This is a genomic window from Fulvivirga marina (assembly GCF_016775155.1).
Classification (GTDB): domain Bacteria; phylum Bacteroidota; class Bacteroidia; order Cytophagales; family Cyclobacteriaceae; genus Fulvivirga; species Fulvivirga marina.
Genome location: NZ_JAEUGD010000064.1, coordinates 288,358 through 346,028, shown reverse-complemented (window position 1 = coordinate 346,028; position 57,671 = coordinate 288,358). Strand labels below are relative to the sequence as shown.

Here is a 57,671-nt window from a genome sequence, read left to right as displayed (position 1 = left end):
AAAAAAAGAATGATAACTCCTATGGCATTGCCTGGTTCATCTGAAACCAACGTAAAAGTCAAGGGAAATGCAGCACCTATGAGTGTACCGAAATATGGAATAAAATTCATCACGGCAGACAGGATACCAAACATGATAGCATACTCCACCCCCACTATCATCAGCCCCAGAGAGTTAATAATGCAAAGGATAAATACCACGATAAACACCCCACTAATGTAATTTTTTGTAATTTCTGATATTTCTTTGAGGATAATTACTAACCTGCCTCTGTCATTAAAATCCCAGACCATAAAAATAAAACTCTTAATGCGATCGCTATAATAAAGCATAAAAAACACAAATACAGGCTGTAACCCCATCTTAACAATGGTACCTGTAGTAGCACTGAACACCTTGTTCATCAAATTTCCACTATTGTTGCTGAGATTAGAAATACGTTCACGCAACCACCACCCCTGTCTATTGCCGTTATCAATCCATTGATCAATGCGCAATTGAAGTTGATCAAGATTAGACAGAGCCTGCTCTTTTAACTCAGGAAAATCACTTATAAAAATCGTCATTTGCTGATAGAGCAAGAAAATAGCGCCACCAATCAGCGTCATACCCAGAATAATGGAAATAAGAATGGCTAAGACACGGGGAAACCTCCTCCTTTCCAACAAATTAGCCAAGGGGTAAAGCAAATAGGAAAACAGAATAGCCAGACAAATAGGATATAGGAATTCCCTTCCAATAATCAGAATGGCAAAAACCATCAACATCAGAAAGAGAATTGTAGTTACTCGTACTAGTAGGGGTAAGTCTCTCAATGCTTTTAATATCTTAATTTCACAAAATTGAATACAGTAACACCCGTACACTTTACAAACCGACATTAAATTAATAAGTTTATTAAAGAAGTAATGCGGAGTGGGGAATATAAAATATGACAGAGTACTACCAACATGGGCTGATGGTTCCCACCTATCCACTTACCCACCGCTCCGCTCTACAAGGTGCTACAAAAAAATTTCATTAGATTGGGCACATAAATCAATACTCAAAACCGAGACCAATGATTAAAATCAAAGCTCTCAGATATGGGTCAACCCCAGTAAAGTGCCAAATAATTTTGTAAGAGAGGGTGAAGATCGATTTGGAGAACTTCAATCTCTGACTAGGGGAATTGTATTGAGCCATCCTGAAATTTCTGAGGGCAATGTCATATTAAATTCTTTAAATAATAAAATTGGGTTAAAATTGGTTGATGCTTTTAAAAAGAACTCAATAAAAATTAAGTCCATCAGTGATTTAATCAAATAAAGAACATTAACAGTGAACATATTAGATTGTGATCTTCCTATTTTCAATATGCGAAAGTGCCTTGCGTCAGGCAGTTAGTCCTATCATAACTATCACCTATGAGACAATTGATAATAATTATGAATCACGCGTTTATCACTGGAAACAAAAAACGTTATATTTGCGTTGGATCAATATCGGAAGATAAAAAGTTTTAATATTTATAAATACTAATATAATGAGCAAAGCAATTGAAATCACCGACTCAAATTTTGAAGAGATCATCAATGGCGACAAGCCGGTTCTAGTAGATTTTTGGGCAGAATGGTGTGGACCTTGTAAAATGATCGGACCTGTTGTTGAAGAATTAGCAGGAGATTATGACGGTAAAGCTGTGATTGGAAAAGTAAATGTGGACGAAAACCCTAACGTTTCTGCTAAGTTCGGTATCAGAAGCATACCTACCCTTTTGGTATTCAAAGGTGGTGAGATCGTAGATAAGCAAGTAGGCGCTGTACCTAAAGGTGTATTGTCTCAAAAGCTTGATGCCCAGATAGCCTAATCATAAACTTAAGCTTAAAGGAACTTAAAGTGGATGCTTAAAAGCATCCACTTTTTTATTGCTCATTATATAAGCCCAGTGCCTCCTCTAGTATATCATGGTGATCAAATGCTAATGTAGGAAGATCAGCAACTGGCCACCACTTAACCGCTTTGGCATCATCAGCAGCATTTACCTCCTGGCCACTCATATCAGCTTTAATCATAAACGCAACAGTAACGGTTCTCCCTCTTGGATCTCGGCCAGGCTTACCCCAGGCTCCCAACTGAACAAAGTCTTCAGGGGGCAAATTCAGCCCGGTCTCTTCTTCCAGTTCGCGTGCCGCTGCAATATTCAGGTCTTCATCATCCTCTACAAAGCCACCAGGAAAAGCCCAGTTTTCCCTGAATGGCTCATTTTTGCGTTGTATCAATAGCAGATATCTTTCTCCATTTTCCCCGGAACCGAATACTACAGCATCTGCTGTTACTTTTATATTTTGATTTATTGGCATAGTTATATCAATTTTAAATCTGACTCTACAATCTACGGGTAGCTATTTCCCATGCTTTGACGCCTGTTTGCCTTCAGTTTTGTTATAGTAGATACGTTGTGTAGGGTATGCAAAATCTATGTCGTCATGTTTACTGAACTCTATTAAAATTTCCTCCCAGATGGCATGTTCCGTAGAGCGTCTTTTTTTGGGAAGACAGAGGTAGCGCATAGTTAAGGCAACCCCATGATCCTTCACCTTGGTATAAATAACTGGCGTTAAAGTATTATAAAATATCATAAACTTTTTAGAAGCTTCAAGAAGCTTTTTTTGAGCCGACTTAGTCAGGTTTTTAGTGTGTTTTTGCATCACACTGTTTAAAATATCCTTTGCCTTTTGCCAATCGCTTTCAAAGGTTACCACTACACAGATCTCATTCCAGATGTTACTGAACCCCTGATGGTAGTTAAACTGTGCCTCAGAAAAAACTTTGCCATTTGGTATATGAACTATCCTCCCCGTGCTTTGATCAGCTTCTACCCAATTTCCTATTTCATTGAGCGTAAACTGAAAGGCCCTGATATCTATTACATCTCCTGCAAAATCCATAATCTGTATCCGATCCCCCACTTCAAAAGGTCGTCTGATCATCAGAAATAACCACCCTGCCAGATTCACGATCGGATCTTTTAGGGCTACGGCGATACCTGCAGAAATCAATCCGAAAAAAGTAGCAAAAGAGTGAAACTCATCAATCCAAATAGTGCTGATGATCACTAAACTTAAGAAGACAAAGATATACCGAACACCATTTTTCCATTTATAGCGCTGTTTTACAGCCTTAATGCGCCAGAAAACAATCCTCAAAAGCAGCTCTCGCATAAATATCAACACAATGATAGCAAGCAGCGAAAAAAATATCTTCTCTTGAATTTCCTGGTCAATACCCCAGTGCTCTTTTACCCAGTCAATTATTTCCACATTATTTTTTTGTTATGCAGCCAGGCAACGGCTAAAAGAATAACACATTACAAAATGGCTTATTATAAACAAAAGTAATAGCTTAAATGAATGTTTTCCATCTATTTACAGAATAAAAAAGAGTAAAAATAGCAGCACTAACAGAATAGCTACCCATTTTATCCCTTTACTGAAACTGGGGAATTCATATCCGCAAATAGGACAAACCTTACAATCAGCATCTATCTCCATAGCGCATGAGGGGCATTCTTTCTTTTTCATACAACCAAATATTAGTATTTCATAAATATAATAAGCCCATCTGCAATGATCATAAGTTTACACACTTTGTATTCAAGTATCTAACTCATATTTTTGGCACTTATCTGACCAGAAAGCCTTTGAAACAAACCACACACTTTCGCCATGTGATAGACCTTAACCTCGCCATGATCCTGATGAGTACATCTGGTTCTTTGGGCAGATACATCGCTCTGCCACCTCCCGTCACTATCTGGTGGAGATGTTTGTTGGCGGCCATATTCTTATATATTTTCTGTCGTTGGAAAAAGATTAATCTGTCTATAAATCTGGCACATGATGGTTTCTCTATCATTACCGCGGCAGCACTGCTAGGTGGCCATTGGGTCACTTATTTTTATGCCCTGCATTTATCCAATGTAGCCATTGGTATGCTTTCTCTTTTTACCTATCCTGTATTCACGGCATTTCTAGAGCCTATACTCCTCAAGTCAAAATTCAATTTTTGGCATATCGGCCTGGGTGCTCTGGCTCTTGTAGGCATCTACCTACTTGCCCCGGATTTTGATATGGAGAACAGTTACGTTCAAGGCATCCTTTTTGGGTTAGTTTCCTCCCTGCTATATGCCCTCCGCAACATTCTGCTTAAGAAAAAAGTAGCCCGATACCAAGGATCAACGTTAATGTTTTACCAACTACTCATAGCCATGGTACTGTTTGTCCCTGTACTATTCTTATACGACTCCTCAGGTATAACCGAACAATGGCCTGCCGTAATTACATTAGCTTTGGTAACTACTGCTATCGGACACACTATGTTTATAATGGGTCTTAAACACTTTAGTGTAAGTACCGCAAGTATAATCAGTAGCAGTCAGCCTATTTATGGAATTATTATAGGCATGATATTCCTCCACGAAATTCCTCAATGGAATACTATAATAGGAGGAGCTTTAATATTGACTACGGTAGTAATAGAAAGTATAAGATCTTATTCATCTAGTGCCCGAAACACTTCTTAAACAGGTCGCGGTTTTTGAGCACCGTCATGACGACTGCAGCGACTAACCCTACCACGGTAATGCTATCAACTAGCGAGGCTGGAATATCGGCATTAAAAAGCATGTCGAGGTAGTACTTAACAAATGAGGAGGGAAGCCCTGTCTCCCCAAGCTTTCTTTTTACATCCCAGTGCCAGTCCGTCAAAAAGCAGTAACCAAACCCATAAAAAAGGCCCAGTAGTAGCCATGACATAAGTGTTATCAACACAGATAACAGGTGAAGTCGGCGCAGTTCATAAAAAAACCAGCCGAAAAGGTTAAACAGTGTTATCCCGATATGAAAGATTGTAAAAGCAATATCCTTAGTCTCGAGCCATGACATAGATTAAAATTAATCGTTTGTGAGGTTGTATCATAAATTGAATAATGATATTTTGATTATTCAGAATCCCAACCTAAACCCCAGCCCATGGCCGAGCTAAAAACCAAACTAAATGAGGAAAACGTAGAGAATTTCATAAATTCCGTTAAAGACGAGCAAAGAAGAAGGGACAGCTTCAAGGTTTTGCATTTAATGAAGGGAATCACGGACACAGAGCCTAAGATGTGGGGAAGTAGCATTATTGGTTTTGATCATTACCATTACAAATATAACAGCGGACGCGAAGGGGATTGGTTCATTACGGGCTTCTCACCTCGCAAACAAGCTCTCACGTTATACATCATGGCTGGGTTTTCAAAATACGAGGAACTGTTGCAAAAGCTTGGCAAATACAAGACCGGAAAATCATGCCTCTACATAAAGAGACTGGAAGACATTGATCTCAACGTACTCAAAGAACTGATAAACAGCTCGGTACGGTACATGAGAAAAAAGTACTATTGAACTACTCTTCAGATAGGCAACAAGCCCCTTGTTTCATTCAACAAATTATAGTTAATTCCGTTAGATAAAGGATATAAGTAAATCAAAAATCAACTAAAACAACTTACAATTATGGCACTTAGATTAGGCGACATAGCACCTGATTTTACAGCAGAAACCTCAGAAGGAAAGATAAGCTTTCACGACTGGCTGGGCGACAGCTGGGGTTTGTTATTTTCTCACCCAGCTGACTATACACCGGTTTGTACTACTGAACTAGGCACAACAGCTAAGCTTAAAGATGAATTTGCAAAAAGGAACGTAAAAGTTCTGGCATTGAGTGTTGATGATGTAGAGTCTCATCAGGGCTGGATCAAAGATATCAATGAAACGCAAAACACCACAGTAAATTTCCCGATCATTGCCGACCCAAAACGTGAAGTTTCAACGCTTTATGACATGATTCACCCCAACGCTGACAGTAACTTAACAGTGAGATCGGTATTCATCATTGATCCTGATAAGAAAATAAAACTGATCATTACCTACCCTGCTTCTACAGGTAGAAATTTTGATGAACTGTTAAGAGTGATTGACTCTCTACAGCTTACCGCCGATTACAGTGTGGCTACACCTGCTAACTGGAAGCATGGTGAAGATGTAGTTATAGCACCTGCTATTACAGATGCTGAAATACCTGAAAAATTCCCTAAAGGACATAAGGTAATAAAACCATATTTGAGAACTACTCCTCAACCCAATTTATAATTCAGCATAATAAGTCAATAAAGAGGTCATCCCAAGCATTTAGCTCAGATGGCCTTTTTATTTATCATCTAACTACCCTCTTTCACAGATTCCTGAATACGCACAGAACTTACACTTCGCCTCATCATCAGTCTGATTAAAAGGTGTTGACAGATCAAATATCTCTCCAATCAAAGCTTTGAGTTGTGTCGTATATTCATCCAGAAAAATTGCAGCGTTATCAACCATGCCCATGGTCTTATGCTTGAGCATAACATCTTCACCCAAAAACAAGGCATCTTTATTGAACACGGCAGGCACCATCAGATCCGTAGGTTCCTTTTTATACTGGTAAAGCAATGCGTAATAAAAGGTTTGAAATGCTGCCTTGTTTTTCTTTTTCCTATCAAAGAGTTCCTCAATACTTTCAAAAAGGTGCTTATCCTGACCTGTCTTATAATCAATCAGTCTGACTTTACCATTCTTCTTATCCAGCCGATCTATAGTACCTCTTAATCCAACCTTAATTGGTGTAGACTCTCCACTAATATCATGATCAATTTCAAAATCCAGTTCATACTTCTGTTCAGCACCAATAAACTCAAATGGAACATATTGCTCATCCAGTTTAAGTATACTCTTCATGAAATCCTTTATAATTTCCTTAGCTATGATGTTTTTCCCCTCAAAATAAAATTTACGTTCAGCACTAACAGCAAACTGTTGCCTGAATGCTTTAACAGCCGCATCATCAATTCTCTTTTTGAGGTTTTTGATATCTGCTTTTTCAATGACTGGTCCATCTCCAACTTCGCTCAGATAATCCAAATACAGAACCTCCATAGCATAGTGAAGTACATTACCCAGTGACCTGGCATCTACATCCTCATCCATGTCATCCTGTTCATAAAGGTCTGCTACATAGCGAAAATAGAACATCAACCTGCAATCTAGATAGGTATTTAATGCAGACGGAGAAAGCCTTTTCAATGGAGGGTGTTGCGCTGTCTCCAAGAACCTGGACAGGCTCTGCATAACCAGATCATCCTTTTCAATGGCTATAACCCTGGTATCATCAACCTCAGCATAGTTAGCCAATACCTGCATATTTATATCCAGGTTTGATTCATGGATAAGTTGTTGCAAAAAACGACTCATCTCCTCTCCGCCCAGGTCATTACCTTCTGTATTGTAATATAGCTCTATGTTTTTAGGCCTCTGAAGCAGTCTGTAGAACAGGTAAGCATATATGGCATCTTGTTGATCATAATTGGGTAGCCCATATGCCTTTCTGAGATTGTATGGTACAAAAGAATGTTTCCCCCCCTGGGAGGGGAAAAAATCCTCATTCATACTCAATACAAATACATACTCAAAATCAAGGTTACGCGTTTCCAACACCCCCATAATCTGCAGCCCTTTCAAGGGTTCACCAGTAAATGGAAGGCGCTCAGTTCTGACCAACTGCTTGAACAGCCTGCTGAAAGAGGCTAGGTCAGTTTTTTGACCAACCGCCTGCAACAGCTCAGAATATCGGTTGAGTATCTGATAAAAATGATGAATATACTCAATCTCCACGGTATTTTCTTCCCTCTCTGAAAGTCTATGTAACGCTAACAACACCTCAGATAAATAGGTAATGAGATTTTCCTCTGCCGGTTTAAATATGCTCTTAATCACCGGTTCTCCAATAAGATCCGCATTGGTGAGAAACACCTTATTGTTTTTAATAATATCCTCCGCTAGACGTTCCAGTCCCTCTGGGTTATGAGGCATAATCATCGGATGCTTGATGATTGCCAATACTGGCTTGAAGTTGTATAGCACATGCCCGTCAGGGTCTTTACGAATGGATTTTTGAAGATCAAGAATATGTTCAATCAAGCTATTGACCGGAGCATATGCCAAAGGGAATCCCATGGTGACATTAATGGCCTCAACCTCTTCGGGCAAAGAGTGTAGAACAGGAAATAACAGCGCCTCATCGGCCAACACTACTGCAATTTTTCTAAGATCAAACTCTGGATTATCGCGGAGGAGCTCTCCCAACTTCTGCCCCACAACCTTTGCCTGCCCTACATGTTGAGGTACACCTATAATATTAATCTGTTTCTCCTCCCCCTCCAGATACTGCGGGTTCTCTTTCGGAAAAGATGACGCAAAGGTGTTCGTCTCTTTATAAGTTCTTAAGAAATGACCTGCCTCCTGATGTCCGTTCCGCATATAGTAATCATCAAGATCCCAGACTATACTAGCCTGCCTGTTTTTAATAAACCAACTGATGATTTTCTCTTCCGCCAGGTTTAATGCATTAAAACCCGCAAATACCACCGGACCATCAATATTCCTAAGATTCAGCTTGTCCACATTATCTGCTACATAGCGGTATTGCATACCCTCATAAGCCAGGTTTTCATCCTTCAGCGACTTTTGAAAGTTAGCGTACACCTTATATAAACGATCCCAAACAAATTCAAACCGTTCCTTCTCTTCAGACTTAGTTTTATCAAAGCCCTGCCAAAACCGCTGGATAATCTCTTTCTGCTCAGGTTGCAAAAAATCAAAAGTTAGATCAAGCTGCTTTTGCCGGCTCAAGTTGGTATACAAATTCTCCGGATTAACAAGGTATTTATCTATATCATCAAAATCCTTGAGCAGCATCTGGCCCCAGTAATAAAAACGGTCGAAGCCCTCACCCGTCTTCATAATTTTGGTGTAAACTTCAAAAAGCCGATGGGTTAGAAATAATTTATCCGCTATTTGGGAAGACGACTGGTATGCTATAAAATCTTGAAAAGAAAGTATCCTGGGTGACCAGATGGGGCTACTGATTTGCTTTTTGATATTTTCTCGAAAAAACAAACCTGCCCTACGGTTAGGAAAGATCACAGTAACAGACTCCAGGCTGTTCTCATGATCCTTTACCAATTTCTGCGCTACCTGTTGTAGGAATGTTTTCATTTAGTTTCTTAATCTTTCTTTTTCTGCGTGCAATATGAGGTTTGTGCTATCAATTTCGAGATCTCGGCACAAGGCCGGGGAGTTGTATATATTCGATTTACTGAAACAACTCATAATGATCATTCTATTGTGGATTAATGGAGTTGATTAAATTTTCCTTCCATTCCCTTTTGTATCTCTTAATTTGTTTTTCACGATGTTAAGCGTCTTCCAGAAAAATAACCTCTTCAAAGTAAATCAGCTTATCACAATTGTATTTTTTACTAAAACCAGGCAACAACTTATACTTATGTTTCATATACCCCTCGCTCTACATCATTGGTAAAACAGGTATACAAAACAGTATATCTATTTCCATTGGTTATTATATACATGAAATACTTCTTCATTAATATTGAAAATATTTTACACTTTCCCGGCCTTGTGCCAGGACCCAGAACTGATTAACTTCACCCAAAACATCAAGCACCTCCTCCTAAACTAAGGTTTACCCCACCTCTTCCACTTTATTATCTCCCAGGTACCATAAGTATGACTGCACATGATCATACCCCATATCGCTCAGTAGTTGCTTATAAAGTTGCATCTGCTTCCTGTCAGCAGCTTTAGGCAAGCCAGTTTTGTAGTCAATAATTATAGCCTTATTATCTTTCAACAATACCCTGTCCGGACGAAACTCTTCGGACGGTGTGAGTATAGGCATTTCATTATAAACTTTCCAGTCTCCCGAAAACCATGCCCCGGCCTGCTCATTGGCCAGCAACTCATCTATCAAGTGCTCTATCTGGAGCTTTTGTTCATCATTAAGCCCTTCCTCATAATACAAAGCCGTGATAGCTCTGTCCCTATCCTCCCTAACCGTGATTTTGGAAAGCAACCGGTGTATCAAAATACCGTAGTTAATCTTTGTTCTGGCTTCATCCACCTCTACAAATCCCTCTGCCGACTGCTTCACTGTTATCCGTTTTCTCCAATCAAAATGTTGGTAATAATCAAGTGTAACGCCCGGTACAGAGGCCTCATGCTTACTTTCAAACGCAAAAGCTCTGTCTCCATACTCAAAAGTATTCTTTTCCCCATTCCAATGTTCCTTTAACTCAAAATCACTATCATCAAGTACCTGCCTCAATACTTTTGAAATACACTTTTTATTATCAGGAGCGAAGACCCAAAGGTTATGGACTGCGCGTGTAAAAACCACATAAAGGAGGTTCAGGTTATCTAAATGAGCCTTAATCTTTTCATCTTCATAAGCCTCCTGATAAAAGGTGTCTATTAGATCCTTCTTATACTTCATAGGCAGATGCCCTACATCAAAAGGTGCCTGGTCTGTTGAACTCCACATGATCGGCGAGCGCTGATGGTCTATTTCCCAATCACAAAAAGGCACAATGACCGATGGGTACTCAAGCCCTTTAGCTTTGTGTATTGTCAAAATGCGCATAGCATCAAGGTCATCTGCTACTTTGATACTTTCTTTGGAAGCCCGCTCGTCCCACCACTCCAGAAAAGAGGAAACATCTCCCTTTTCATTTTGAGAAAACTTTAAGATCAAATCCTGAAAAGTCTGCAGATAGGCAAATTGCCCAGTCATTTTATTAGCCTCAAAGATATTGATCAACGTTTCCACCAACTCATAAAATGGCAGGTATAAAAGGCTATGCTGTTTTTCTAAAAACATTGCAGGCAAAAGATCCGCAAAGTCCTGCACTGACACACTTTGAAATAGTTTACTTAAGGGGATATCGTCTTTTTTAATGGCCTTCTGGTATTCATAAACCAATTCAGCCTTCACCACCTTATCCTTTCTGTCATGCAAATGCCTAAGAGCAGCGATTACAATCCTCACAACTGGCGAGGCGGCCAAAAACAAAGATTCGTTTGATACCACGTCATACCTATAGCCTTCTTTGGCTTTGCCTGACTGTTCATGATCAGAAAGGAAATCAGCCACTTCCTTTCCTTCTTTATTACGCCGAACCAATATAGCTATATCTTTTAAGGGTACTCCTTTATCCTGCAGTTCCTCTACAATCATCGGCAGGCGTTCCGCCACCTTATCTTTCCATTTTTCATCCTCTTCATCCTGCAAAAAAGTAACATTGACATACCCCCTGGGTGCAGCTTGTTTATGAGGTGCTGTTTTTTGATACGTATCTTCATATACCCTATTAAGAACCTGCCATTCTTCAGAGTTTACCGAACCACCTTCATTCATCATAGCAGCGGGGATTCGCTTGAAAAGATTGTTATTGAAGTTAACAATATTAGCCTCACTTCTGAAGTTGGTATCCAACACCTCATTTAAGGTTTGCCCTGTCCCTACATCTTTCTCAATCTTATTCAGCAAAAGATCCCAGTCTCCACCTCTCCAACGATATATGGATTGCTTAATATCTCCAACTACCAAGTTCTTGTACCCCTGAGCTAAACTATCTTCCACCAAAGGCCTAAAGCTATCCCACTGAAAGCCGGAAGTATCCTGAAACTCATCAATCAAATAATGATTATAAAATGACCCCACCTTCTCATACACGAAGGGAGTATCGGAATCCCTTACCAGTTCCTTCAAAAAACGTGTAGCATCAGAAATCAGCATTACATCGTTGTCCTTTTTGTACTCCTGGAGTTTACGGGTAAGATCCGCCAGCAGTCCATATCCGTATATGAACTTTTTGATCTGTAGAGCAGTGTTGTATAACTTATGGCGATCTTCATAATAGCCAACGGCTTCGTGAAGTAGTGCTTCCAGACCACCATTCAAAGCACCATCAAGAACGTCCGCCTTTTTAGATGTCTTCGAATACCAACTACCGCTACCATCCAAAGCACCGCTAAGCATTGCAGTCGGTGCATATTTTCTCTGGTCTTTACGGATCTTATGCAGATGAAACATGACTCCCTTAGCTCCCCTGTAAAAATCTGCAATTGACACACCATACCTATCCAGCAGATCCAGGCCTGACTCCCCATAGTCATCCATCTTTCCTTCAAAAGTTGTAATTATCTCATCTACAGAAATTTTAAGCTTGCGTGTGAGATTTTTATCCTGCTGTGCTATTTCTTCTTCTATACTTTTGAAGTTCTCCGCGAATATTTCCTGAGCCAGTTGCCGAATATTTCTACGCACGTCCCAATTGCTACCTTCTTGAAGGTTTTCTCTGGCAAATTTTATCAGCCAATCCCTTATCTGCTTATTATCTGTCACTTCCAGCAGCAGGTCATCCACTATCTGAATAAGAATCAGATCAAAGTTTAACTCAAGTCGATAACTTCCTGCAAGTCCCAACTCTTTGGCAAAGCTTCTGATAACTTTTTGAAAAAAAGTATCAATGGTACTTACTGAAAAATGAGAGTAGCCATGAAGAATCTCCGTCAACAGTTCACTGCACTTTTGTTGAAACGCGTACTCATCCAATCTGGAGTGCTGCATGAGTTCCTCAGCCATAGTGTCAAATTTTCCATGACCGAACTCATCAAGTTTCTGGATGATACGGTTTTTCATCTCCTGCATGGCTTTATTGGTAAAAGTAACAGCAAGGATGTGCTTAAAATATCGATTGCTCTTCAATGCCAGCTTAAGGTACTCTTTGGTCAACGTGTAAGTCTTACCCGAGCCCGCAGACGACCGATAAATAACAAATTTCTTCTGAGACATGCGATGCAAAATTAGAGCAATAGAATGAAAAGCTAAGCTATTAAAAATATTGTAGTTAGTTTTACATAATATTCGTATATTCCTTAGGGAAATCTACTTAATACTTCACCATGAAAAAATATTTACCTTTCTTCTTACTTCTCACCGGTTCGTTACTTTATTCTGCTTGTAGCTCCGATGACGTTGAGGATCTCACAACCATCACCATCGATTCCGATCTCAAGCAAAGCTTTGAGGTCTCAGTAGCTGAGACAGGCCCTACTACAATCAGCACTGAAAAAACTTTTGATGCAACATCAGATGCTCAGATATTGGATTTTGGAAATAAGATCAGCGCTTATCAAATGGATTCTTTAACGCTGGAATTCAAATCATACGTAGGCGCTGCCGACATTAACCTGAACAATGCCTCACTAAGTATAAAAAAAGCTGATGGCAGCAATCTGGGATCATTTACTCTGATACCCTCCTCTAATATACAGGAGATTAACCTCAAAGAGTTTGATGATAACAATGTAGTAATCACAATTACATTTGATGATGCATCAACTCAAGCTATCTCTGATGCATTTCTTGCCGATAATAAAATCAGTATTGCAGTATCAGCATCGGTTGATGGACAGCCCGCAGACTTTACTGTGGAAACCGTATTATATTTAAAAGTATCTGGTTCACTGGCGGGTTGATAAAGGGAAAAAGAAGGCTACTTCAAAAGTTATAGCGAACATTGAAGCAGCCTTTTTATTTAAAGTCCACTAACTGCTACTCCAGAGGCAATTTTCTTCACCAGACCTTGTAACACTTTACCTGGTCCACTCTCAACAAATTTAGTAGCTCCATCCTCTACCATCTGCTGCACTGACTGCGTCCACTTTACAGGTGCAGTAAGCTGTGAAATCAGGTTTTCTTTAATCTCATCCACATCCATAGATGGCTTAGCATTTACATTTTGATAAACAGGACAGATAGGCTTATTAAAAGTGGTACTCCTGATAGCTGCAGCCAATTCTTCTCGGGCAGGCTCCATCAATGGAGAATGAAATGCTCCACCTACAGGTAAAGGTAGCGCTCTTTTAGCACCAGCCTCTTTCATGCGTTCACAAGCTACTTCAATTCCCTTATTGGTTCCGGAAATTACCAACTGTCCAGGACAATTGTAATTTGCAGGCACAACTACTTCATCAATACCTTCACAGATTTCCTCCACCTTGGTATCATCCAGAGCAAGTACCGCCGCCATAGTTGATGGGTTCATCTCGCATGCCTTTTGCATAGCCATTGCTCGTTGCGAAACTAATTTTAAGGCATCTTCAAAAGATAATGTTTTGTTGGCAACCAGTGCTGAGAACTCTCCCAGCGAATGTCCAGCTACCATATCAGGCTTAAAGCTTTCAGTGGTTTCTGCTAATATTACGGAGTGTAGAAATATTGCAGGCTGAGTTACCTTGGTTTGCTTAAGCTCATCAGCTGTACCCTCAAACATTATATCAGTTATTCTAAAACCAAGGATCTCATTTGCTCTTTCAAACAACTCCTTAGCTTTGGCATTATTCTCATAAAGCTCTTTACCCATACCCGGGAACTGTGCCCCTTGGCCGGGGAATACATATGCTGTCATAAAGTTTCTTTTTAAGTCAGGTCGCCAAAAGTAAAGACTTTTTTAATAAGCATCTAAAAATCTTTGTTTCAATTCAGGACTTGTCATCCTGCAATGATCCTGTCTACCAAACCACTTATAGCGGTTTGCAGCCACCAGATCATAGACAGCATCTCGGATAAAACGGGGTAAGATCTTAAATAAATACAACAACTTCCAGCCTCCTGAAAGTTGACGAGCAATATGGAGGGCTGCATTACTTTTGGTCATTAACCTGCCAGACCGGGTAATCACAACAATACTATTTAATGCCTCAGGGTCGTAATGATGACTTCGCAGTATTTCTTTGGACTTCTCTGATTGCAGTGAACCAAAAACAAAGCACCGTGAACGGTCTCTATCCAACACAAAATTTACAGTACCATTACATAGATTGCATACACCATCGAATAAGATAAGATCCTTATCATGCATATCGGATATTAGCGGATTATGTGTACCCATCCTTTTAACTGTTGTGTAGCATGTCTCGGGTCAACAGTATCGTAAGTCACCTTGGCTTCATAGAAATAAACGCCAGCCGAGAGGTCCTGACCATCATCATTTCTACCATCCCAATTAATAAATATAGTTTTTTCAGTACCAGCCTCTCCTTGATAAGTATAAACTTCTGTACCCCATCTATTAAACACTTTAAAATCTACAGATTTAACAAATTTGGCACACAACTCTGGGCCTGACTCTGCCCCATAGGCTCTAAAAAGGTCATTAAAATTATCTTCATTGCCAGGCGTAATAACATTTGGGAGTACATAGTTATAACAATTATCTATACAGAACACCTCACTAAACTCACTTTCATTGCCTGACCTGTCTATTGCCTTCACCTTATAACAACCCTTAAAAGAATTGTCCAGCGGGATAGGACTCGACTCATTATGAATATAGAAAGTATCTCTTACCGAAACGAGAAGTTGAAACCCACCCTCTGTAGTGCTGGCATAGTAAAGCTCGTACGTGCTCACATCGTTTTGACAGTCATCATCAAAGACGGTATTCCAGCCAATCACATTACGGTAAATAGCGTTAGTAAGATCGCAACCTTGATTTTCAACAAACTCTTCACAACTTGGCCCTGTAATGCTCACCGTTGGTGCACATGGAGGTATAGTATCACTTGGCTGAGCGCATACCATCTGAGAGAAATTAAGTAGTGGCGAAGCAATGGCTGGGTTACCATAAGTACCTTTGGTCATCACTTTATAGCAATACACCTGATCATCTCTAAGCGGAGTATTGTTGAACTGTCCCGAATCCACATAAACAAAACCATTGAGATTGACATCTACTTCATCTATGAGTTGAAGCTCAGCATCCGTATCTCCCAACTCACCTCTGTATATCAAATGTTTGCTGTCCGGAGGGAGTGGAATAACATTAGACCATGGCACTTCCGCACTCCACCTCAATTCTATCCTCTGAAACTGTGGCACTGGTTCCAACCTCACTGAAGAAGCTACCGCCGACACAATAGGGTCATTATCTCCCACTACAGCATTTGGAGCTTCCAGTTCTATTCTATAATTATAAACCTTATCAGTAGTATTTAATCCGGTATCTCTAAACTCCTGTTTATCAAGAGTAGCTACATTTATCTGCCTGCTATGTACCTCCACCATATTGACATCTCCGGTAAAGCCCTCTGAACGATATACCTTATAAATATACGGACGAGGATACACCACGTTATCAATTTCGTAAGGTTCCCTCCAAGCCACAACAATTTCCCCATTGGTCTCATCTGTTTTCTCCACCGACACATTGGTAATTATAGGATCTTCTGCCGGCACAAACTCAAAGCAGAGTTCATCAGAGACTATACTTTCACCACCGGCAGGCTGAGCAAAGGTTGCTACAAGTCTATAGCAGTACTTGGCTGCCGCTGCCAGATTAAGGTCTTTGTATGACGTGGCGTTGGCATCAACCTCCTGAATCAATTTATACCCGGCATTTTCCCTGATCCCTGTTTCGCAGTCATCAGGTATGTAAGGGTTGCTATCCACCCTGCGCCATATTTGTATCTGATTCGCGTTAGAGCATATGTACGGTTCCCAATTAAGCAATATTCCCTGCCCATCTTGTTGAACTGAAGTAAAATCAGGCTTAGGTCCAACCACAGTAATATTCCAGGTAGCAAAGCTGACCAACTTAGGCCCATCAGAAGGATTATCGGTAATTTTAAATACAACCTGGTATGGCTGATCCCTTATATCCACGCACTCCGTATCCCAAGTGAATCTCAATTCGGCCGGAGGACTTGATGACTGGAAAGCACCATCATCAGGGTCTACGATAGCACCAAGGTCAAATACCTGAGAAAATGCTTCAATTTTAACATTATCATTATTCGGGTCAGTCCCATAGATAATTTCGTCTATGGTCTCTCCGGCTTCTACGCATATATCTTCCGGAATTTGCAATTCAGGTCTTTCATTGTCGCAGTCTTCAACTATGATCTGCATATCTCTGGTTACAAAGCCCAGTTTAAACCAGTCTCCATTAATTTTTCTGTACTCCTTAACTATGAAAGCTACGTTATACTCCCCTACTGCTCCGGGAGCATTCCACTTGAGTTCTCCGGTAATGGGATTAATATCAAAGGTCGGTGGACCATTTAAGGTCTCATTAGCCTGATTATAGTTTTCATAAAATTCGGGCACGTTGGGATCAACGTAACCATCTACAACAGTTCCTACTTCTTTTTTAGGGACAACCAACTCAAATGCTATACTATCACCGTCAGGATCATAAGCCCCAGGATTGTGGAAAAAAGCCACACCAGGACACGCTCTGTCAATAGGAGGAATAAGTAATACGGGGGAATTGTTACAACCTAAAAATGGATCGATATTAATTTCGGTTTCAACGTAAAATGTGGTGTTTACTGAATTGTCAATATTCAATACACCTTCGTTACGGTTGGGCTCCACATAGCCTATAACGTATTTGCCGGGAGAAGAATAGGTATGGTCAATCGTAAATGAGGCCGTGGCAACTTGTGGCCCTAAATCCGAACGATCATTATTGTCAATTTGCGGCAATTGAATGGGGTCTGTACCATCTCCAAAATCCAGAAATCCATCTCCAAACTTAACCTCGGAGCCGGTATCAGTAAATACAATAATGGTAATGCGAAATGTAAGACTTTGGCAGTTAACTCGCTCTACTATAATCTCTCCTGCTCTCAAGTGCGTTGCCATAACTTCTTGAAAGAAAGAAACTATAAACAGCATAGCCAACGACAATAGTACCTTAGCACCCCGGATAAGACTGTTATATATCAATTCTATAGAGATAAAATGTTACTACTCGAAAACAATGAACACTAAATTTAATCAATTAGTTTTGCACTAACTATTAAGTGTAAGCAAAAATCGTACATTGTTGATTTTTGAAAGATTAACGCAGTAGTCGAAATTAAAGATTCATAAAAATGAGAGTAATTGGAGAAATTCCTCACACATCTTGTAAAATTACAATATTTCATTGGAATGGTAAGTATATTGTAAAAATTGAACAAGGTTTACTGGAACAATCGTTTAAAATTGATGAAACAGAAATTATCGACCCTGAAGATATAAAGAAAGTGTTGAGTGAAGATTTTATGCAATCAGCCTTGAAAAGGTTTCACGATATGCATATTGATTTAACAAACTCGCTGGAATCAATATAATTATGTTTGTGGAAGGAGAAGCGGTACTGGCATTTTGCTACATAGGTAAAGATGGGGATAACAAAAACATTTGTTATCTAACAAAGAAAAACCTGCTGATCAAACACAAAAATCGCCTTGAGTCATTTAACCATGAGATGATAAAGGGAATCAGTTTCGAGCACAAAATACTGCTACTCCCACTAGTGGTCGGTGGTATAATAACTCCCCTAAGCATACATGGGCTACTTAACACTTTTATCAACCCATGGGTTCTTCTCATATCCATGGTTATGGGGTTACTGTTTATGTATTATGGCTGGGAGGGCTCCTCGACCATCACAATCAAAACTAAAGTAAAAGATTACGACTTCTTCATCAGGCAGACTTCGGTCAACCTAAAGGCTTTTGCTGAATACGTACAACATTATATTTCAGATGATATAAACGCGAGGAGGTTTTACTTTATAACTAATAAACCAGAGTGGTCGAATGCGAAGGAAAGCCAAGTTTTCAAAATATCGAAACCTGTAGCTTTACACAACTGGAAAGAGGTGCGTCAAATGAAGCTATCCGCAGAAAAGGTAATCCTTGCGGTAGACCCAACAGAAAATGACATACAGATATCTTTCAAGCAATCTTCAGACAAAAAAATACTACACCCCCAGCTCACAAATAGCCTTCCCGCTACAGATATACACGAAGTAACGGGCTGGAATTAGTTCTTTCTAATTATATTTGAAATTCTCTAAACAAGAATCGTAATGCCTAAAGGCAATTCAAAAGATAAATCATACAAACCCATTCTTCCTGGCACCAACGCCTGGCCTGTTGTTCAATTAAGCAAAAACAGGAAACAATTTATTGCTAAGGTAATAGAAGAGGCCCTGAATAAAATAAAGGATGCAACCCCGGGCAGACAATCACTTCGTGAAGAGCTTGAGTCTACATTATATCAGGAAAAACTTCGTATTAAACAAAACCCATGGAGAGTAGACCCTCAAGACGATTATAGATTCTGGGAGCAAGTCAAAAATGACCTTGTGGAATTGGCTACTGAGCATGAAGCCAGAAAACAAGAAGAGGAAATTCTGCATAGGATAGTTTCTCGTTATGCCAATGAAATAGCCGGAAACTTTAAAAAGACCAGATATCAGTTTACCAGGGAAATGGTCAAATTCGGATTCGCCAGATTACTAAATGCCACCCGGGTAAAGAGATTTGGTGCTTTTTTTAGGAATGAATATACGTTAAAGGATAAGATTCAGGTTACGGGAAAAGCCAAGCAATTACGCAAGCTGGCAAAAAGGGGGACAGTAGTAATGGTTCCAACACACTTTAGTAACCTGGACTCCATATTGATTGGGTGGATCATACATGTGCTGGGAATGCCAGCTTTTATTTATGGTGCCGGGCTTAACCTGTTTAATATAAAGATCTTTGCATACTTTATGAATAGCCTCGGGGCTTACAAAGTAGACCGAAGAAAGAAAAACTCCATATACCTTGAAACACTTAAAATGTACTCCAACCTGGCTATTCAGGAAGGTGCACATAGTTTATTTTTTCCCGGAGGTACAAGGTCGAGATCAGGAGAGATAGAAAACTCCCTTAAATTGGGTTTATTGGGCACTGCAATGGAGGCTCAGCGATCCATCTATATGAAGCACCCCAATGGAGAAGGAAAAAAGATTTTTATAGTTCCTGTAACGATCAATTACAACTTCGTATTAGAGGCTCCATCCTTAATTCATGAACACCTGGAGCGGCAAGGCGCTGAGAAATATTACGTGGAAAGCGACGAATACTCCACTTCTTATAATATGATCAAATTTTTGATCAAGTTCTTCACGAAAGGGTCTGACATATCTGTGTCCATAGGTTGCGGTATGGACCTATTGGGTAATTATGTAGATGATGAAGGGAACAGTATTGACCAACATGGCCGTTTCATCAATACCCGAGATTACTTCACGTCAAATGGAGAGATCACGGCCGACAAGCAGCGGGAAGAGGAATACACAAGACGCCTTAGTCAGATCATAGTTAAAGAGTATCACAAAATCAATAGGGTTTTCGCTAGTCACCTTGTAGCATTTATAGCCTTCAATCTCTGGAGAAAGCAATATAACAAACTTGATCTATACGACTTCCTGAGACTTCCTGAAGAGGAAATGGTAATCAATTATGATGTTTTTAGAAGTCATTTCAAGAAAGTCAGAAAGCAGATATTTAAACTAAAAAAGGAAAACAAGGTAAATGTAGCTGCTCACCTGAAAGGGAATATCGATGACGTTATTAAGCTCGGTATTGACAATGTGGGGATGTACCATAGCAAACGCCCTCTACTCACTGACAAGGCAGGAAACATAATAACGAAAGACCTTAATACCTTGTATTACTATCACAATCGCATGAATGGTTATGACCTCAAAAAGCACATCTAAAAAACCGGTAGGCGTAATAGGTGCAGGAAGTTTTGGCTCTGCTATAGCCAATATTCTTGCTGAAAAAAGCGAGGTTTTACTCTATGCCCGCGATAGCAACACAGTAAAAAAAATTGCCGAGAATAAAGAAAACCGGGGGCATAAGCTTCATACCAATGTAACGCCTACAGGTGACCTGAGTTATTTGGCCAACGCCTGCGATATCATATTTCCAATTGTCCCTTCTTCGGCCTTTAGGAGTATGATGCAACAGCTATCTCCATACCTCCACCCCTATCATATCCTGATCCATGGTACCAAAGGGCTGGACATATCTCTACCTCCCGGAGAAACGATAGACTCAACACCATCTCTGACCCGGGAAAATATCAGAACTATGAGTGAAGTGATCATGGATGAAAGTGTAGTAATCCGTGTAGGCTGTCTGGCTGGTCCTAACCTCGCTAAAGAGATGGCCGCAAACCACCCTGCGGCTACTGTAGTCGCCAGCCGATATAAAGAAGTGATCAGGGAAGGGGAGAAATTGCTTCGCAATGATCGTTTTCAGGTTTATGGCAACAATGACCTTATCGGGATCGAACTGGCAGGAGTTCTCAAGAATATCATAGCCATAGCATCTGGTGCTCTAAGCGGACTTGGTCTTGGAGAAAACGCCAAGGGACTCCTCATTAGCCGTGGTATGGTGGAAATGATACACCTTGGCAAGGCTATGGGTGGTGAGGTTGAAGCCTTTGTAGGACTTGCTGGCATTGGAGACCTGGTAACCACGTGTAACAGTACGCTGAGCCGTAACTTTACCGTCGGACACAGACTCGCCAAAGGAGAAACTCTGGAAGAAATACTGGCCGATATGGAAGAAGTAGCTGAAGGGGTTAATACCGTTCGAATAGCTAAGAAGTTCATCGATACAGCTAAACTCCGCGCCCCAATTACAGAAGCACTCCACGAAGTATTGTTTGATGGACTTACAGTTGATAAAGCATTACAGATGTTGATGCGCTACCCCTACAACGTCGATATTGACTTTTTATAAGTAAAAAAATAAGGGATGCAAAATGCATCCCTTTATATAATCATCTGATTGTATATTCTCTTAAAAATTACTTCTAATCTTCTCAGCTACCCCTTTTAGTTCATCTTGAGAAGGCTGTAGTTTTGGTCTTGTGAAATTAATATCATCCATTGTATTCAACGGCACCAGATGTACATGTGTATGAGGTACTTCAATGCCAATTACAGCCACTCCAATGCGCTGACAAGGGATGGTCTTTTCTATTGCTTTGGCCACTCCTTTTGCAAAGACATGCAACCCGCCAAGAGTTTCATCGTCAAGATCATACATATAGTCAACCTCTTTTTTCGGAACCACAAGCGTGTGACCTTCCACCAAAGGGTTTACATCCAGAAAAGCTATGTAATTATCGTCTTCTGCCAGGATATGACCTGGAATTTCCCTGTTAATTATTTTAGTAAAAATACTTGCCATTAGATACCTATTTCAATGATTTCAAATTCTATTTCACCTCCTGGGGTTTGAATTTTCGCAGAATCGCCAGCCTTTTTACCTAGGAGGCCTTTGCCTATAGGAGATTGAACGGATATTTTACTCGCTTTCAGGTCTGCTTCCTCTTCTGATACCAAAGAATAAGTAAATACAGCTCCGTTCTTGGTATTTTTAATCTTTACCTTTGACAGAATGGAGACTTTTGAAGTGTCTATAGAAGTCTCGTCGATAACGCGGGCATTACCTACAACCTCTTCGAGTTGTGCTATTTTAGCTTCCAGATGGCCTTGAGCGTCTTTTGCAGCATCGTACTCAGCATTTTCACTTAAATCTCCTTTATCCCTGGCTTCAGCAATCTGCTTAGCTATATCTGCTCTCCCTTTGGTTTTCAGATCGTTCAATTCAGCCTTCAGCTTATCTAATCCTTCCTTAGTATAATATGCCACCTTTCCCATATTCTTTAATTTTATTAGCTCTATAAAAAACAAATAACGGTCTCAGGCATGAAACCGTTTATAATTATTTTTCCTTTAAATCCCCCGCAAAGGTAATTGTTTCTAACTCATGTTCAAAACAATCAACCTAACTACTTACCGACGAGTTCGGGTATATTCGTCTTTATTTGGTTGAGAATTTCATCATCAAACTGGGCTAAATACAACGTCTTAGCTTTGGTCAATTGCTCAAAAGTCAACCCTTTAGCACCGCGCAAATCCGCCTTGTACAAACTTGCATTTTCAAAATTAGCACCAGTAAGATAGCAATTTGTTAGATTAGCTTCCATCAAAAAAGCATTTTTAAAATTGGACTTGATCAAAAAAGCATTTTCAAGCTGTGCTTTGATCAAGTAAGCATCCTTGAAGTTTGCTCCACTGGCATAGGCCCCCTTCAACATGGCCTGGTTCAGATTCGAATTCTCCAGGTTTGTTTGGTTCAGCCGGGTATTCTCCAGGTTTGTTTCTATCAGGAAAGCGTTCGATATATCTGCAGAATTCAGATTTGAACCTGCAAGGTTTACATAATTCAGGTTAGTACGTGCCAAATGACAGTTCACAAGATTGATTTCATGTATCCCATGTCTATTCAAGCGTTTAATATTACCTACCGTTCTAAATGCAGCCTCTTCAGACTCCCACAAGCGAAAGTCATCAATCTCATCTTTATAGGTACGTATTCTTTGCCGTACTTCTCCGTTTTTGTTTAACCAGAAAATAAGCATACCGATTACAGCAATATCGAATATCATACCATGAGCTTCAGCCAATACTTGCCCGAAAAATGCATTAAAATCAGCCAGATAATATGGCATACTTAAACCCAACACTATAATGGATAGCACCACAAGCACTATCGCAGAGGTTAGTATGGGTTTTTCAATAATAGAGTTTACGTACTCCTTAATTTTTTTTGTTTGAGTTTTTAGCAGCATTGGCCAGACAACGAAAAAATGAACTCCTTTTAACTATATTAATAAAAACGCAGCTAAAATTAAAGGTTACACCACAATAAAATTTGGATACAATATGTAATAAATTTCATTGGATTCCGTTTATTTCCTTCTTTATTTTATCTACAAGCACATTATTGATCTTTTCATATGATTCATAAGACCACCCTCCAATATGTGGCGTAAGTATGGTTTTTCTCGAATTTACTAAATAATCAAACACTTTTTGTTCATCAGTTGTCAGATTATTGATCTTTTCATTCTCCAGCACATCTAGTCCGGCTCCTATTACTTTACCTGATTCAATGGCTTTACACAGGCCTGACAGAGAAACTATCTCCCCTCTAGAGGTATTCAGAAAGAAAATTTTCTTTCTGAATTTGTTGATATAATCAAAATCAACAAGCCCCTTAGTCTCTGTCGTCAACGGAATGTGTAAGCTAAAAACATCCGCACGTTCATAGATTTCCTCCATTGAAGTTTGTCGCATGTAACTATTGGTACAATTATCTTTGTACTTATCAAAAACAAGCACTTCGCAGTCAAACCCTCTTAATTTTTCAGCAAACGCAGTACCCATATATCCACACCCTACTAAACCTACCGTTTTACCACTCAGCTCATACCCTCTATTGCCTTCACGATCCCAAATTCCTTGTCTAACTTCCATGTCAGATTTCACTATATTATTAAGTAGGCCTAAAAGCAACCCAATACAATGTTCACCCAAGGCGTTTCGATTCCCTTCAGGAGCATTAAGTATCTTAATACCACGTCTATCTAACACCTCCTCATCGAGGTTATCAATACCAGCACCTGCCCGCCCTACAAATTTCAGTTGTTTTGCCTGTTCAACAAGCGCTTCGTCGACACGCGTTTTACTTCTGATAATTAACCCTTCATAATCATGGATAATATTCACGATCTCATCACGCGAAATAGTAGGCCGATAATCAGGCTCCAGACCTGCCATAATCAGCAGCTCCTCAATATTATCATACATATAATCAACAATCAGACACTTCATTATAACATAAGATGTACAGTGTAAAAATAAATAGCAAGCCCCAACAAGTCATTGGTAGTGGTAATAAAAGGCCCTGAAGCCAAAGCAGGGTTAAAACCAAATCTATTTAATACCAGTGGTGTAATAGTCCCCATAAATGAAGCAATAAGTACAACTCCAAAAAGAGCTATCGACACCACCATAGCAAGGTTTTGAGTTCCGCCGGAAATCAGGTTCCCGCCATAAACGAGTGTAGCAAGTACTGCTCCATTTAAGGCCGCAACAATAAAAACTTTCACGAGTCTTTTTGCCAGGCTATCACTGAATGCCGATGGGTTAGCCAAACTTTGCACTACAATTGATGAAGACTGAATGCCTACATTTCCTCCGGTAGCCTGTATCAAAGGTATGAAAAAAGCAATAGCTGTTATCCTTAGCAGTTCATCTTCAAACACACCTATAAGCATTGCGCTTATGAAACCACCTACTACTCCAATAATAAGCCAAGGCAACCTGGCCTTGGTCAGCATCCAAATACTATCATCTTCCTCCACGTCACCGGATATACCCGACATGATTTGCCTCTCTTCTTCTGCCTGATCTGTAATCACATCCACCACATCGTCTATGGTTATGCGCCCTAGCAATTTCCCTTGCATGTTGACAACCGGCACTGCTTCAAGGTCATATTTCATCATCACCTGAGCCACTTCTTCTTCAGACATATAGGTCTCTACTGAAATAAGCTCAGGCTCATAGATATCCGCTATTTGAGTTTTGTCCCCAGCCAGAATAATTCTCTTCAAAGATACCCTTCCTATAAGTCTGTCATTATCGTCGACGACATATACAGAATAGAGTTTCTGAACATTTTCAGCCTGCCTTCGAATTTCTTCTATACATTGAACCACTGACCAATTGACATTGGCTTTGATCAGCTCTTTGGCCATCAACCCGCCAGCCACATCTTCCTCGTACCTTAGTAGATCAAGTATATTTGCTTCCTTCTCTTCATTATCCAACTTGGCAATAATCTCCTCACGTTCTTTGATTGGCAACTCATTGAGTATATCAACTGCATCATCAGAGTCAAGATGATTGACAATCTCCGTGATTTCATCCGGCTGAAAAACCTTCAAAAACCTCTCTCTTATATCTTCATCAAGATCGTTTATAATCTCTGCCCGAGTTTCAGAAGGCAGTAAGTCTATGACATACTTTGAGTCTTCCGCATCAAATTCATGCAAAAGTGCAGAAATATCAGCAGGATTAACCCCTTCCAGGCTTTCCTTAATAAAGTCTTCATCCCTTTCATCAACTGCATGCTGAAAGCGTTCTCTAAATTCATTAGATAGCTCAAACTTTAATATTTCCTCCACTGGCTATATCATTTGTAAGTTTTACAAATTCATTTACTGAGAGCGTCTCGGCGCGCCGATTTAATATTTCCTGTGCCTTGACCTCTTCAGGTAAATTTAGTGGCTTTAGAGCGTTGCGTAATGTTTTTCTACGGTTTTGAAAGCCCTGCTTTACCACCTTTTTAAAAAGCACCTCGTCACACCCTAGCTTCACTTGGTTATTGCGCCTGAGCTTGATCACTCCTGACTGTACTTTCGGAGGTGGATCAAATACGGATGCATCAACCGTAAAAAGATATTCCATATCATAATAGGCCTGAAGCAATACACTTAATATACCATAGTCTTTATTACCAGGGGGTGAGACCAGTCTCCGGGCCACCTCCTCTTGTAACATACATACCACTTCGATCACCTTATCTCTCTCCTCCAATATCCTAAAGAATATTTGCGAAGAAATGTTATATGGAAAATTACCAATTACCGCATACTCATCGCCCAGAACAGCCCTGAGGTTCATTTTCAGGAAATCTCCTTCAACAATCCTATCATTTAAATCCAAAAAATGCTTTTTCAGATATTTTACAGACTCCGTATCAATATCAATAAGCACCAGATTATCAGCATACTTTCCTATTAAAAAGCGCGTAAGCACACCTGTTCCAGGACCAATCTCTAATATCCTACGCCCCTCATTGTCAGCGCTCAACGCATCAACTATGTCCTTTGCAATATTCTGATCCTTTAAAAAATGTTGACCAAGATGCTTCTTTGGTTTAACCATGCTTTTTTCAATGATTAGAAAATACTTTAACTTGCATTCAGAAAAGTAAAAACCCCGGCAAATATCCGGGTGGGTAAAGTTATTAAAATATAATGAGCAGTAATTCAAAACGCGAAGATAAACCTGTAATTGGCATTACAATAGGAGATATAAACGGCATAGGACCAGAGGTAACTATTAAAGCCTTACGAGATAGCAGGGTTCTTAATTTCATAACTCCGGTCATCTACGGTTCTTCCAAAACCCTCTCATATTATAGAAAAGCTTTACGCATGGACGATTTTAACTATAGTCATGTAAAAGAGCCCGGTCAGTTTCATTTAAAAAAAGTAAATGTAGTTAACTGCTGGGATGAAATGGTAGAAATAAATACCGGTGCAGTAACCCCTGAAGCAGGAAAGGCGTCTTTCCAGGCTTTATTGAAAGCCACCAAAGACCTAAAGGCCGGCCTAATAGATGCAATCGTAACGGCACCTATCAATAAAAATAATATTCAAAATGACGACTTTAAATTTGCAGGTCACACTGAATATTTCACTCAAAATTTTGATGCAAAGGACAGCCTCATGTTCATGACGTCAGATGACCTTAAAATTGGTGTGGCCACAGGACATATTCCAGTCAAGCATATTAGTGAAGTGCTTACTAAAGAGCTGATCTCTCGTAAGATTGGAATTATGGAAGAGTCTCTGAGGGTTGACTTTGGTATAAAAAAACCAAAAATCGCCGTTTTAGGTCTTAACCCTCATGCAGGAGAGGGGGGGTTACTCGGAAAAGAAGATATTGAAGTGATTAACCCCGCAATAAAGGAGTTTAAACAGAAGGGCAAACTAGTTTTTGGCCCCTTCCCTGCAGATGGCTTCTTTGGCAAAGGAGATTATAAGAAGTTTGATGGCATTTTGGCTATGTACCATGACCAAGGACTTATTCCCTTTAAAACACTGGCATTTGAAAACGGAGTAAATTATACCGCAGGGCTTTCTATTATAAGAACCTCACCTGACCATGGCACCGCTTATGACATTGCAGGTAAAAATGAAGCTCAGGAAACTTCTATGCGCCAGGCAATATATCTTGCCAGAGATATATACAAAAACAGAAAAGAACAATTAACAGAATAATATCTCAGTTTATTGCTTCTGAATGGCTATTTAACGGTATCAACTTTATAACTATCTGAGGCCTACCTATGTTTATTCACTGAAAACAATTAACTTTCAGAGAATTATAAAAATGCTGATGGATATCGTCACACGGAAACAGCTAAATATACTCATTCAACTCGCAGAGGCGGACAAGCATTTTTCAGTCCTCGAGCGTGATCGCATTTATGAAATTGCAGCCAAACGAAACTATCCTATAGAAGGGGTCAAAGAGTTAATCCAAAACCCTGAACCGATTGGATCTTTTGGCGCATTATCCAATGATCAAAAATTTGACTATCTATATAGTTGTATAGATTTAATGCTCATTGATGAAAAAATTTTTGATAGTGAGTTAATCTTTTGCATTGATATAGCCATTAAGCTAGGCTTCAAAAAAGATGTTGTCACATTTCTCAAGGATGAAATTCACAATCACCCTGCGGCAACACTTAAACAAATAGTTTTTGACCGGTATACATAATTTATACACAAAAACGTTTACACTTCTTTTTTAATTATTAGAATTATCTTCTTAACTTTGCGACCTTAAATTAGTGGGAATGGCCGTGCATGAGTTAGATAAGTATAACATTGATATATATAAGCTTCCCAACGGGACACATAATTACCAATTTGAAATTGGTAATTCGTTTTTTGAAGCTTTTGAAAATAGTATTGTAGAAAAAGGTAGAGGTACGGTTGATATAGAATTAGAAAAAACCGAGACCTTTATTAAGTTAAATTTCCGAATTAACACGACAGTAGAACTAGAATGCGACCGTAGTCTTGATTTATTTGACTACGCACTAAGCACCGAAAACAGTCTAGTGTTGAAGTTTGGAGATAGTGAGGAAGAAATAAATGAGGAGATCATTATTATTCCTCGAGACAAACAGCGTATAAACCTGGCGCAACATATTTACGAATTCATTGGGTTATCAATTCCGATGAAAAAGTTGCATCCAAGATACAGTGATGAAAACGAAGATGACGAGTTGATATATTCATCTGAAAGTTCTGATGCTGAATCAACTGATAATAAGGATCAGGATAGTGATGACGATATAGACCCCAGGTGGCAAAAGCTTAAAAACTTGAAATAAGAATTTAAATTTAAATATTTGTAAAATGGCTCATCCTAAAAGAAAGATATCAAAAACGAGAAGAGACAAGAGAAGGACACACTATAAAGCAGAGGCTAAAAACCTTGCTGTATGTCCTACAACTGGAGAGTTTCACCTACCCCACAGAGCCTTCTGGCATGAAGGTAAACTTTACTATAAGGGTAAAGTTGTAATGGAGAAGGAAGTATTAGCTTAAGTTTTTGCTTGTGAAAATTGCATTAGATGCAATGGGCGGTGATTTTGCTCCCGACTGCACTGTCAAGGGAGCAGAATTAGCCTCACAAGAGATATCAGACGACATCAAAATCGTTCTGGTAGGTAAGGAAGACATTATTCAATCCAAACTTCGCGAGCACAATGTTAATAATCCGAGCATTGAGGTTTTTCATGCGGATGATGTGATTGAAATGGGTGAGCACCCAACAAAAGCCCTCTCTCAAAAGCCAAAAGCCAGTATACCTGTAGGCTACGGATTACTAAAATCCGGGGCTGTTAAGGCTTTTTGCAGCGCAGGAAACACTGGAGCCATGCACGTTGGCGCCATGTTTACTATAAAAGCTATCGAAGGTATTATCAGACCTGGCATAGCAGGTTTTATCCCCAAAGAATCAGGAGATTTTGGTGTAATAATGGATGTTGGAGCAAATGCCGACTGCAAACCGGATGTTTTATATCAATTCGGTGAAATGGGGTCGTTATATGCACAGCATGTATTTAATATAGCCACCCCTAAAGTGGGATTGATGAACCTGGGCGAGGAAGAACAAAAAGGAACACTGCTTACCCAAGCAGCCTATCAACTATTTAAAATCAGCAAAACCCTAAATTTCGTAGGGAACATAGAAGGTCGAGACCTCTTTAATGATAAAGCCGACGTTATTGTCTGCGATGGTTTTACCGGAAATGTAATCCTCAAAATGGCTGAGTCATTCTTTGATCTACTGCAAAAACGTAGTATTAAAGACGATTACTTTGATAGGTTTAATTATGAAGCCATTGGTGGAAGCCCCATCCTAGGCATTAATGGCAATGTGGTGATAGGTCATGGAGTTTCCAGCCCAGAAGCCATAAAGAATATGATTCTACTGTCGGTTAAGATGGCTGAATCCAATATTCACACAAAAATTAAAGAGCACTTAGGAGAATAAACAAAAAAAATATGGCCAACATTAGAGCCGCTATAACAGGAGTTCAAGGTTATGTACCTGACTATGTACTAACCAATAAAGAACTTGAAACTATCGTGGAGACCAGTGATGAATGGATAACCAGCCGAACTGGAATAAAAGAAAGAAGAATTTTGAAAGGCGAGGGTCAGGGAACATCTGTGATGGCAACTGCCGCTGCTAAAGGCCTTCTTGAAAAAACAGGAACGAACCCTGAGGATATAGACTTGGTCATTTGTGCCACGGTAACACCCGACATGGTATTCCCTGCTACAGCCAACCTTATCTCCGCTGAAATCGGGGCAGTGAATGCATTTAGCTACGACATAGGAGCTGCATGCTCAGGGTTTCTTTATGCATTGACCACTGGTAGTCAGTTTATAGAAACCGGAAAATACAAGAAGGTACTGGTAATAGGTGCGGATAAAATGTCATCTATTATTGATTATACCGACAGAACAACTTGTATCATTTTTGGTGATGGAGCCGGAGCTGTTTTACTAGAACCAACCACTGATGAAGTGGGAATAATGGACTCCATTCACAAATCTGACGGAAAAGGTGCAGAATTCTTAAATATGAAAGCTGGAGGTAGCAAGTACCCGGCAACTGTCGAAACCGTAACCGCTAAAGAGCACTATGCACGACAGGACGGAGCAACAGTATTTAAGTTTGCGGTAACAAACATGGCTGACTATGCTGCCAAGATCATGGAGAGAAATGATCTAACCTCTGAAAGCGTAGACTGGCTGGTTGCTCACCAAGCTAATAAAAGAATTATTGATGCTACTGCCCAAAGGATGGGCATCACTGATGACAAGGTTATGATGAATATTGCCAGATACGGTAATACAACATCTGGAACAATTCCCTTATTATTGTGGGATTATGAATCTCAATTAAAGAAAGGAGATAACCTTATACTGGCTGCTTTTGGTGGTGGATTCACCTGGGGGGCTATTTATTTGAAGTGGGCTTACGATCCTAAGTAATTCTTTCTTGTTATTCTTAAGTTGATTCGTAAATTAGACAAAAATTTATTCTAACATGGCAACAACCGCCGATTTTAAAAACGGTTTATGCTTGGAGTATAACAATGGACTCTACACAATTGTAGAGTTTCAACATGTTAAACCAGGTAAAGGACCAGCTTTCGTAAGAACAAAGTTAAAAAGCCTTACTACTGGCAAGGTGGTAGAAAATACGTTTTCTGCCGGACATAAGATCACTACTGCAAGAATTGAAAGAAGACCACACCAATTCCTATATAAGGATGATCTTGGTTATCACTTCATGGATAGCAGTACCTTTGAACAAGCGGTAGTTAATGAAGACTTGATCGAAAACACGGGCCTTATTAAAGACGGTCAGGAAGTAGACATCCTATACCATGCTGAAGAGGAAAAAATCATCGGACTAGAATTACCTGCTTTTGTAGAGTTAGTAATTACTTACACTGAGCCTGGCATAAAAGGAGATACTGCAACCAACGCAACAAAACCTGCAACACTAGAAACAGGAGCTGAAATTCAAGTGCCGCTATTTATCAATGAAGGTGATAAAATTAAAATTGACACAAGAACCAACTCATACTCAGAAAGAGTAAAGGAATAAACAACTGAAGAAAATTTCTCCATATGAAGACAAAAGAAATCAGAGACCTTATTGACTTTATTTCCCAAACGGGACTTAATGAGGTAAACATAGAAACCGAAGAGCTAAAGCTTTCTGTAAAAAGAGATGCTGAAGTACAGACACGCATAGTAGAAGCCAGTGCTCCGGCAATTGCTCCTCAACCAGTGCCTGTAGCTGCCCCTGTTCAACAAGCGGCACCAGCTCCATCAGCAGGAGGTAGTGAAGCTCCAAAGGCGGAAAATACTTCTAACTATGTTGAAGTAAAGTCACCCATGATCGGAACATTCTATAGGTCACCTAACCCAGACTCTCCTGCATTTGTTGCCGTAGGTGACAAAATTGAAAAAGGACAACCTGTTTGTATCATTGAGGCCATGAAGCTTTTCAATGAAATCGAATCAGAAGTATCAGGTACTATTGTGAAAGTAATGGTAGACAATGCTTCTCCGGTAGAATACGACCAGGTACTATTCCTTGTTGATCCGTCCTGATAATTTACGATTCTAAGAGAGAATCCTTAACGGACAGCTTTAATAATTAATCGTAAATCTAAACAAGATTACTGTGTTTAAAAAAATATTAATAGCCAACAGAGGAGAGATCGCACTGAGAATAATCAGGACCTGCAGGGAGATGAATATTAGAACCGTTGCAGTTTATTCTCTTGCTGACAAAGACAGCCTTCACGTGCGATTTGCAGACGAAGCCGTCTGCATCGGAAAAGCACCAAGTAGTGAATCATATTTGAACATTCCTAACCTAATAGCCGCAGCAGAAATTACCAACGCTGACGCTATCCACCCTGGTTACGGATTTTTGGCAGAAAACGCTGAATTCAGTGCTGTCTGCCAGGAATATGGTATCAAATTTATTGGTGCATCTCCAGACATGATCAATAAAATGGGTGATAAGGCCACAGCAAAGGCTACCATGAAAAAAGCTGGCGTACCCACTATTCCAGGTTCTGAAGGGCTTTTAAAAAGCGTGGAAGAGGGAATGAAAATTGCCAAAAAAATTAAATATCCTGTAATACTTAAAGCAACCGCTGGTGGTGGTGGCCGTGGTATGCGTATCGTGAACGATGAAGCAGGATTTAAAAAGGCATGGGATGACGCAAGACAAGAGTCTGCAGCAGCTTTCGGTAACAATGGTCTTTACCTTGAAAAATTTGTTGAAGAACCTCGACATATTGAAATCCAGGTTGTAGGAGATAAGAATGGAAAAGTTTGTCACTTGTCAGAACGTGATTGTTCTATCCAAAGAAGACACCAAAAACTCGTAGAAGAAACACCTTCTCCTATTGTGACCCAAAAACTTCGTGAAAAAATGGGTGTTGCTGCCATTAAAGGCGCTGAAGCCATTAAATACGAAGGTGCCGGTACCGTTGAGTTCCTTGTAGACAAGCATGGAGATTTCTACTTCATGGAAATGAATACAAGGATTCAAGTTGAGCATCCAATTACAGAAGAAGTAACAGATTACGATCTTATCAAAGAGCAGATCAAAGTTGCTGCAGGTATAGAAATATCAGGAAAGAATTATTTCCCTAACCTGTATGCCATGGAGTGTAGGATCAATGCAGAAGATCCTGCAAATGGATTCCGTCCTTCTCCTGGTAAGATCACTAACCTGCACATGCCTGGTGGACATGGTGTTCGTGTGGATAGTCATGTATACGCTGGCTATACCATTCCTCCTAACTACGACTCTATGATTGCCAAACTCATTGTAAGCGGCCAATCAAGAGAAGAAGTAATTACCAGGATGAAACGTGCATTGTCAGAATTTGTCATCGAAGGAATAAAAACAACCATTCCTTTTCATTTAAAACTTATGGATGACAAACAGTTTCAGGAAGGTCAATTCACCACAAAATTCCTCGAGACTTTCGACTTCTCTGATCTGTGATCATAGCTCATAAGAAAAATATAAAGCTACTCAATTGAATTTGGGTAGCTTTTTTTTGTTGTCCGTCCCTATCTTTTTCATCTAAATACTGTTATCAAGTAGCTTTTTAATTCGATTGGCGTTACTTTGACATTGGAATAATAATGTAGCATGAAATACTTCGCTCTCACCTTATTACTAATAAGTACGGTATATTGCAATGCCCAGGACACTACCAGTATGTGGTTCCACATAGGCACAAGTGTAAATGCATATCATGGGGACCTTGAGGGTAAAAAGAAATATACCTCATCAATCCATGTAGGCTTAAGACTTAACAAAAAGAAAAAGCTAAACGGAAACATTAATATTGGAGGAGGAACTCTTAATGGAGAAGATCGTAATTTTACTTTTGACTCCAACCAAACACCCCTCCCTACCCCTAACAGGTTTGTCAAGACTAATTTCTTCTACATTAACTACGACCTGCAGTATAACATCATAAAAAAGAAGAATCTTATAGCATATATTAGCCAGGGCATTGGTATGATTCGATTCACTCCTAAAGATAGTGAAGGCAACAATCTAGCTGACCTGCCTGAGACGAGGGCAGGTCAGGAAACCTACCGGCAAGAGTCACTCATGCTCCCTACCAACATTGGAGTGATTTATCTGCTCCCAAACCAGTATGGGGTATCACTACAAACCGGATTTTACAATACACTTACGGACTATCTGGACAACATCTCTTCTCTCGGGGATAGTGGCAACAATGACAATATACTGGCCGTTAGGTTTGCATTCTATGCTCCTATTAAATGATCAAAGTGGCTGGTATAACTACTGTTCTTCTTCAATAAGCTGAACAAGATCGCTGTACCACTGTTCTCCATATTTCCTTATCAGGGCATCTTTTAAAAATTTGTACACGGGTACCTGAAGTTCTTCCCCAAGGCTACAAGCTGGGTTACAGATGCTCCACCTGTCATAATTCAGAGCCTCAAACTCATCATATTTAGCAGCTCGTATCGGATATAAATGACAGCTAATCGGCTTTTTAAAGTTTATTTTCCCCTCCAAATAAGCCTGTTCTATCCCGCACTTTAAAATACCCTGATCATCATAAATAGCATAGGCACATTCCTTCCCTCCTATTGTAGGCGTTGAATATTCATTATCCTCATCCAGCAAATACTTCCCCTGCTCTTCAATGGCTTTCTTTCCAGCCTCAGATAAGTAAGGTTCCACATGCTCGTATATCTCGGTCAGTTTATCTAGTTCACCCTCTTCTAATGGAGCCCCGAGGTCCCCTTCAACACAACAAGCTCCTTTACACTTCTCCAGATTACATACAAAGAACTTATCTTTAATATCATCCGACAGTAACACTTTTCCCAGTTCAATCATTCTGCAAAGATAAAATCATTAAAGTGCTTCAACATATATTATCAATAAAAAGATCACCAATGCCTTATTAATCTTATTTAAAATCAGGCAGAATCAAGCTCAGGAGGTATTTTATACATATTGAGGAATTTTTAACAGATTAGAGGACGTTTAATTGTTTGGTTATTGATTTTATTTCTGACCTTTGCGGATTACATTGTGTGTCGATTAAAGTTCGAGAATGGATTATCTTAAAAGCCTTAACGAGCCGCAGTATGAGGGGGTAGTAAATACTGACGGACCTACCATGATCATTGCAGGTGCCGGCTCAGGAAAAACAAGAGTACTTACTTTTCGCATTGCCTATCTGATTGAAAAAAAAGGTGTTGATCCTTTTAATATCCTGGCATTAACCTTTACCAATAAAGCTGCCAAGGAAATGCGTGATAGGATTGAAAAAGTGGTAGGTACTGAAGCCCGTAACCTCTGGATGGGTACATTCCACTCCGTTTTTGCCCGTATTCTAAGGGCTGAAGCAGACAAACTGGGCTACCCGAGCAACTTTACGATCTATGATGCGGATGATTCCAAGCAATTGATCAAAACAATTGTTAAGGAACTAAACCTCGATGATAAAGTATACAAGCCCAATGTGGTTTTTAATAGAATTTCCGGTGCGAAGAACAGACTGATTTCTTGGAAAGAGTATCTAAGAAACCCAGTATACAAGGCGGATGATGAAAGCAACATGAAACCGGAGCTTGGCCGGATATATAAAATCTATTCCGAAAGGTGCTTCAAAGCCGGTGCTATGGATTTTGACGACCTGTTGTTTAACACCAATGTACTATTCAAAGACCATCTGGATGTATTGAACAAGTACCAGCAACGCTTTCACTATGTAATGGTAGATGAGTTTCAGGATACCAACATCTCTCAATACCTCATCACAAAAAAACTATCTGCCGTCAGACAAAACATTTGCGTTGTAGGCGATGATGCACAAAGTATTTATGCTTTCCGTGGAGCTGATATCCAAAACATCCTGAATTTCGAAAAGGATTACTCGGACCTACGGGTAATTAAACTGGAACAGAACTACAGATCCACAAAGACCATTGTAAACGCAGCTAACTCCATCATCGATAAAAACCGAGCTCAACTTAAAAAAAATGTATGGACAGATAATGAAGATGGTACTTTAATAGAATTGCTAAAAGCCACTTCGGATAACGAGGAGGGCAAACTGGTTGCATCTTCGATTTTCGAAGAAAAAATGCAAAATCAATTAAAAAACAGTGATTTCGCCATCCTGTACCGTACTAACAGCCAGTCTAGGGCAATGGAAGAAGCGCTAAGGCGCATGAATATCAAATACAAAATAGTGGGTGGTCTTTCCTTCTATCAGCGAAAGGAGATCAAAGACCTGATGGCCTATTTGCGTTTTGCAATCAACCATAATGATGAGCAATCATTAAGAAGGATCATCAATTACCCCAAGCGAGGTATTGGTGATAGCAGTGTAGATAAAATAATAGTAGCTGCTAATGATCACAACATGGGGCTTTGGGATGTTTTAAATAACATCAGCTCATTTCTCCCCGGAAGGGCAGCTAACGCTGTAATTGATTTTGTAGCGCTTATCAAAAGGTTTAAATACGATATTGAAAGCAAAGATGCATACGAGGCCGCCTCGCTTATAGCCAAAGGTTCAGGCATACTCAAAGAGTTATATGCTGATAAAACGGTTGAAGGCCTAAGCCGATATGAAAACGTTCAGGAATTACTCAATGCTGTAAAAGAATATGTTGACGACCCCGAAAAAGAAGATAAATCTCTAGGCGCATTCCTTCAGGAAATAGCTCTCATCACCGGAGTAGATAATGACAAAGACGACGATGAAGAGAAAGTAACCTTAATGACCATACATATGGCCAAGGGACTAGAGTTTAAAAATGTTTATATCGTTGGCTTGGAAGAAGACCTTTTCCCTTCTCAAATGATGCTAAGCAGCCGTGCCGACCTCGAAGAAGAAAGGCGATTGTTTTATGTAGCTATCACACGGGCGGAAAACAAGTTATTCATGTCATATGCTTTATCAAGGTATCGCTTCGGGCGATTAAAGAACTGCGAGCCAAGCCGCTTTATTGATGAAATAGACCCCATGTTTATCAAAGTCAGTAAAAAATACACCAAGAAAGAACCCACGGTTGACACAAATAATTACACCAAAAGCTTTGTTAGTGGAATGAGGAAGACAACCACTTCACAGCCTGTTGTAAGAAAGACAAGTTACAAACCTTCTGCTGATTTTGAACCCAGCGATACCTCAGGGTTACAAGCAGGAATGAAGGTAGAACATCCCAAATTCGGGTATGGCATGGTCATGGAAATGGATGAAAGCGGAGCAAACCGAAAAGCTAAAGTAAATTTTAATGACTTTGGAGAAAAGACTTTATTACTTAGTTTTGCTAAATTAAAGATACACTCTAATTAGGAGTATAAACTACCATTATATGGAATATAACACAAGCCAGCCTCCTTTGATCTTAAGAGAATACGGAAGGAACGTTCAGAAACTCGTTGAATATATAAGAACCATTCCGGATAAAAGCAAACGTAGTGAAAGTGCAGAGACACTTATCGAGTTGATGAAGCAAGTCACCCCTACAGTTAAGGAAACACCTGAAACAAGCCAAAAATTGTGGGATGACCTATATATCATGTCAAACTTTGACCTTGACATAGATGCTCCCTATCCAATACCCGAAAAGGAAGTGCTCAACAAAAAGCCAAAAAGGCTCGACTACTCTAAACATAATGTGAAATTTAAGCACTACGGCAAAAACATCGAGCTATTAATTAAAGAGGCTATTAAAAAAGAGGACCCTACCGAACGTGAAGATGCCATCATTTACATCGGAAAGCTCATGAAAAGCTTCTACAGTAGCTGGAATAAGGAAGTCATTGATGATTCAGTTATCCTGGAAAACATTAAATCTATTTCAAAAGGGGAGCTGACTATTGACTTGGATAAGGTTAAAGAAGATAACCTGTTTGAAAAACTTTACTCCAACAAACGACGAAACACCAGATCGTCATCAGGAAAACCCAGCGATAGAAAAAGTAGCAACCGAAATAGAAGAAAAAGAAATTAATGAGTTCTTTTAAGATCCAAGGAGGAAAGAAGCTCAAAGGCGAAATTACACCTCAGGGCGCAAAAAATGAAGCTTTACAAATTATAGCAGCAACGCTACTTACTCCTGAACCTGTAACGATAAACAGGATTCCTGACATCAGAGATGTTAACAAATTAATCGAGCTTATAGGAGACCTTGGGGCTTCTGTTGAAAAACTCGACTCAGATTCATATAGGTTTACAGCAAAAGAAATTGATGTATCTTACCTGGAATCAGATGAATTCAAGACAAAGGCAGCCTCACTCAGAGGCTCGATCATGATCCTTGGCCCGTTATTGGCCCGTTATGGGGCAGCAAAAATTCCCAGACCGGGAGGCGATAAAATAGGCAGACGCAGGCTGGATACACACTTCCTGGGTTTTGAAAAACTTGGTGCAAAATTCCACTACTCTTCAAAGGACAGTTTTTATAAAATTGATGCATCCAACCTTCAAGGTTGCTATATTCATCTTGACGAGGCTTCCGTTACTGGTACCGCCAACATATTAATGGCAGCAGTGCTAGCTAAAGGTAAAACAACCATTTATAACGCTGCATGTGAGCCGTATATTCAACAACTATGCAAAATGTTGGTTCGAATGGGTGCTAACATCAATGGCATAGGGTCTAACTTACTGACTATTGAGGGCGTTGAATCTCTGGGAGGTACCGTGCATACGCTTCTTCCGGATATGATCGAGGTGGGAAGCTTTATAGGCCTCGCAGCAATGACCCAATCAGAAATTACAGTTAAAAATGCGGGCGTAGAACATCTCGGACTTATTCCTGATGTATTTAAAAGACTAGGGATAAAGCTCGAAATCAATGGCGGCGACATACTGATTCCTGAGCAAAAAAATTACGAGATTGATACATTCATTGACGGTTCCATTCTTACCGTTGCAGACGCTCCATGGCCAGGGTTCACGCCCGACCTCTTAAGTATCGTACTGGTCACTGCTATTCAGGCAAAAGGCACTGTTCTTATCCATCAAAAAATGTTTGAAAGCCGGTTATTCTTCGTTGACAAGTTGATTGATATGGGTGCTCAGATCATTCTATGTGACCCTCACCGTGCTACCGTTATAGGCTTAGACCGAAAGCAGCAGCTGAAAGGTATAAAAATGTCTTCTCCAGATATCAGAGCAGGCGTTTCATTGCTCATAGCAGCCCTTTCCGCAGATGGAGAAAGTGTTATATCAAATGTTGAGCAGATCGATCGCGGTTATCAGAATATTGATGAAAGGTTAAAACGTTTAGGCGCAGATATTCAAAGGCTTGAACAATAGAAAAATAAGTTTGTTATCAGAGAATAATTAGCTTATTAATCAAATCAACCTTATCAAAAATGGAATACATAGAGCAACTTAAGTTGTTTCTGGCCACGCAAGGTACAGAAATAGGTTTGTCAATTATTAAGGGGGTTCTTGTTCTTTTAATAGGGCTTCAGGTAATCAGGTTTCTTACCAGAAGCTTTAACAAGTTTTTAGAAAAAAGGAACACAGACCCTTCCCTGACTCCATTTCTTAAAAGCTTATTTCATAACCTGCTATTCATACTACTAATTCTCAGTGCTCTAGCTACTCTGGGTATACAGATGACCTCATTTGTTGCCATCATTGGTGCCGCAGGTCTTGCCGTTGGACTTGCCCTTCAGGGCACACTACAAAACTTTGCAGGCGGTGTAATTATACTAACACTCAAGCCATTCAAGGTTGGAGATTTTATCGAAGGCGCCGGACACGCTGGTACCGTTAAAGAAATACAGATCTTTAACACAGTTATGGCTACGCCGGATAATGTTCAGATTGTGATTCCTAATGGGTCTCTTTCCAACAACTCGATTAAAAATTACTCCGCCAATGACACCAGGAGGGTCGATCTCGTATTTGGAATTGGTTATGGTGACGACATCAAAAAGGCTAAGGAAATACTAGAAAACATGGTTAAAGGCGATAAACGAATACTGAGCGAACCTGAGCCTGTAATATCTGTAGCGGGCCTTGGTGACAGTGCCGTTAACATCAATGTACGACCTTGGGTAAACAAAGCCGACTATTGGGCTCTGTACTGGGACTTCCAGGAGCGAGTAAAACTTGAATTCGATAAAAACGGAATCTCTATTCCGTTCCCCCAAAGAGATGTACATATTTACAACGAAAAATAAGGCGAAAGTCGGAAAAACAGAAAAAGGCCTCAAAATTTAAATTTTGAGGCCTTTTTCTGTTTTGTATTTTTTTATCATTTCAAACGGTTGCAGAAAAATTTTCTCCTGTTTTTTGAAATTTCATTTGCATTTAAGAAAATAATCTAACTACATTTGTTTCAACAAGAGAAAAAATGAACAACATATTTACCATATACTTTAGCTATTTCTTTTTCTATCTACAGAAGAAGGGCTGGAGGTATATGTAAACTCTAAATGACATATAGCATCTAAAAGCCCTTCTTAACCGAAGGGCTTTTTTTTTGCCTGGTTTTAAACACGACAACAAAACGAAAATGAAAATAGCAATACAAGGCATAAGAGGAGCATTCCACGAGGCAGCAGCTCTAAAGCATTTTGGTGACACCATAGAAATCGTTGAGTGTGATACATTTAAAAGCCTCTGCGATACTCTAAAGAGCAGTATTGCCGACAAGGCCTTAATGGCTATTGAAAACTCAATCGCAGGTAGTATTCTCGGCAACTACACATTAATTCACGAATACGGGTTTTATGTAATTGGGGAGGTTTACCTTAACATCAAAATGAATCTGATGACTATCCCGGGAGTAGCTATATCAGATATTTCTGTTGTGGAGTCTCATCCAATTGCACTTCAACAATGTCAGGAATACATCCACAAAAACTTAAACGCCACTTGTAAAGAGTCTAATGATACCGCTGAAAGTGCCCGTAACCTGTCACTTTCATCTGACACTTCTAAGGCCATCATCGCATCAAAAATTTGCTCAGAACTCTACAATCTGGAAATTAAGCAAGAAGGTATTGAGACCCATAAGCAGAATTTTACACGGTTTCTGATACTAGGAAGAGAAGATGATAAAAGCCTGGGTAATAATAAGGCCTCTCTCCGGCTTCAACTTGGAAATGAAGTAGGAAGTTTGGCTAATGTGTTGGTTGCTTTCAAAGAAAACGAGGTCAACCTTACCAAAATCCAAAGCATTCCAATCATTGGGGCCCCATATGAATACGACTTCCATATAGATGTAGAGTGGGCCGACTATGACAGGTACCAAAGTGCACTTGCCGAAGTGGAGACAAAAACCCGCGCACTTAGCCTGCTCGGAGAATACAAAAAGTCATCATTTGAATTAAATCAATAACATATAATCATGATCATCAGTAAAGCAGAAAGACTAAACAGCGTAAAGGAATACTACTTTTCCTCTAAGTTACGTCAGATCAAGGAACTGAATGATAAGGGCATGGATATCCTTAATATGGCTATCGGAAGTCCTGACCTGGCTCCTCATGAAACTGTTGTAGAAACGCTAACTCAAGGTGCAATCAACAAGGGAATCCATGGTTATCAAAGCTATAAAGGCATTGATACACTAAGGGAGGCCATTAGTTCCTATTATCAATCTGCTTATGATGTATCATTTGACCCTAAACAGGAGATACTGCCCTTAATGGGCTCAAAAGAAGGGATAACACATATAACTCAGGCTTTTATTAACCCTGGAGATACCGTTTTGATACCAGACCCTGGATACCCCACCTATAGTTCAGTTTCAGAGCTAGCGGGTGCAAAAACTGAAGTTTATGATTTACTTGAAGATAATAACTATCAGCTTAATATCGAAAGTATTGAAAAGATGGACCTGAGTAAGGTAAAACTGATGTGGATTAACTTTCCACACATGCCAACAGGAGCGGAACCAGATATGGAAGTAATTAGAGCATTGATAAAACTTGCCAAAGCACATAAATTTCTGATCATTAACGACAACCCATATAGCAGAATACTGATCGACAAGCCATTTAGCATATTTCAGGTAGAAGGTGCAGAAGATGTGGCTCTGGAATTAAATTCCCTCAGCAAGTCACATAATATGGCTGGTTGGAGACTAGGCTGGGTATGTGGTAAATCATCATATATCGAGACTATCCTAGGTATAAAGTCAAATGCAGATTCGGGCATGTTCTACCCTCTTCAAATGGCAGCAGCGAAAGCCTTGCTTTTGGGTGAGGAGTGGTTCAGAGAACTAAATGAACAATACAAAAAAAGACAAAGTCTGATCTTTAAATTATTTGATTTATTGGAATGCACATACAACCCTGAGCAGGTAGGACTCTTTGTATGGGCGAGAATCCCCGATCATATAGCCAATGTAGAAGAGCTGGTAGACGATCTGATCTTTAATGCAGAAGTATTTATTACTCCCGGAAAGATATTTGGGAAAAACGGAGAACGCTACCTGAGAGCATCACTTTGTAGCAACGAACAAAATATAGACCTGGCATTAACCAGAATCAAAGCCTTTAAAATAGCGCAAAAGGAAAAGGAAGAAGCGATATGAATATGGCAGTAATAGGAATAGGCCTTATTGGCGGAAGTATGGTTAAAGACCTCAGAAAGACGAATTATATCGGAAAGGTATTTGGTGTGGACCTTAACCCCGTCCATAGCAAAGAGGCCTTAAGGTCCGGATTAGTAGATGAAATTGTAGCGCTGGATGTCGCATTGGCCAAAGCGGATCTGATAATTATTTCGATACCGGTAGATTCGGCAAAGCATGTTGTCTTAGACATTTTAGAAAATATTGATAAAACGCAAATAGTAACTGATGTTGGCTCTACCAAGGGAGGAATATGTGAAGTGGTTAAGAACCATAAAATGAGAGGCCGGTTTGTAGCAGGACACCCCATAGCCGGAACGGAAAACAGTGGACCAGAAGCAGCCATAGAAGGGTTATTTCAAAACAAGACAGGCATTATTTGCAATAAGAATGAGTCTGATAGTGATGCCCTGATAGTAGTTGAAAATGTATACAAGCTCCTGGGCATGAACCTTAACTACATGGATGCAGATGAGCATGACAAACACATTGCTTATGTTTCTCATCTCTCCCACATCAGTTCATTTGCACTCGCCCTGACAGTGCTCAATATTGAAGAGAGTGAAAAAAACATATTTGATATGGCAGGGTCAGGTTTCAGTTCAACAGTCAGACTGGCAAAAAGCTCTCCAGATATGTGGAAACCAATATTCCAGCACAATTCGGCATATCTCGAACGCGCATTGGACGAATACATTGATCAGCTTCACGACTTTAAGACATTTTTAAAGCATAACAAACAAGAAGATATCCATATGCTGATGACAAAAGCTAACGATATCAGAAGAATTTTAGACGGTAAAGTAAAAGAAGAAAACAAAAACACTATTGAACATGAAAAAGCAACTTGACATCTCCAGCGATCTATCTTGGCTATCTAAAGGCAATCGACCGGCCATAATCAGTGGGCCTTGCAGTGCCGAAACTGAAGAACAGGTAATCTCTACCGCCACTTCACTAGCAGCTACCGGTAAAGTAGATGTACTCAGAGCGGGAATCTGGAAACCACGCACCAGGCCAAATTCCTTTGAAGGTGTTGGAGAAGAGGGGCTAAAGTGGATCAAAGCCGCTGGAAAAGAGACTGGCCTCCCTGTTTCAACAGAAGTTGCCAATGCCAAGCATACCGAAGAAGCCTTAAAGCATGGTGTTGACATCTTATGGATTGGTGCCCGTACTACAGTAAACCCATTCTCCGTACAGGAAATTGCCGATGCTCTTAATGGTGTGGATATACCTGTAATGGTAAAAAATCCGCTAAATCCAGACCTCGAACTGTGGATTGGAGCGCTTGAACGCATCAACCAGGCAGGGATAAAGCGTCTGGCAGCTATCCATCGTGGATTCTCTTCTTTTGAAAAAACTTCTTACCGTAATGTTCCCAAATGGGAGTTCCCTATCGAACTGAAACGTAGATTCCCTGAACTACCTATTATTTGCGACCCTAGCCATATTTCTGGTAATAGAGATCTACTAGGTATGATCGCTCAAAAAGCACTTGATCTGGAAATGGATGGATTGATGATCGAAAGTCACATGTCACCTGACAGCGCATGGAGTGATGCGAAGCAACAAGTTACTCCCGCCACACTCAACCGTTTGCTCAGTGAGTTGATTGTACGCAGCAAGACTACTGAAAATCAAGAGTTCATGTCAAGACTAGACGAACTAAGACATCAGATCGATGAAATCGATGAGGAGATATTCCAAAAGTTGGGTAACAGGATGAAAATTGCTGTAGAAATTGGTAAATACAAACGAGATAACCAGGTAACGATCCTACAGGTGAGTAGATGGGACACTATCATTAAACAAAGAAAGAGTCTTGCCTCTGCACTTGGGCTAAGCGAAGAGTTTACAGAAAAGCTTTTAAGGATTATCCATAAAGAGTCGATCAGTCAACAAACTAAGATTATGAATGAGTCCCCTTTGGTTAAGTCATAAACTTTTGAACTCTATCTCAAAGCACCAAGGAGGCATTTTCCCATCTTAGGATAGCCAGAAGGCTTGACGAATCTTGATTAAGTCAAAACAAAAAGAGGCAGTACCGTTGGTACTGCCTCTTTTAAATTATTTTCACATTTAGGTTTTCTAAACGTAGTTATTCAGCATAACCGGCATTACCAGCATCAGAATATCTTCGTTATCATCCTTATCAGTGGGTATCAATAAACCAGCTTTATTTGGCTCAGACAGATGAAGTTCCACTTTATCAGAGTCAACATTATTAAGCATCTCTATCAAAAATTTAGCATTGAAGCCGATCTCTATATCCCCTCCATCATGCTCACAAGAAAGTCTTTCATTAGCCTCATTAGCAAAGTCAAGATCCTCTGCTGAGATTTGAAGCTCACTGCCGGTAATTTTCAATCTTACCTGGTGGGTTGTTTTATTAGCATAAATCGCAATCCTTTTTAAGGAGCTTAAAAGCTCAACACGGTCAATGGTCATTTTATTGTCATTGCCGGAAGGGATCACATTTTCATAATCAGGAAAACGCTCATCGATCAACCTACAAATCATTTTGATATTGTTGAACTTAAAAAAAGCGTTGGATACATTAAACTCAACAGTCACATTGGTATTTTCTGTTGGCAACGTAGACTTTAATAAGTTCAGTGCCTTTCTAGGGATGATAATAGCATTACCATTATCGGAAGCCACATCTACCCTTCGGTAACGTATTAAACGGTGTCCATCGGTAGAAACAAATGTAGTATTTGTATCTGTCAGGTTCATATAAACACCTGTCATGGCTGGACGAAGCTCATCATTGCTGGTAGCAAATATGGTATTATTTATCGCCGCACTTAATACTGAGGTTGACATATCCACTGAGAAATCATCGGATACCGCCGGGACTTTTGGAAAATCCGTAGCATTTTCACCGGCAAGCTTATAACGACCATTATCAGAACTGATCTCAACACTATAGGTCTCCTCATCTATTGTGAAGGTCACGGGCTGTTCTGGAAGGTTTTTAAGGGTTTCGAGCAATATTCTTGCCGGTACCGCTATGCTTCCATCTTCTTTAGACTCCACCTCAAGTTCTGTAATCATAGAGGTTTGCAGGTCAGAAGCTGTCACCGTCAACTTGCCCTCACTTATTTCAAATAGAAAATTTTCTAGAATTGGCACTACCGGATTAGTAGTAATTACACCGTTAATACCGGAAAGTTGCTTTAAAAGTGCTGATGAAGAGACGATAAATTTCATTACAAATAATGATTACGATGGTTAAGTTTAAAACTCGGTAAAGTTAAAAATAAAATCATTTTTAGGAAACGTGATCCTACTTTATATCCGCAGTTTCTTTTTTAATAAAGAAACTTTTTGGTCTCATGATCTTTTTGACCTTTTCAGCATCAAAAACTGCATAGTCAGCAGAGTCAATTCTACCTACGACCTCCTTTCCTCCCGGCAACATCCCATATACTTCTAGTGTGTATACATTTCTTCCGACATCTTCAATTTTAAAGAGGGCCTGAGGTCCAGTATTGATAATTTCACTATATTCTTTCTCCTCATCTTTGCTAAGGAAGTCATTGACAAATAAAAGCGACACATTATCCAAAAAATCAGTCAGTTTTGTAGTGTCTGTTTCCTGTATTTCAGGAATGGCATAAAACCTGTCAGCATACTTCACCGAAAATCCAAGGTCCTCTTTATCAGGATACACTACTTGTACACTACTCAAATTAGACCAGTTAATCGTAAATACAAGGGGATCACGCCACCCATTTTTATCTAGTTGGTAAATACCCGCTAAAAAACTTCTGTAACCAGGTATCTCAACAATATATGCCTGTCCTTTCTCATCTCTTGTCAAATAAGTTAATCCGCTATCCTTATCCCCCCAGACATAAAAACTGTGAACAATCTGGTCTCCTTCATAAAAGGCTACCCTAGTACCGGCTTCTTTAAATTTTTGTTCAATAGTTTCCTCTTGCTGCTTCGACACCTTTCTTCTCACACGCATTTGCTTCAGTATAGCAAACAGTACACTTACACGCTGTGGATCAGCTTTATACTCCCTTCCTATTTTCCATTGACTTCCTTCAAACGTCAATTGATGCTCTCCAGATACATCCGTAAACACTACTTTATCAATAGATGAAGGATCTTCATATGAAAAAATGTCCCTGCTTACTTTTAGCTTATCTGCAGGTCTCGTTATAAAGTATGCAGATATTGCTGAAAGTATAAGGACTATCAGAACAAGGATAAGTTTAATATTTCTCTTTTTTTGCATGAGTCTCTTCTGTACCAAACCCGGTATACTTCTTTTTTCTCCAATAGAACCTTAACATACCATAGACAATGAGCAACAAAACGGGTATCACCATATTAATGACTTGCCATGTCGTCTTTTCGTTGCTTACCTTAACCTTATCTAAAGGCCTTATTTTTATTTCCTTATTCCTTGCCGTAATTATACCTTCGTCATCTATAAGATAAGCTATCACGTTCATCAAAAAATCTTGATTGGCAAAGGTGTTTTGAGAAAACGGATAAAATCCCAACGGCTGCGGGGTACTATTCCTGGTATTGATTTCATTACGTGCAATATCACCATCACTGACCACTAAAAGTTTAGCACCCTCCTCGGCACGTTCAACAAAATTGGTCTCATCAATATTTTCAGGCTTGAAGCGATTTTTGTAAAGAGACTCAAAACGTCCCTCTAGTAAATATGCCACCGGCAAATACCTTTTATCAAACTTTTCGGCTGTTAAATTAGCTCTCAAATCCTGCACTGATACATTAACCGGAGCCGCCACTACCCGTGTATACTGAGAGGTGTACATTAGTGGTGTCTTTTTCACCCCAGGAGTTTTAATTGTATCTATGGTACTGCCAAACCTAAGCAGAACAGCATCCATGTTTCTAGTAATAGCGTGATCAGAAAATCGGTTAATAATGGGGTAGAAAGGCCAGTTCTGTAGCTTTATTTGCGGTTGGTCTCCCATATTCCCCACAACTACAGGATAACCAGCAGCACTGTTATCCATCATAAGATCGCTATTGATACGAACACCATATTTAAATAACTGATCATCAATATTGAGTTCATAAGGAAATGCATAGTTAAATGCTGCTGATGCGCTATCCATGTTTGCCTGTAGCTTATCAATAAGCATGAGCACCTTACCACCATTCATTAAATATTGATCCAAATGGTATTTTTCCTGTTCAGAAAACGCTTTGGTTGGTTTGGCTATCACAAGAGCATCGTAGCCGGTTGGTACAGTTTTCAGGTTTTCAACACCAAGATCATACAATTCCGCCAGAGCAGTAGCAAAACTGGCCATTTCAAGTGAATCAAGTTCATTATGCCCTTTTACCAAGGCTATTTTTTTTCTATCCAGGCTTGTCAAGCCTCTGATTGTTGATGCCAGTTCGTACTCAACACCTTCGATAGATTGGTTGAGTTTTTCTTCTGCCGTTGCTGCCTTGTTTCCCTTTAGCAACATTACTCCTGCCTCAACTCCACCATAAGACACAATCGCTCCTGGGAATACAAGTTTTTCTACCCTGTTTCCATTTTTTTCATCAATAATATTAGTTGGCTGAATTCCCTTGGCCATAAGTGCCCGCATGAACTCGCCACGAGCCTTTTCGCTCATAGCAGCACTTGGATCATTAAAAGTATATTGAATATTATCACCAGAATACACGCGAAATTCTTCCAACGTCTCCCGAATTGCACGTTGCAACCTTTTAAACCCAGAGTTGAGCTCTCCATCCAGATACACTTCAACATAAACCACATCATCCAATTCCCGAAGCATGTCTTTTGTTGGTTGTTTTATGGAGTACCTCTCCTCTTCGGTAAGGTCAAATCTATGGAAATAGGATGACGCCAATATATTGAATAGCAATACAGCAACCATCCCAATTAGGAACCGAAGAACCGATTCTAATTTTCTGCTTTTCAGATTTACCATTTTCTACTACTCAGCATCAATTTTGTAGACAATAACATGACCGTGATCACACTCAGAAAGTAAATCACATCGCGGGTATCTATCAGTCCTTTACTCATGGCATCGTAGTGATAAATTATACCCATCTGTTCAATGAATGAAGAGAACGCTCCCCAGTCGTTTATTAAAGCTATAGACCCCAAGCCAGAGTATACCATAAAGCAAAAAAAGACTGCTATTATGAATGACACGATCTGGTTTGTACTGATAGCTGAAGAGAAAACACCTATTGAAGTAAATACCCCTCCGAGCAAGATTAGCCCAATATAAGACCCTATAACGCCCGCCGTATCAATATTTCCTGTAGGGTTACCCAATTGGTAAACTGACCAGTAATAAATAAGTGTAGGTACGATAGAGAATATTACCAGAGCAAACCCTGATAAATATTTACCAAAAATAATATCCCAATCTGTTAACGGCTTGGTGATCAACAACTCGATGGTACCCGCTTTCTTTTCTTCTGCAAACATACGCATGGTAATGGCGGGTATCAAAAACATAAAAACATATGGCCCCATGGAAAACAAGGTCTCCATATCAGCATAGCCATATTCCAGAACAGATGTTTCCGGGAAAACCCACATTAGGAGTCCAATCCCGGTAAGGAATACGCTAATAACAATATAAGCGATCAGGGAATTGAGGAAACTGTTGAGTTCCTTAACAAATATCTGTATCATTCGCCTTGCTCCTTTCTGGTAAGCTCCTGAAAAACATTTTCCATAGTAACTTCCTCCTGATGTAAGCCCAATAGTGTAAGGCCCGTCTCGGAAGCGAACTTAAATATAGCCGGACGCGCATCTATAGCGGCATCGGTCTTAATTTTGTATTTATTGCCAGCATCTGTTTCTACGCTCAACACCCCTTCGATGGATTTAATTCTTTCTACATCTACCTTTTCGGAGAACTCAGCAGTAACAATCCGTACCTTTGTTTTTGATGTTTTGAGTTGACCAATAGCATCATCAGCTACAATTTTGCCTTTATTGATCACCACCACACGGTCGCAAAGCGCTTGAACTTCCTGCATGATGTGTGTTGAAAATATAACCGTCTTGTTTTTGCTTATATTTTTGATCAGATTCCTAATCTCAATGATCTGATTGGGATCGAGGCCAGTTGTGGGCTCATCAAGTATAAGCACTTTAGGATCATGGATCAAAGCTTGAGCAAGCCCTACGCGCTGTCTGTATCCTTTTGACAAAGCTTCAATTTTTTTATTTTGCTCTCGGGTAAGCCCAGTCAGTTGCACCATATCGTCAATTTTGGACTTTAGATTACCTCCCTTTAAACCATGAAGTTTCCCCATGAACCCCAGATATTCCCTTACATACATTTCAAGGTATAGCGGATTATGTTCCGGAAGATAGCCAATCTGCTTTCTTACTTCCATAGATTGCTCTACCACATCATACCCACTAATCTCCACCATACCATCATCAGGTGGCAGGTAACAAGTGGCTATTTTCATAGTGGTAGATTTCCCGGCACCATTAGGCCCCAGAAAACCGAGGATTTCGCCTTCCTGAACATTGAACGAGATATTATCGATGGCCTTTTGCGTCCCGAATACCTTGGTTAAATTTTTGACCCTTATCGACATAGCTTTTATTGAACGGCAAAACTATCAAGTTGATGCAACTATGACAACATTTTTTAGTTGAAAGGAAGTTTTATCCATTGCAATCAACTAAAGTATTGTTTTTCTGTAAATCCTCTTTGAAAATCACTGGCAAAATGCTCCCATTTATAATTAAAATCAAGGTAGCAAGAAACATGAAAAGGCAATTTTTTATTAAAGAACTTTGTACCATAAGCATATGTTGATAATTTTTGCGACGGTTTGAAAAAAGATGCAGATGAAAAAAATTCTACTTTACACTCTACTCCTTCTAACTTGTAGTTATGCTCATGCTCAAAAAGGGTATAAGCTCAACTTCAAAATAGAGGGTCTGGCCGACACTACCGTTTACCTGGGCAACTTTTTTGGAGAGAGCACCTACGTTAAAGATACCGCTCACATCAACAAAATTGGGGAGTTTGCTTTTTCGGGTAGCAAGCCATTAGAATCAGGAGTATACTTTGTTGTGTTAAATAAAACCAGATTATTTGATATCCTCATTAGTAATGACCAGCAATTTAGTCTGCACACAAAGCACCCTGAGTATGTAACTCACATGAAAGTAACGGGTGATATTGAAAACGAGGTGTTTTTTGCTAACCTGCTATACAATAGTGCCCGCAATGAAGAGGCTCAACCTTATGTCAAGGTAATGCGCGATAGCACCAGCACTGAAGCCTCCAAGTCCGTCGCTCGGTCTGAACTGGAAAAGCTCAACAAAAAAGTAATGGGGCATCAGGATGAGTTAATGAATAAATATCCTGAAAGCCTGCTGACTAAAATTTTAAATGCGAATAAAAGAATAGAAATCCCCGAGGCGCCAATATTGGACAATGGAAAAGTCGACTCAACCTTCAGCTATCGCTATTATAAAAAGCACTACTGGGATAATTTCAACCTTGCTGACCCTGCTATGATTAGGCTTTCAGAGCCCCTTTACAGAAAAAAAGTTGAAGACTACCTTGACAAGCTACTGATCCAGCACCCTGATACAATAACTAATGCTATACAACACCTCGCCGATCTGGCTAAAACTAATCAGGATACCTACAAATATTTGGTATGGACTGTAACTATAAAATATCAAAACCCTGAAATCATGGGGCTTGATGAGGTGTTTGTAAACATATACTATCGCTACTTTGCAACAGGCGAAATGGATTATTGGGCTAACGATCAGCTAAAGAAAAACCTTAAAGAACGTGCTGAACAGCTTCGGTTAAGCTTGATAGGCATGAAAGCTCCCAACCTTATCATGCTAGATGAAAACCTGAAATCACGATCACTTTATGACCAAAAGAATAAATATACAGTCATTTACTTCTACGACCCAGACTGCGGGCACTGCAAAAAGGAAACTCCGAAGTTAAAAAAGTTTAGCGAAGGCACCTCCTTTGACGTCAATGTGTTTGCTGTATCAGCCGATACTTCTATGTTAAAAATGAAGAATTACATTAAAGATATGCACCTGGAGTCTTGGGTTACCGTCAATGGCCCTAGAACTTATACCGAGCACTACCAAAAACTCTATGACGCTCTTACCACTCCTACTATTTACGTGCTAGATGAAAAAAAGAAAATCATAGCGAAAAAGGTACCAGCAGAAAAACTTGAAGATTTTCTAACACGATATGAGAAGATGGAAGCTTTGAGAAAAGAGAAAAATTAAAAAACTTTTTATAAGTATACACGTTCAAAAAATTAGGTCAACAACTTAAATAAACAACACTATGTCTTTCATATCCAATCTATTTGGCAAAAAGAAGAAAGCTTTCAAAGCTAACTGCGACCTTAGCAAGGAGCCAGTAGAAAAAGGTTTTGGATACCTACTTACTACTTCTCAGATTGTTTCTTCCAAGAAATTCTGGGACAACGTTATGACAGAGCCAGAGACTATGTCATATACTATTTCTCATTTCAAAAATCAGGACAAAACTGCAACTCAAATGCGAAGCATGATTTTTGAGAAATACAGCACGCAAGATAAATCATGGATAATATCTGATTCATACATTCAGCTTTTTGAAGTAAATAAAGAAGAGGCTCGCGAGCACGCTCGTACCTGGTGGGAAAACGAGGGCAACTATTCACTGGAAACCAGCGGCACAGCAATAGAAACTATGAGTGAAGAAGACTTCAAGAACATGAAGCACTATGCTGTAATGGAAGCTGGCAGGGAAAAAGTAGCATAAGTCCTGACCAACTTAAAAGCAATAAATGTAATAGCCGGGATAGTCATATTCCCGGTTTTTTGTTTCTCCCCTCCAATATTTACCCCCTCCCCCCTCTTTCACCGCTATTATTTATGTCATTTTCATCATGAATTAAGTAAAAAATACCGTCCCTCGTTCCATTCTTCGTCAGATTATATTAGATTCACCAATTATGAATCCGGCCTTCGATCTAGGCTAACGAAGTTAAAAACACATACACTTAACATATCCCCAGATCGTCGGCTTTAAAGCAAGCCCCATAACCATGTTCGGAATTGTAAACTTTGAAACATTCTTAATCGCAGGTATAATATTAAATTTAACACCTGGAGCAGACACCATGTTTATTCTTGGAAGAGCCATATCACAAGGAAAGAAAGCCGGCATTTTATCCGCTTTAGGAATCTGTACAGGGGCAATTTTTCACATCATTCTTGCCACATTAGGTTTATCTATAATCCTGGCAAAATCGGCAATAGCTTTTGAGGTTGTCAAGTACCTAGGAGCAGCATACCTGATATACCTTGGTGCCCGATCCCTGGGAGTAAAATCAAAAGGAAAATTAGAGTTGGAAGTAAAACAAGAAAATACGGGTATCATGAAAATTTACATGTCAGGCATTCTGACTAATGTACTCAACCCTAAGGTAGCCTTATTCTTCCTTGCTTTTTTACCTCAATTTATTGATCCAAATTACAGTCAAAGCTCCGTCTCATTTCTCATCCTTGGCCTTACCTTTTTATCTACGGCGACCATATGGTGTCTAACCTTAGCAATATTTGCTTCCAGATTATCTGATAGAATAAGGAAAAATTACAAAATAAAACTGTGGCTGGACAAAATAGCTGGTGGTTTATTTATTCTGTTAGGTATCAAACTCGCCCTATCCGAAAGGTAAAATCATCCTCCCAATACTTACAATTCAAACTATGTATGAGTCCTGTGTCATTTTTAGCATGCCTTAAATCAATTCGTTAAGCGAATTCCAAAACTCAAGTAGGCTTTAAATTTTTGATCAATCGACCTTCCGGTATCAAACGCCGATGCTACTTATTATAATTGTACCAATGGAAACTGAGAGAGTGATGCACAGGGAGCTTTTGGTGCGATTATTCTGGTCACCGGCATAGGTATGACTGGGACGGGCATTGTACTCTGGACTATTGGCGCTAATAAGTCAAAATAACAAAAGACTACAGAACCATTGCCTTCATTTACTCTTTTACATTAGATGAAGGCTACCTTAAATTACAGCCATGCTGAAACAAGTATGATGCTTCGCACACAAAGACACGAAAAATTGTAAAATTACCGTATATTATTGTTCGATAATAAAATATCTATTATAAATTTGTGCCCGATTAATAAAGAGTCGAAATAAGAGCGTTTACCCTTTTGGCTCTTTGTGTATAAACGGCTGATTTTCTAACATCTATGCACAAAACTACGCTTCATGATAGGTATTAATTTTAAAAGAACGTTATCATTCATATTCATTTTAGCATTTCTATGCCCACTTACTTCTTGTTTTGATATCATAGATGAGATCACCCTTAATGCTGATGGATCTGGTGAAATAACGCTGACGGCAAACTTGAGCAAAAGCAAAACAAAACTAGCCTCAATCATGCTATTAGACACTGTTAATGGCTATAAAGTGCCTGCCAGAGAAGACATCAATCATGCACTAAATAAAGCTGTTACCTTTCTTCAAAACACTGAAGGCATTTCAAACGTCAGTAAAAAAGTAGATTTTGACAATTACATTTTCTCTTTAAGCTGCCATTTCAGATCTGTAAATAACATTGATGACATTCTACAGGAAGTAACTAAAAACCTAAAGGTTAAACCATTGCTTTTCTCTTATAACTTCGATGCAACAAAAAAAGTGTTTTCAAAAAACTACTCCTATGATACTGAAGTGAAAACCGAATACGAAAAGTTAAAAGAAGACGACAAAAAAGTGTTTGATGAAGCTTCTTATACATCAATTTTCAGGTTTGAACATGAAATAACAGCCTCCTCCAATGCTAAAGCCAAGATATCAAAATCAAAACGAGCAGTAATGATGCGAGCTTCTGCTTTGGATGTGATTAACGGAAATATCAATCTTACTAACAAAATACAATTAAAATAACAACATGAAATACCTTTTACTCATCTGTGCCCTTTTCTCTTTCACATTCAACCAGGCGCAGGATCTCAGGGAGCATATCCCCTATAATGCAACCTTTGTTGGGAGCATTGATGGCAGCAAAATATTAGAATCTGTTACAATATCTGAACTTGACAATTCGAAACTTGGTAAAGAAATGCTGAAGGCCTTTTCAAAAGAGTCAGGCCAAGAGCTTTCCTCCATTGAAGATATTGGGATCAACACCAACGCTACAACATATTTCTACTTTGAAAAAAACGACAGTCTGTCGTATACAGTTCTACTAGTGCCACTTAAGGAGCCTCAATTCCTCGAACAGGCCTTTATCCATGATAAGGCTAAAATAATGCAAAATAACAACTACAAATATGTTCAGGCAGACAATAATTCATATGTAGCTTGGGATAACAATAAGATGGTCTTTGTTATAGGGTATAGTAATGATGAATATTTTACTGACTACGATTTTTCAACCATAGAAACTGAGCTGAAAGAAGTATCCGAAGAATCAGCTGAAGGTCAGGTATCGGAGGTGGAAGAAGTGATGGAGGCTACTGAGCAACCTGAGCAAGAACTGACATACGATGACCTTCCATACCTTTATAATTATTCACTACACCTATATGCGAGTAACTACTACTACTTCTCTGAAGATCTTAAGCAGGCTGCTAAGAATAATAATTCAGATTTCCTTGAACAACTGGAAGAGCAGGTAGAGCAACTTAAAGGGTACATTGCTGAGATTGACAGTATAAGCAACCCTGATCCGGAAAATCTGGATAACTTCATTTCAAACAGAGCTTATTTCTTAAAACAAGCTGCTTTGAGTTTTGAAGACCCATCGGATAGAGAATATGCGCAAAAGCTAATTGATGAGGCCACCTACTATAGTGATTCTTTCAAGGTCTATGAAAGCCCGTACAATTATGATGACACCAGTTACCTGGATCATTATGATGAGAAGAGGGTATTAGAATCTAAATGGACAGCGTACATGTTACATAAAACCATGGTCCCTGCTCAAAAGTCAATAATGAAAAACAAGCAGTACACTGCTCAGTTTGACTCAAAGGCGGTAATTAACATCTGGAATAGCCATTTAGGAAACACTATGTCTGAAATATATTCAGGTATGTACAATGCGCTTCAGGGATATCCCAAAAGCTTAGATGAGATGATGGGAGGATATGGTGAATTTTCTGCTAATCTTTACCTTGAAGGCCCGGAGGCTCGAATCAGTGTAGATATGGAGCTAAGTGATGAGTTTGCTGATATTTATCAGCGTATGGGAAATCAAAAGATCAACTCAAACTTCTTCAAATACCTCAATGAAGATAAGCTTTTGGGATATATGAGTTACAATGTGAATTTCAAAAATACATTGGAAGAATACCCTAGGCTTTTAGCTAAGACTTATGGTCCGCTAATGGAGGGAAAAATGCAGGATGAAATAGCCATAGGTGCCGATCTCTTCTCGCTATTACTAGACGAAGAAGCTGTAGCTAAATTAATTAAAGGAGATGCTTTACTTGCATTTACGGGTATTAATGAAAAAGAAGTAACTTATACGGATTATGAATATGATGAAGACTATAACTACACTGCTGTAGAAAAAACCAAAACGGAGAAACTTCCGGACTTCATCCTAATGGCTTCAACAGAGGAAATGAGTCTCACGAAGAACATCATAGCCTATTTGGTGAAAAAGCAACTTGTAGAAGCTGAAAATGGTTACTATAAAATAAAGGATAAAAAAAGTGAACTACCTTTGGAAGTTTATTTTGCTATTAAAAATGATATCTTTTTCCTTACCACTTCAGCTAGTGATATCTCAGATATTATTAACGACAGGTATACTGCCAAACTATCAGGAAAACATAAGAAAGTCATTAAACAAGGTAATTTTTCAGCCTTTTTTAATGGTAAAAGGTTTGGGGAAGCGTTTCCTGTAGAGACTAATATGCCTAACAAGAAAATAGCAGAATATGCCGTGAAGAATGCATCTGATTTCTATTTAAAATCATCTAAGATCAAAAATAAAACGATGCATGGTGAGTTAATAATGGAGGTTCCGGCAAATCATAAAAGTACGATTTCGTACCTGCTGGATTTTATTGAACATATAGATTAATGAATAGGTCAGGTTTTATAAAATTTATTACAAGAGCAGCAGTAGTGGTCCTACTGCTGCTCTTTGTTTTCTATGGCTTTCTTAAATATCGTCAATACGACTCATACCAGGGTATGATCCATAAAAATGCGGATCTTATCATTAAGATCAACAGTGATCAACTAATTCAAAAGATAGCCTTAAACTCCATATCCAACCCCTCCTTTTACTTCAGCCCCTCAGAAGAAGACAGTACCTCCGCCGAAGACGTTGATGTTATCTCCAAGGGCTTCACTTTACCTGCAAACCTTTTTATTTATTCCCTTAAAGGTGATATAAAAACTTACTATACTTCCCTGAAAGTAAATGACTCTTCAGCATTAAAAACATACATTCAAAGCAAGCTGGATGTAAGCAATTTTAAAGTATTGAGAAAGTATAGCTATGCTTCCTCTGAAGACAATAAAATACAGATTGCATATAATGACCAAAGGTTAGCGCTTGCATATACTTTCAATGGTCAGGACATAAAAAAGACACTGGAACAAATACTTTCTCAAAATGAAGCCGTAGCTACCGATAGCGAAACGATTTCTACTTTAAGAGAAGCAAGTGGCGACGTAGTCATTCTGCAGAGGGACAACCTTGCAGACATTGACTTTGATAATGGCAAGATTGTTTTATCAGGAATCTGGAATCCTGATGTGGGGATTGAGTTTCCAACTACAGCACCCGTAGCGCTACCGGATACCGGTACTTCGCTACATTTAGGTTTTTCGGGTAATGTACCCGCCCAGTTCTTAAAAAGCTACAACATCAACAGCATAACCATTCCTTTAGATAGTCTCGCCAGGGATTATGGAGG

The 57,671-nt window shown here is 39.5% G+C and carries 56 protein-coding genes (2 of these 56 only partly in view); 34 read left to right on the top strand and 22 right to left on the bottom strand.

Going from position 1 to position 57,671, the window contains the following annotated elements:
* Positions 1-767, bottom strand: the 5' portion of a protein-coding gene (locus tag JMN32_RS20395) for an AI-2E family transporter (protein ID WP_238354558.1). Its footprint begins 280 nt before the window's first position; only the first 767 of its 1,047 coding nucleotides appear in the window; it begins with the start codon at positions 765-767; its stop codon lies beyond the left edge, outside the window.
* A 337-nt stretch (positions 768-1,104) separates the two neighbouring features.
* Between JMN32_RS20395 and JMN32_RS20390 the strand changes: the two genes are divergently transcribed.
* Together JMN32_RS20390 and trxA are read left to right on the top strand one after the other, a co-directional pair.
* Positions 1,105-1,308, top strand: coding sequence for a hypothetical protein (locus JMN32_RS20390; protein WP_202858222.1), 204 nt, complete (start codon positions 1,105-1,107; stop codon positions 1,306-1,308).
* A gap of 217 nt (positions 1,309-1,525) precedes the next feature.
* Positions 1,526-1,849, top strand: coding sequence for a thioredoxin (trxA, locus tag JMN32_RS20385; protein WP_202858221.1), 324 nt, complete (start codon positions 1,526-1,528; stop codon positions 1,847-1,849).
* 55 nt (positions 1,850-1,904) lie between these two features.
* Here trxA and JMN32_RS20380 read toward each other — a convergent pair whose 3' ends face one another.
* From JMN32_RS20380 to JMN32_RS20370, 3 genes are all read right to left on the bottom strand, one after another.
* The gene (locus JMN32_RS20380; protein ID WP_202858220.1) at positions 1,905-2,342 is read right to left on the bottom strand and encodes an NUDIX domain-containing protein; all 438 of its coding nucleotides are present in this window, start codon (positions 2,340-2,342) and stop codon (positions 1,905-1,907) included.
* Positions 2,343-2,384: 42 nt separating this feature from the next.
* Positions 2,385-3,302: a mechanosensitive ion channel family protein gene (locus tag JMN32_RS20375; RefSeq protein ID WP_202858219.1), complete on the bottom strand. Its 918-nt coding sequence runs from the start codon at positions 3,300-3,302 to the stop codon at positions 2,385-2,387.
* A gap of 105 nt (positions 3,303-3,407) precedes the next feature.
* Positions 3,408-3,563: a zinc ribbon domain-containing protein gene (locus tag JMN32_RS20370; protein ID WP_202858218.1), complete on the bottom strand. Its 156-nt coding sequence runs from the start codon at positions 3,561-3,563 to the stop codon at positions 3,408-3,410.
* Positions 3,564-3,682: 119 nt separating this feature from the next.
* On the opposite strand from JMN32_RS20370, the gene JMN32_RS20365 reads away from it, so the two are divergent.
* Positions 3,683-4,564: a DMT family transporter gene (locus tag JMN32_RS20365; protein WP_238354557.1), complete on the top strand. Its 882-nt coding sequence runs from the start codon at positions 3,683-3,685 to the stop codon at positions 4,562-4,564.
* Here the strand turns inward: JMN32_RS20365 and JMN32_RS20360 are convergent.
* Complete coding sequence (locus tag JMN32_RS20360; protein ID WP_202858216.1) at positions 4,542-4,925, bottom strand: DUF2784 domain-containing protein; 384 nt, start codon at positions 4,923-4,925, stop codon at positions 4,542-4,544. The two genes, JMN32_RS20365 and JMN32_RS20360, sit on opposite strands and share 23 nt — an antisense overlap.
* Positions 4,926-5,012: 87 nt before the next feature.
* Between JMN32_RS20360 and JMN32_RS20355 the strand changes: the two genes are divergently transcribed.
* Positions 5,013-5,429: a DUF1801 domain-containing protein gene (locus JMN32_RS20355; RefSeq protein ID WP_202858215.1), complete on the top strand. Its 417-nt coding sequence runs from the start codon at positions 5,013-5,015 to the stop codon at positions 5,427-5,429.
* Positions 5,430-5,540: 111 nt separating this feature from the next.
* A complete protein-coding gene (locus JMN32_RS20350) occupies positions 5,541-6,176 on the top strand; it encodes a peroxiredoxin (RefSeq protein WP_202858214.1) in 636 nt (211 codons plus the stop codon).
* Between the two features lie 72 nt (positions 6,177-6,248).
* Here JMN32_RS20350 and JMN32_RS20345 read toward each other — a convergent pair whose 3' ends face one another.
* Together JMN32_RS20345 and JMN32_RS20340 are read right to left on the bottom strand one after the other, a co-directional pair.
* Entirely contained in the window at positions 6,249-9,116 is a 2,868-nt protein-coding gene (locus tag JMN32_RS20345) for a PD-(D/E)XK nuclease family protein (protein ID WP_202858213.1), read from the bottom strand.
* Positions 9,117-9,603: 487 nt separating this feature from the next.
* Complete coding sequence (locus JMN32_RS20340; RefSeq protein WP_202858212.1) at positions 9,604-12,774, bottom strand: UvrD-helicase domain-containing protein; 3,171 nt, start codon at positions 12,772-12,774, stop codon at positions 9,604-9,606.
* Between the two features lie 110 nt (positions 12,775-12,884).
* On the opposite strand from JMN32_RS20340, the gene JMN32_RS20335 reads away from it, so the two are divergent.
* Complete coding sequence (locus JMN32_RS20335) at positions 12,885-13,460, top strand: hypothetical protein (RefSeq protein WP_202858211.1); 576 nt, start codon at positions 12,885-12,887, stop codon at positions 13,458-13,460.
* A 59-nt stretch (positions 13,461-13,519) separates the two neighbouring features.
* Here the strand turns inward: JMN32_RS20335 and fabD are convergent, their stop codons facing one another.
* From fabD to JMN32_RS20320, 3 genes are read right to left on the bottom strand one after another with little or no spacing between them, the layout of a single operon-like run.
* Complete coding sequence (gene fabD / locus JMN32_RS20330; protein ID WP_202858210.1) at positions 13,520-14,392, bottom strand: ACP S-malonyltransferase; 873 nt, start codon at positions 14,390-14,392, stop codon at positions 13,520-13,522.
* A 42-nt stretch (positions 14,393-14,434) separates the two neighbouring features.
* Positions 14,435-14,845, bottom strand: coding sequence for a thiol-disulfide oxidoreductase DCC family protein (locus JMN32_RS20325; RefSeq protein WP_238354556.1), 411 nt, complete (start codon positions 14,843-14,845; stop codon positions 14,435-14,437).
* Positions 14,846-14,853: 8 nt separating this feature from the next.
* A complete protein-coding gene (locus JMN32_RS20320) occupies positions 14,854-17,715 on the bottom strand; it encodes a T9SS type B sorting domain-containing protein (RefSeq protein WP_202858208.1) in 2,862 nt (953 codons plus the stop codon).
* 149 nt (positions 17,716-17,864) lie between these two features.
* Here JMN32_RS20320 and JMN32_RS20315 point away from each other — a divergent pair, with 149 nt between their 5' ends.
* From JMN32_RS20315 to JMN32_RS20300, 4 genes are read left to right on the top strand one after another with little or no spacing between them, the layout of a single operon-like run.
* Entirely contained in the window at positions 17,865-18,104 is a 240-nt protein-coding gene (locus JMN32_RS20315) for a hypothetical protein (protein WP_202858207.1), read from the top strand.
* Between the two features lie 2 nt (positions 18,105-18,106).
* Positions 18,107-18,805 carry a hypothetical protein gene (locus JMN32_RS20310; RefSeq protein ID WP_202858206.1) on the top strand — a complete coding sequence of 233 codons (699 nt, stop codon included), beginning with the start codon at positions 18,107-18,109 and terminating at the stop codon, positions 18,803-18,805.
* 42 nt (positions 18,806-18,847) lie between these two features.
* Positions 18,848-20,530 (top strand): 1-acyl-sn-glycerol-3-phosphate acyltransferase, encoded by a 1,683-nt coding sequence (locus JMN32_RS20305; RefSeq protein ID WP_202858205.1) that lies wholly within the window; start codon positions 18,848-18,850, stop codon positions 20,528-20,530.
* A complete protein-coding gene (locus tag JMN32_RS20300) occupies positions 20,508-21,563 on the top strand; it encodes an NAD(P)H-dependent glycerol-3-phosphate dehydrogenase (RefSeq protein WP_202858204.1) in 1,056 nt (351 codons plus the stop codon). Before JMN32_RS20305 ends, JMN32_RS20300 begins: the two co-directional genes overlap by 23 nt.
* Positions 21,564-21,623: 60 nt before the next feature.
* Here JMN32_RS20300 and JMN32_RS20295 read toward each other — a convergent pair whose 3' ends face one another.
* The 6 genes from JMN32_RS20295 to rsmA form a co-directional block, all read right to left on the bottom strand.
* On the bottom strand, positions 21,624-22,016 hold the full coding sequence (locus JMN32_RS20295) for an HIT family protein (RefSeq protein WP_202858203.1): 393 nt from the start codon (positions 22,014-22,016) through the stop codon (positions 21,624-21,626).
* Positions 22,016-22,489: a transcription elongation factor GreA gene (gene greA, locus JMN32_RS20290; RefSeq protein WP_202858202.1), complete on the bottom strand. Its 474-nt coding sequence runs from the start codon at positions 22,487-22,489 to the stop codon at positions 22,016-22,018. The genes JMN32_RS20295 and greA overlap by 1 nt, the downstream gene beginning before the upstream one ends.
* Before the next feature lie 131 nt (positions 22,490-22,620).
* Positions 22,621-23,463: a pentapeptide repeat-containing protein gene (locus JMN32_RS20285; protein WP_202858201.1), complete on the bottom strand. Its 843-nt coding sequence runs from the start codon at positions 23,461-23,463 to the stop codon at positions 22,621-22,623.
* A gap of 106 nt (positions 23,464-23,569) precedes the next feature.
* Positions 23,570-24,508 (bottom strand): NAD(P)-dependent oxidoreductase, encoded by a 939-nt coding sequence (locus JMN32_RS20280; RefSeq protein ID WP_202858200.1) that lies wholly within the window; start codon positions 24,506-24,508, stop codon positions 23,570-23,572.
* Positions 24,508-25,866, bottom strand: coding sequence for a magnesium transporter (gene mgtE / locus JMN32_RS20275; protein WP_202858199.1), 1,359 nt, complete (start codon positions 25,864-25,866; stop codon positions 24,508-24,510). Before mgtE ends, JMN32_RS20280 begins: the two co-directional genes overlap by 1 nt.
* Complete coding sequence (rsmA, locus tag JMN32_RS20270; protein ID WP_202858198.1) at positions 25,844-26,629, bottom strand: 16S rRNA (adenine(1518)-N(6)/adenine(1519)-N(6))-dimethyltransferase RsmA; 786 nt, start codon at positions 26,627-26,629, stop codon at positions 25,844-25,846. The genes mgtE and rsmA overlap by 23 nt, the downstream gene beginning before the upstream one ends.
* A gap of 92 nt (positions 26,630-26,721) precedes the next feature.
* On the opposite strand from rsmA, the gene pdxA reads away from it, so the two are divergent.
* The 10 genes from pdxA (at position 26,722) to JMN32_RS20220 (ending at position 34,408) form a co-directional block, all read left to right on the top strand.
* Entirely contained in the window at positions 26,722-27,750 is a 1,029-nt protein-coding gene (gene pdxA / locus JMN32_RS20265; protein ID WP_202858197.1) for a 4-hydroxythreonine-4-phosphate dehydrogenase PdxA, read from the top strand.
* 118 nt (positions 27,751-27,868) lie between these two features.
* A complete protein-coding gene (locus JMN32_RS20260) occupies positions 27,869-28,255 on the top strand; it encodes a TerB family tellurite resistance protein (RefSeq protein ID WP_202858196.1) in 387 nt (128 codons plus the stop codon).
* Positions 28,256-28,334: 79 nt separating this feature from the next.
* Positions 28,335-28,877 (top strand): YceD family protein, encoded by a 543-nt coding sequence (locus JMN32_RS20255; RefSeq protein WP_202858195.1) that lies wholly within the window; start codon positions 28,335-28,337, stop codon positions 28,875-28,877.
* A gap of 25 nt (positions 28,878-28,902) precedes the next feature.
* Positions 28,903-29,094, top strand: a complete 192-nt coding sequence (rpmF, locus tag JMN32_RS20250) for a 50S ribosomal protein L32 (protein WP_202858194.1) — start codon at positions 28,903-28,905, stop codon at positions 29,092-29,094.
* A gap of 10 nt (positions 29,095-29,104) precedes the next feature.
* A complete protein-coding gene (gene plsX / locus JMN32_RS20245; protein ID WP_202858193.1) occupies positions 29,105-30,046 on the top strand; it encodes a phosphate acyltransferase PlsX in 942 nt (313 codons plus the stop codon).
* An 11-nt stretch (positions 30,047-30,057) separates the two neighbouring features.
* On the top strand, positions 30,058-31,056 hold the full coding sequence (locus tag JMN32_RS20240; RefSeq protein ID WP_202858192.1) for a beta-ketoacyl-ACP synthase III: 999 nt from the start codon (positions 30,058-30,060) through the stop codon (positions 31,054-31,056).
* 55 nt (positions 31,057-31,111) lie between these two features.
* On the top strand, positions 31,112-31,678 hold the full coding sequence (efp, locus tag JMN32_RS20235) for an elongation factor P (RefSeq protein WP_202858191.1): 567 nt from the start codon (positions 31,112-31,114) through the stop codon (positions 31,676-31,678).
* Between the two features lie 23 nt (positions 31,679-31,701).
* On the top strand, positions 31,702-32,190 hold the full coding sequence (gene accB, locus JMN32_RS20230) for an acetyl-CoA carboxylase biotin carboxyl carrier protein (protein ID WP_202858190.1): 489 nt from the start codon (positions 31,702-31,704) through the stop codon (positions 32,188-32,190).
* Positions 32,191-32,263: 73 nt separating this feature from the next.
* Positions 32,264-33,607, top strand: coding sequence for an acetyl-CoA carboxylase biotin carboxylase subunit (accC, locus tag JMN32_RS20225; protein ID WP_202858189.1), 1,344 nt, complete (start codon positions 32,264-32,266; stop codon positions 33,605-33,607).
* A gap of 150 nt (positions 33,608-33,757) precedes the next feature.
* A complete protein-coding gene (locus JMN32_RS20220) occupies positions 33,758-34,408 on the top strand; it encodes a hypothetical protein (RefSeq protein ID WP_202858188.1) in 651 nt (216 codons plus the stop codon).
* Positions 34,409-34,426: 18 nt separating this feature from the next.
* Here JMN32_RS20220 and JMN32_RS20215 read toward each other — a convergent pair whose 3' ends face one another.
* Positions 34,427-34,993, bottom strand: a complete 567-nt coding sequence (locus tag JMN32_RS20215) for a DUF3109 family protein (protein ID WP_202858187.1) — start codon at positions 34,991-34,993, stop codon at positions 34,427-34,429.
* 220 nt (positions 34,994-35,213) lie between these two features.
* Here JMN32_RS20215 and JMN32_RS20210 point away from each other — a divergent pair, with 220 nt between their 5' ends.
* The 8 genes from JMN32_RS20210 to JMN32_RS20175 all read left to right on the top strand — a co-directional run bounded on the left by JMN32_RS20210 (position 35,214) and on the right by JMN32_RS20175 (position 44,661).
* On the top strand, positions 35,214-37,469 hold the full coding sequence (locus tag JMN32_RS20210; RefSeq protein WP_202858186.1) for an ATP-dependent helicase: 2,256 nt from the start codon (positions 35,214-35,216) through the stop codon (positions 37,467-37,469).
* A 19-nt stretch (positions 37,470-37,488) separates the two neighbouring features.
* Complete coding sequence (locus tag JMN32_RS20205; RefSeq protein WP_202858185.1) at positions 37,489-38,130, top strand: DUF4290 domain-containing protein; 642 nt, start codon at positions 37,489-37,491, stop codon at positions 38,128-38,130.
* Entirely contained in the window at positions 38,130-39,440 is a 1,311-nt protein-coding gene (gene murA / locus JMN32_RS20200; protein ID WP_202858184.1) for a UDP-N-acetylglucosamine 1-carboxyvinyltransferase, read from the top strand. The genes JMN32_RS20205 and murA overlap by 1 nt, the downstream gene beginning before the upstream one ends.
* A 59-nt stretch (positions 39,441-39,499) precedes the next feature.
* Positions 39,500-40,318, top strand: a complete 819-nt coding sequence (locus JMN32_RS20195; protein WP_202858183.1) for a mechanosensitive ion channel family protein — start codon at positions 39,500-39,502, stop codon at positions 40,316-40,318.
* Positions 40,319-40,653: 335 nt separating this feature from the next.
* Entirely contained in the window at positions 40,654-41,481 is an 828-nt protein-coding gene (locus JMN32_RS20190; RefSeq protein ID WP_202858182.1) for a prephenate dehydratase, read from the top strand.
* A 9-nt stretch (positions 41,482-41,490) separates the two neighbouring features.
* Positions 41,491-42,681, top strand: a complete 1,191-nt coding sequence (locus tag JMN32_RS20185) for a pyridoxal phosphate-dependent aminotransferase (RefSeq protein ID WP_202858181.1) — start codon at positions 41,491-41,493, stop codon at positions 42,679-42,681.
* Positions 42,682-42,683: 2 nt separating this feature from the next.
* On the top strand, positions 42,684-43,571 hold the full coding sequence (locus tag JMN32_RS20180; RefSeq protein ID WP_238354555.1) for a prephenate dehydrogenase: 888 nt from the start codon (positions 42,684-42,686) through the stop codon (positions 43,569-43,571).
* A complete protein-coding gene (locus JMN32_RS20175) occupies positions 43,555-44,661 on the top strand; it encodes a chorismate mutase (RefSeq protein ID WP_202858179.1) in 1,107 nt (368 codons plus the stop codon). The genes JMN32_RS20180 and JMN32_RS20175 overlap by 17 nt, the downstream gene beginning before the upstream one ends.
* A gap of 147 nt (positions 44,662-44,808) precedes the next feature.
* Here JMN32_RS20175 and dnaN read toward each other — a convergent pair whose 3' ends face one another.
* The 5 genes from dnaN to gldA form a co-directional block, all read right to left on the bottom strand.
* Positions 44,809-45,933, bottom strand: coding sequence for a DNA polymerase III subunit beta (gene dnaN, locus JMN32_RS20170; RefSeq protein ID WP_202858178.1), 1,125 nt, complete (start codon positions 45,931-45,933; stop codon positions 44,809-44,811).
* 76 nt (positions 45,934-46,009) lie between these two features.
* Positions 46,010-46,969, bottom strand: coding sequence for a DUF4340 domain-containing protein (locus tag JMN32_RS20165; protein ID WP_202858177.1), 960 nt, complete (start codon positions 46,967-46,969; stop codon positions 46,010-46,012).
* Positions 46,947-48,665, bottom strand: a complete 1,719-nt coding sequence (gldG, locus tag JMN32_RS20160; RefSeq protein ID WP_202858176.1) for a gliding motility-associated ABC transporter substrate-binding protein GldG — start codon at positions 48,663-48,665, stop codon at positions 46,947-46,949. Before gldG ends, JMN32_RS20165 begins: the two co-directional genes overlap by 23 nt.
* Positions 48,659-49,387 carry a gliding motility-associated ABC transporter permease subunit GldF gene (gldF, locus tag JMN32_RS20155; protein ID WP_202858175.1) on the bottom strand — a complete coding sequence of 243 codons (729 nt, stop codon included), beginning with the start codon at positions 49,385-49,387 and terminating at the stop codon, positions 48,659-48,661. The genes gldG and gldF overlap by 7 nt, the downstream gene beginning before the upstream one ends.
* Positions 49,384-50,310, bottom strand: coding sequence for a gliding motility-associated ABC transporter ATP-binding subunit GldA (gldA, locus tag JMN32_RS20150; RefSeq protein ID WP_202858174.1), 927 nt, complete (start codon positions 50,308-50,310; stop codon positions 49,384-49,386). The genes gldF and gldA overlap by 4 nt, the downstream gene beginning before the upstream one ends.
* A 256-nt stretch (positions 50,311-50,566) precedes the next feature.
* Between gldA and JMN32_RS20145 the strand changes: the two genes are divergently transcribed.
* The 6 genes from JMN32_RS20145 to JMN32_RS20120 form a co-directional block, all read left to right on the top strand.
* The gene (locus JMN32_RS20145; RefSeq protein WP_202858173.1) at positions 50,567-51,997 is read left to right on the top strand and encodes a redoxin domain-containing protein; all 1,431 of its coding nucleotides are present in this window, start codon (positions 50,567-50,569) and stop codon (positions 51,995-51,997) included.
* Positions 51,998-52,058: 61 nt separating this feature from the next.
* Positions 52,059-52,520, top strand: a complete 462-nt coding sequence (locus JMN32_RS20140) for a hypothetical protein (protein ID WP_202858172.1) — start codon at positions 52,059-52,061, stop codon at positions 52,518-52,520.
* Positions 52,521-52,806: 286 nt separating this feature from the next.
* A complete protein-coding gene (locus JMN32_RS20135; protein ID WP_202858171.1) occupies positions 52,807-53,439 on the top strand; it encodes a LysE family translocator in 633 nt (210 codons plus the stop codon).
* 555 nt (positions 53,440-53,994) lie between these two features.
* The gene (locus tag JMN32_RS20130) at positions 53,995-54,678 is read left to right on the top strand and encodes a hypothetical protein (protein WP_202858170.1); all 684 of its coding nucleotides are present in this window, start codon (positions 53,995-53,997) and stop codon (positions 54,676-54,678) included.
* Positions 54,679-54,682: 4 nt separating this feature from the next.
* A complete protein-coding gene (locus JMN32_RS20125) occupies positions 54,683-56,827 on the top strand; it encodes a hypothetical protein (RefSeq protein ID WP_202858169.1) in 2,145 nt (714 codons plus the stop codon).
* Positions 56,827-57,671 carry the 5' portion of a hypothetical protein gene (locus JMN32_RS20120; protein ID WP_202858168.1) on the top strand. It continues 508 nt past the right edge of the window, so only the first 845 of its 1,353 coding nucleotides appear in the window; it begins with the start codon at positions 56,827-56,829; its stop codon lies beyond the right edge, outside the window. The genes JMN32_RS20125 and JMN32_RS20120 overlap by 1 nt, the downstream gene beginning before the upstream one ends.

What these genes read in the sequence shown, in the direction of transcription:
- trxA (WP_202858221.1), top strand. Translation starts at nt 1,526, where the DNA reads ATGAGCAAAGCAATTGAAATCACCGACTCAAATTTTGAAGAGATCATC.
- JMN32_RS20380 (WP_202858220.1), bottom strand. Translation starts at nt 2,342, where the DNA reads ATGCCAATAAATCAAAATATAAAAGTAACAGCAGATGCTGTAGTATTC.
- JMN32_RS20370 (WP_202858218.1), bottom strand. Translation starts at nt 3,563, where the DNA reads ATGAAAAAGAAAGAATGCCCCTCATGCGCTATGGAGATAGATGCTGAT.
- JMN32_RS20360 (WP_202858216.1), bottom strand. Translation starts at nt 4,925, where the DNA reads ATGTCATGGCTCGAGACTAAGGATATTGCTTTTACAATCTTTCATATC.
- JMN32_RS20355 (WP_202858215.1), top strand. Translation starts at nt 5,013, where the DNA reads ATGGCCGAGCTAAAAACCAAACTAAATGAGGAAAACGTAGAGAATTTC.
- JMN32_RS20350 (WP_202858214.1), top strand. Translation starts at nt 5,541, where the DNA reads ATGGCACTTAGATTAGGCGACATAGCACCTGATTTTACAGCAGAAACC.
- JMN32_RS20345 (WP_202858213.1), bottom strand. Translation starts at nt 9,116, where the DNA reads ATGAAAACATTCCTACAACAGGTAGCGCAGAAATTGGTAAAGGATCAT.
- JMN32_RS20340 (WP_202858212.1), bottom strand. Translation starts at nt 12,774, where the DNA reads ATGTCTCAGAAGAAATTTGTTATTTATCGGTCGTCTGCGGGCTCGGGT.
- JMN32_RS20335 (WP_202858211.1), top strand. Translation starts at nt 12,885, where the DNA reads ATGAAAAAATATTTACCTTTCTTCTTACTTCTCACCGGTTCGTTACTT.
- fabD (WP_202858210.1), bottom strand. Translation starts at nt 14,392, where the DNA reads ATGACAGCATATGTATTCCCCGGCCAAGGGGCACAGTTCCCGGGTATG.
- JMN32_RS20325 (WP_238354556.1), bottom strand. Translation starts at nt 14,845, where the DNA reads ATGCATGATAAGGATCTTATCTTATTCGATGGTGTATGCAATCTATGT.
- JMN32_RS20315 (WP_202858207.1), top strand. Translation starts at nt 17,865, where the DNA reads ATGAGAGTAATTGGAGAAATTCCTCACACATCTTGTAAAATTACAATA.
- JMN32_RS20310 (WP_202858206.1), top strand. Translation starts at nt 18,107, where the DNA reads ATGTTTGTGGAAGGAGAAGCGGTACTGGCATTTTGCTACATAGGTAAA.
- JMN32_RS20305 (WP_202858205.1), top strand. Translation starts at nt 18,848, where the DNA reads ATGCCTAAAGGCAATTCAAAAGATAAATCATACAAACCCATTCTTCCT.
- JMN32_RS20300 (WP_202858204.1), top strand. Translation starts at nt 20,508, where the DNA reads ATGACCTCAAAAAGCACATCTAAAAAACCGGTAGGCGTAATAGGTGCA.
- JMN32_RS20295 (WP_202858203.1), bottom strand. Translation starts at nt 22,016, where the DNA reads ATGGCAAGTATTTTTACTAAAATAATTAACAGGGAAATTCCAGGTCAT.
- greA (WP_202858202.1), bottom strand. Translation starts at nt 22,489, where the DNA reads ATGGGAAAGGTGGCATATTATACTAAGGAAGGATTAGATAAGCTGAAG.
- JMN32_RS20285 (WP_202858201.1), bottom strand. Translation starts at nt 23,463, where the DNA reads ATGCTGCTAAAAACTCAAACAAAAAAAATTAAGGAGTACGTAAACTCT.
- JMN32_RS20280 (WP_202858200.1), bottom strand. Translation starts at nt 24,508, where the DNA reads ATGAAGTGTCTGATTGTTGATTATATGTATGATAATATTGAGGAGCTG.
- rsmA (WP_202858198.1), bottom strand. Translation starts at nt 26,629, where the DNA reads ATGGTTAAACCAAAGAAGCATCTTGGTCAACATTTTTTAAAGGATCAG.
- pdxA (WP_202858197.1), top strand. Translation starts at nt 26,722, where the DNA reads ATGAGCAGTAATTCAAAACGCGAAGATAAACCTGTAATTGGCATTACA.
- JMN32_RS20260 (WP_202858196.1), top strand. Translation starts at nt 27,869, where the DNA reads ATGGATATCGTCACACGGAAACAGCTAAATATACTCATTCAACTCGCA.
- JMN32_RS20255 (WP_202858195.1), top strand. Translation starts at nt 28,335, where the DNA reads ATGGCCGTGCATGAGTTAGATAAGTATAACATTGATATATATAAGCTT.
- rpmF (WP_202858194.1), top strand. Translation starts at nt 28,903, where the DNA reads ATGGCTCATCCTAAAAGAAAGATATCAAAAACGAGAAGAGACAAGAGA.
- JMN32_RS20240 (WP_202858192.1), top strand. Translation starts at nt 30,058, where the DNA reads ATGGCCAACATTAGAGCCGCTATAACAGGAGTTCAAGGTTATGTACCT.
- efp (WP_202858191.1), top strand. Translation starts at nt 31,112, where the DNA reads ATGGCAACAACCGCCGATTTTAAAAACGGTTTATGCTTGGAGTATAAC.
- accB (WP_202858190.1), top strand. Translation starts at nt 31,702, where the DNA reads ATGAAGACAAAAGAAATCAGAGACCTTATTGACTTTATTTCCCAAACG.
- JMN32_RS20220 (WP_202858188.1), top strand. Translation starts at nt 33,758, where the DNA reads ATGAAATACTTCGCTCTCACCTTATTACTAATAAGTACGGTATATTGC.
- JMN32_RS20215 (WP_202858187.1), bottom strand. Translation starts at nt 34,993, where the DNA reads ATGATTGAACTGGGAAAAGTGTTACTGTCGGATGATATTAAAGATAAG.
- JMN32_RS20210 (WP_202858186.1), top strand. Translation starts at nt 35,214, where the DNA reads ATGGATTATCTTAAAAGCCTTAACGAGCCGCAGTATGAGGGGGTAGTA.
- JMN32_RS20205 (WP_202858185.1), top strand. Translation starts at nt 37,489, where the DNA reads ATGGAATATAACACAAGCCAGCCTCCTTTGATCTTAAGAGAATACGGA.
- murA (WP_202858184.1), top strand. Translation starts at nt 38,130, where the DNA reads ATGAGTTCTTTTAAGATCCAAGGAGGAAAGAAGCTCAAAGGCGAAATT.
- JMN32_RS20195 (WP_202858183.1), top strand. Translation starts at nt 39,500, where the DNA reads ATGGAATACATAGAGCAACTTAAGTTGTTTCTGGCCACGCAAGGTACA.
- JMN32_RS20190 (WP_202858182.1), top strand. Translation starts at nt 40,654, where the DNA reads ATGAAAATAGCAATACAAGGCATAAGAGGAGCATTCCACGAGGCAGCA.
- JMN32_RS20185 (WP_202858181.1), top strand. Translation starts at nt 41,491, where the DNA reads ATGATCATCAGTAAAGCAGAAAGACTAAACAGCGTAAAGGAATACTAC.
- JMN32_RS20180 (WP_238354555.1), top strand. Translation starts at nt 42,684, where the DNA reads ATGGCAGTAATAGGAATAGGCCTTATTGGCGGAAGTATGGTTAAAGAC.
- JMN32_RS20175 (WP_202858179.1), top strand. Translation starts at nt 43,555, where the DNA reads ATGAAAAAGCAACTTGACATCTCCAGCGATCTATCTTGGCTATCTAAA.
- dnaN (WP_202858178.1), bottom strand. Translation starts at nt 45,933, where the DNA reads ATGAAATTTATCGTCTCTTCATCAGCACTTTTAAAGCAACTTTCCGGT.
- JMN32_RS20165 (WP_202858177.1), bottom strand. Translation starts at nt 46,969, where the DNA reads ATGCAAAAAAAGAGAAATATTAAACTTATCCTTGTTCTGATAGTCCTT.
- gldG (WP_202858176.1), bottom strand. Translation starts at nt 48,665, where the DNA reads ATGGTAAATCTGAAAAGCAGAAAATTAGAATCGGTTCTTCGGTTCCTA.
- gldF (WP_202858175.1), bottom strand. Translation starts at nt 49,387, where the DNA reads ATGATACAGATATTTGTTAAGGAACTCAACAGTTTCCTCAATTCCCTG.
- gldA (WP_202858174.1), bottom strand. Translation starts at nt 50,310, where the DNA reads ATGTCGATAAGGGTCAAAAATTTAACCAAGGTATTCGGGACGCAAAAG.
- JMN32_RS20145 (WP_202858173.1), top strand. Translation starts at nt 50,567, where the DNA reads ATGAAAAAAATTCTACTTTACACTCTACTCCTTCTAACTTGTAGTTAT.
- JMN32_RS20140 (WP_202858172.1), top strand. Translation starts at nt 52,059, where the DNA reads ATGTCTTTCATATCCAATCTATTTGGCAAAAAGAAGAAAGCTTTCAAA.
- JMN32_RS20135 (WP_202858171.1), top strand. Translation starts at nt 52,807, where the DNA reads ATGTTCGGAATTGTAAACTTTGAAACATTCTTAATCGCAGGTATAATA.
- JMN32_RS20130 (WP_202858170.1), top strand. Translation starts at nt 53,995, where the DNA reads ATGATAGGTATTAATTTTAAAAGAACGTTATCATTCATATTCATTTTA.
- JMN32_RS20125 (WP_202858169.1), top strand. Translation starts at nt 54,683, where the DNA reads ATGAAATACCTTTTACTCATCTGTGCCCTTTTCTCTTTCACATTCAAC.